Below are 56,366 nucleotides of genomic sequence, written 5' to 3' on the forward strand. Positions count from 1 at the left end.
AGAAGAAATTCAACGAACTCCTCCTCGCCGCGGCAGCCTAACCGTTGCAACGACCACTTGACTTTCCAGGCTCCATAACGACAAGTAGTCAGCAATCGATGGGGAGAGGGGAAGCTAGGAGGCGTAGCCCTGGGGGTTGTTCTTCTGCCAGCGCCAGTGGTCCTCGCACATCTGGTCCACGGTCTTGGTGGTGGACCAGCTCAGGTCTGCCAAAGCCGAGGTGGCATCGGCCCAGAAGGCTGGAAGGTCCCCCGCACGGCGGCCGGTGATCTCGTAGGGAATGGGCCGGCCCACTGCCTTTTCAAAGGAGCGCAGGACCTCCAGGACGGAGGAACCCTTGCCGGAGCCGAGGTTCCAGCGGAAGACGCCGGTCCGGTCCGCGATGTGGTTCAGCGCGGCCACGTGGCCTTCGGCAAGGTCCACCACGTGGATGTAGTCGCGCAGGCAGGTGCCGTCCGGGGTGTCGTAGTCGCCGCCGAAGACCATGAGCTTCTCGCGCCGGCCCACGGCCACCTGGGCAATGAACGGGACAAGGTTGTTGGGAATGCCCTGCGGGTCTTCGCCGATGCGTCCTGACGGGTGGGCGCCAACCGGGTTGAAGTAGCGCAGCAGTGCTATGTGCCAGCGGGAGTCCGCGGCACCGAGGTCGGAAAGGATGTCCTCGATCTGCTCCTTGGTGCGCCCATACGGGTTGTTCGCACCGATCTCCATCTTTTCCGCATAGGGGATGGGGTTGTGTTCCCCGTAGACGGTGGCGGAGGAACTGAAGACGATGGACCGGACGTCGTGCCTGTCCATGACGCGGACCAGGTTCAGCGTGCCCACCAGGTTGTTGTAGTAGTACTTCAACGGTTCCTGCACCGACTCACCCACGGCTTTGAGGCCGGCGAAGTGGATGACGGCCTCGATGCCACGCCCGGCAAACACTTTTTCGACGGCGTCCTCGTCCACCAGGTCCACGTGGTGGAACTCTGCGGTTTTGCCGCTGAGTTCGGCCACACGCCGCAGCGACTCCTCGCTGGAGTTGATCAGGTTGTCGATGACGACCACGTCGTGGCCGGCTTCCTGCAGGGAAAGAACAGTGTGGGATCCGATGTACCCGGTGCCCCCTGTAACCAAGATTTTCATGCCTCAACGCTATCCCACGCGCAGCGTGGTCCGCCGCCATGTTCCGGATGCCGGGCGGACCGTGACAGGGCTGAGGAAGCACAAGTGTGCTAATAAGGATGGTGCCCAAAATTGTAGACGCCGATGCCCGGCGGCAGGATGTGGTCCAGGCGGTTCTCCGCATCATTGCCGTGGACGGGCTTGAGCGGGCGTCGCTGCGTGAAGTCGCGGACGAAGCCGGACTGGCGGTCGGTTCTGTCCGGCACTACTTCCAGGGCAGCGAAGAACTCCTGGAATTTACCTTCGGCACCGTGGTGGACCGCGTGGCCAGCCGGCTGCGTTCCTCCCTGCCCGCTGTGCTTGGTGCTGCTGCCGCCAGCACTGAACAGCGCGAAGCTGTCCTGGCCCTTTTGGGCGGCATGCTTCCGCTGGATGAGGAAACAGCGGTGGAGGTCTGTGCCTTGATGGCTTTCAGGAATGCTGCACGCATCAAGCCGTTCCTTGCCGCAGAGTCGGACCGGAGCCACCGGGAAGTTGCGGCCATCATGGGTGCCCTTGCCGCAACCCTGCTGCCGGAGGACGAACCGCAGGAGACCCTGGTGGTGGAAGCGGAACGGCTCCTGGCAACCCTGGATGGGCTCTGCATGCACGCCCTGCTCCAACCCGGCTGGATGACGGCGCAGATGTGCCGCGACGTGCTTGAACGGCACTTGGACGGTATCACCCGCTAAGCAGCCAAAATCCGCACTACCGCGGACTGGCAGCGGGAATAGACTGTAGCCGGGTACGCCGGGCCGGATCACGAAGCCCGGCACGGGTAGGTCGGGAAAGGACTTCGATGCAGCACGCAAGCGGTTCAGGGTGGCAGATCACCACCGACACGTCCGGGCCGATGATGATCGCTCTTTACGTCCGGGACGCAGCCGGCTTGAACGGCGTGGGGCGTCCCATGCTGTCCCATGCGTCACCCAAAGTCCGTTCGGCAGACCACACCCACCTGACTGCGGACGTTGGCGGACTGGGCGCGTTGAAGACGGAGTGGGAGGCCTGGTGGGACCAGTTGCTCAAAGCGCATCCCCACACGTCTCCGGAGCTCTCCCCGCCGGATTTTGAAGCGTTCGGCAACTCTCCGGCCCTGCAACGGGTCCTGCAGGCGCACTTCGGCTCCGCCCTCACCTGGGCCAGGGAACGCAGGAGTGAATATGCCGAACTCGAGGGACAGCGTGTGGCCAGCGGAACGGACCAGCTGGTGGGTGACATGGTGGACGACCGGCTCATGGAGGTGGGCAGGGACTCCCGGGACTTCAAACTGACGATCATCGAACTGCCGCTGGACGAGCAGCGGGCGTGGTACCTGGAGCCGGACAAGATCATCATGAGCCAGGAGCTGATGGGCCAGCCTGAGTTGTTCCGCAGCTACGTCCAGCCGGTACTCGAAATCCTGGTGTAGCTGCCCAAGGCAGGACGACGGCGGGACGTCAGGCGCCGCCGTCGCCCTGCCGTACGGTGATGCGCACCTGACCCCCGGCGGCCCCCGATGCCTGCCAGCCGTCCCCGCCGGGCCGGTCCCAGCTCCGGCCGGCCAACTCCACGTTTGTCACGGCGAGGTCCTTCGCGTTGGCCACCGCCCACTGGGCCACCGACCACGCCAATGCTCCGTCCGCGTTGACCACGATGGTGGCGCCCTCAACCTGGGCGTCCACGCCCCCGTAAGCCTGGTCCAGATCCGTCACCACCGTTGCCGGGGCCCCGCCCACGGTGGCGGACCGGAGCGTGCACTGGACGGCCGCCGGAGTCTGTCCGGTGAGCCCGGAAGCAAAGGCCCGGCCCATCTCCTCGTGCTGGGCGTATGCCTTGGGATAGGCGGACCGCTGCACCTGCTGGGCCGCGTCCGTGATGTCCAGGGTTTCGTATCCCGGGATCTTCACCAGCGCGTCATAGAAGGCGTTTGCGGCGTAGTAGGGGTCCATGATCTGGGCCTCGGATCCCCAGCCCTGGGACGGCCGCTGCTGGAAGAGCCCACGGGAGTCAGGGCCGGCCTGGTCGCCGTGGCCGATGTTGCGCAGTTTGGACTCCTGCATGGCCGTGGCCAGGGCAATGGTGGCAGCGCGCGGAGGCAGGCCCCGCCGGACGGCGGCCGCTGTGATCAGTGCTGCGTTGGCCGCCTGGTCCGGTGCCAGCTCCCCGGACCGGCCGCCGGCCGTGGCTGTGCAGCGTTCAGAAACCAAGGTTTCGGAACGCTGCACAAAGTACACCGCGGTGTAGATGCCGCCCACTGCCAGCGCGAGCGTGAGCAGGAGTACCGCCAGGCGGCGCAGGCCGCGTCTGCGCGCCACAGACAAACGTGCCACGGAAGGAGCTAGTTGGCGTGCAGGGCGTCGTTCAGTTCCACGGTCTGGCCCTTGCGGGGGAGGGCCTCCACCGCGCCCGTGGTGGAGTTGCGGCGGAACAGCAGGTTGGGCACGCCCGAGAGCTCAGCAGCCTTGACGATCCTGGTGGTGTCCTCGCCCACCTCATCCTTGGGGCCCGGAACCCGGACGCGCGTGCCGGCCGTGACGTAGAGGCCGGCCTCCACCACGGAATCATCACCGATGCTGATGCCGACGCCGGAGTTTGCCCCGAGCAGGACACGCTCGCCGATGGTGATCTTTTCCTTGCCGCCCCCTGACAGGGTGCCCATGATGGAGGCGCCACCACCGACGTCGCTGCCGTCCCCGGTCACGACGCCGGCGGAGATCCGGCCCTCCACCATGGAGGTGCCCAGGGTCCCGGCGTTGAAGTTCACGAAGCCCTCGTGCATGACGGTGGTGCCGGCGGCGAGGTGCGCGCCCAGGCGCACCCTGTCGGCGTCGGCAATCCGGACGCCGCTGGGCACCACGTAGTCCACCATGCGCGGGAACTTGTCGATCCCGTAGACGGTGACAGCGCCGCGGCGGCGCAGCTTGGCGCGCGTCAGCTCGAAGCCCTCCACGGCGGCCGGCCCGAAGTTGGTCCACACGACGTTGGGGAGCTTGCCGAAGATGCCGTCGAGGTTGATGGTGTTGGGCTGGACCAGGCGGTGCGAGAGAAGGTGCAGCCGCAGGTAGGCGTCCGCGGTGTCGGCGGGGGCTTCGTCGAGGTGGATCTGCACGAAGACCACCTTCTGCTCCGTGCCACGGTCCTGGTCTGCGCCGTTCTCAGCGATCGCGGTCAGGGCGTCATCGGCGTTTTCTACCGAGCGGAGGTCCTCGGCAGCGACGCCAAGGGCCGGTGCGGGGAACCAGACGTCCAGGACAGTTGCCTCACCGCCGGCGGTGGCGATGGTGGCCACGCCAAAGCCATAGGCGGAACGGTGGTCGGCGCTGGAAGTCAGGGTTTCGGGCACGGCGGAGGAAGCGGTCTCAGTCATGTGCCCAGTCTATCGAGGGCCGGGTGGGCGGTTCGAACTAGACTGGCTTCGTGACTGCTGAAACCGCCCCTGAATCTTCCTTGCCCACCCTTGACCTGCACCAGGACGTGGCGCTGCTGACAGCGGCACTCATGGACATCAACAGCGTGTCGGGCAATGAGAAGCAGCTCGCGGACGCCGTGGAAGCCGCTTTGCGCGGGATTCCCCAGCTGACCGTGGTCCGGGACGGGGACGCCATCGTTGCCCGCACGGAACTGGGCCGCAGCGAACGCGTCATCCTCGCCGGACACCTGGACACGGTCCCGCTGCCCTTGACGGAAGGTTCCAGGGGCACCGTCCCGTCCAGCTGGGACTCCGGCGTTCCTGGCGAAGGCATCCTATACGGCCGCGGAGCCACGGACATGAAGGGCGGCGTGGCGGTCCAACTGGCGCTGGCAGCAGGAATGTTCGACGACGGCGCCCAGCCCGGACGCGACGTCACCTTCGTGTTTTACGACCATGAGGAAGTGGAAGCGGTCAAGAGCGGACTGGGACGTTTGGTCCGCAACCACGGCCACCTCCTGCACGGAGACTTCGCCATCCTGCTGGAACCCACGGACGGCACGGTGGAAGGCGGCTGCAACGGAACCAGCCGGTTCGAGGCCAGCACTTCCGGTGAAGCCGCCCATTCCGCACGCGCCTGGATGGGCAGCAACGCCATCCACGCCGCGGCCCCCATCCTGGCGCGCCTGGCCGCCTACGAACCACGGACCATCAACGTTGACGGGCTGGACTACCGGGAGAGCCTCAATGCGGTGAAGATTAATGGCGGCACCGCGGGCAACGTGATTCCGGACCGCTGCGTGGTGGAGATCAACTACCGGTTCGCCCCGGACAAAACGCCGGACCAGGCCGAAGCCCATGTCCGGGAACTCCTGGCAGGCTTCGACGTCGTGCGCACCGATGCCGCCGCCGGCGCCCGCCCCGGCCTGCAGCACCCTGCTGCCGCCTCTTTCGTGGCCGCCGTGGGAGCCGAGCCCAAGCCCAAGTACGGCTGGACCGACGTCGCCCGTTTCAGTGAGCTGGGCATCCCGGCGGTGAACTTCGGGCCCGGTGATGCGCTGCTGGCACACAAGGACAACGAACACGTCCACGCCGATGCCATCCGTCAATGCCTCGCCGCGCTGCAAAGCTGGCTCGCCGGCTGAGCGTCTTACAACAAAAAGGTCCGGAACTTCCCGCGGGGAGTTCCGGACCTTTTCGTTGTGCAGCGTCGAACCTAGGGAGCAGCAGCTTCCAGGACGTCCGGTTCGGCCTTGGCCGTACCGCCGGCCGCCTTCTTGGAGCCGCGCCGCTCGATCCACACCGCAAGCCGTGACACCGAGATGTTGATGGCGATGTAGATGGCAGCAGCCACAAAGAAGATGGGGAACAGGTACTGGGTTCCCAGGAAGTCCGCCATGACCTGGACGGCGCGCAGCAGTTCGCCGTACGCCACGATGTAGCCCAGCGAGGTGTCCTTGAGCAGCACCACCATCTGGGCAACGAGCGAGGGCATCATGCGGCGGATGGCCTGCGGCAGCTCAATGAGCATGCGCGACTTGAAGCTGGTGAGGCCGATCGCCAGGCCGGCCTCACGCTGCCCCTTGGGGAGGGACTGGATGCCGGCCCGGATGATCTCGGCGAAGACCGCAGCGTTGTACAGCACCAGCCCGGCCACGACGGCGACGAACGCCGACGTGCCGAAGCCCAGGAGGATGAACAGCATCATCAGGACCACGGGCATGCCGCGAAGGAATTCCAGGACGACCCGCGTGGGTACCCGGATGGCTGCGGCGTCCGAAATGCGGAGGAGGCACAGCAGCAGGCCCAGCGGGAACGCGATGACAGCCGCAAGTGCCGCTGCCGACAGGGTGGACCCGAGGCCATTGCCCAGGAGGCGCCACACGTCTGCGCGGGTGAAGATCTGCCAGCGGCGTGCTTCGAAGATGCCCTGCTGGGCGAGGGTCATGACCACCCACGCCAGGAGTCCCAGAATCAGCACGCCGCCGATGATCGAGGCGATAAGGGAGACGCGGCGGGCTTTGGGGCCGGGGACGTCGTAGAGAACGGAACTCATCGGGCAATCGCCACCTTTCGTTCCACCGTGTTGGCGAGGATTCCCAGCGGAACGGTGAGGAGCAGATAGAAGAACGCCGTGCCCAGCAGGACCGTGATGACGGCGTCACCGTTGGCGTTGGCCAGCTGCCGGCCGTAGCCGAACAGTTCCAGGACGAAGAAGGCGCCGGCCACCGAGGAGTTCTTGACCAGGGCGATCAGGATATTGATCAGCGGCGGGATCACCGTCCGCAGCGCCTGGGGGAGGATGATGAGCGAGAGGACCTGGCCGAACTTCATGCCGATGCTTCGTGCTGCTTCGGCCTGGCCCACAGGCACGCTGTTGACACCGGAACGCACAGCTTCGGCGATGAACGCGGCGGTGTAGGTGCTGAGGGCGATGATGGCGGCGATCTCAAACTGCTCGAACTTGACTCCGATGCGGGGGAGTACCACCGCCGCGAAGAAGAACGCGATGGTCAGCGGCGTATTGCGGAGAACCTCCACGTAGACGGTGCTGAAACCGCGCAGTGCCGCGACGGGGGAGACGCGTGCCGCGGCAAGCAGTGTGCCAAGGATCAACGCGAAAATGCCGGAGACGACGGAGAGAAAAAGAGTGCGGAGAAAACCTTCCCAGTACAGGGGCAGGTTTTCAATGATGACGTCCATAAGATCCTTCGGCTGTAAGCGTGGACGGATTAAAGGCTGTGCCGCCGGGGCTGCTGAACAGCCCCGGCGGCGCGGCGGACGCTACTTAGTAACGGTTGATGGCCGGGAGGCTGGGGGCGGTCTTGATGACCGAACCTGCAGTGGCTTCCCAGGCCTTCTTGTAGGAGCCGTCCTTTTCGAAGGATTCGAGCTGGTCGTTGATCCAGTTGCGGAACTCGGTGTCGCCCTTCTTCAGGCCGATGCCGTAAGGCTCCTTGGTGAAGGTCTCGTCAGAGGCGAGCTTGAAAGCGTCCGGCTCCTTGTCAACGAAACCGGCGAGGATCACGTTGTCAGTGGTCACGGCTTCAACCTGCTTGTTGCGCAGGGGCTCAAGGCAGGCGGAGTACGTGGCGGCCGGGACCAGTTCGGCGCCGTACTTGTCCACGATGGTGGCGGCCGGGGTGGAGCCGGTGACGGAGCAGACCTTCTTGCCCTTGACGTCCTCGGGCTTCTTGATGGAGTCGTTGTCCTTGTTCACCATGAGGGCCTGGCCGGCTTCGTAGTACGGGCCGGCGAAGTCGACAACCTGCTTGCGCTTGTCGCTGATGGTGTACGTGGCGATGACCAGGTCAACCTTGCCCTGCTCGATGAAGGGCTCGCGGTTGGCGGATACGGTCTCGGACCATTCGATCTTGTCAGCGGGGATGCCCAGCTTGGCGGCGATCAGCTTGCCCATTTCAACGTCGAAACCTACGGGCTTGCCGTCCAGGCCCACCTGGCCGAACAGCGGCTGGTCGAACTTGGTGCCGATCTTGATGGAGCCGGCGGAGGACAGCTTGGCCATGGTGGTTCCGGCGGCGAACGACGGCTTCTCCACCGGGCTCGGGTTGCTGGAGCCGCCGGTGTCGCCGCCGCCGCAGGCGCTGAGCGACAGTGCGAGGGCGGCGGTAGCCGCCACGACGAAGGACTTTCGCCGGGACATAAATGCCTTCATGACATTCCTTTCATTGGTGGCCGCGGGTTCCGGCCTGGATGCGAACTGAAGTGTGGTTGTTCGGTAAGTCAGTGGGTGAGGAGCTTGGACAGGAAGTCCTTGGCCCGGTCACTCTTCGGGTTGGTGAAGAACTCCTCCGGGGTGGCGTCCTCCACAATTTGGCCATCCGCCATGAAGACCACGCGGTCCGCCGCCTTGCGGGCGAAGCCCATCTCGTGCGTGACCACGATCATGGTCATGCCTTCCTTGGCGAGCTGGACCATGACGTCCAGGACCTCGTTGATCATTTCGGGGTCCAGGGCGGAGGTGGGCTCATCGAACAGCATGACCTTCGGCTTCATCGCCAAGGCACGTGCAATCGCAACGCGCTGCTGCTGGCCGCCCGAGAGCTGGGCCGGCAGCTTGGGGGCCTGGTGGCCCACGCCCACCCGTTCCAGGAGCGCCATGGCGTCCTTTTCCGCCGCACCCTTGGAAACACCCTTGACCTTGATCGGTCCGAGGGTCACGTTTTCAAGGATGGTTTTGTGCGCGAACAGGTTGAACGACTGGAAGACCATTCCGACGTCGGCGCGGAGCTGTGCAAGCTCCTTGCCTTCCTCGGGCAGGACTTTCCCGTCGATGCTGATGGTTCCGCCCTCGATGGTTTCCAGGCGGTTGATGGCCCGGCAGAGGGTGGACTTACCGGAGCCCGAGGGCCCGATGACCACAACAACCTCGCCCTTGCGGACCTGCAGGTTGATGTCCTTCAAAACGTGCAGCTGGCCGTAATGCTTATTAACGGCGTTCAGGGAGACGAGAGCATCGCCGGGCACATGAGTAGTCATAGGAATGAATCTAGCGAACAACGGTGCGTTATGACGCCAATCACCCCAAGTTCATGCCGATCGTGATTCAAGAGATACCTGGAGTTGGAGGTTAGCCTAGGGGAATGAGCACCAATGCAGATCCGGCCAAGAATTCCCAGCCACGCCGTAAGGGGCCACTCGAGTTGCGCCGCAAGCAGGCGGCCGTGGACATGTCGGACCAGCACCTTCTTGATACCAAGGGCCCCGGCCAGTTCGTGCACACCGATCCCTGGCGGGTCCTGCGGATCCAGAGCGAATTCGTGGAAGGCTTCGGCGCCCTGGCGGATATTGGAAAAGCGGTCAGCGTCTTCGGTTCAGCCCGCACCAAGCCCGGAAGCCTGTACTACGAGATGGGCGTCGAGGTGGGGCGCAAGCTGGCCGAAGCCGGAGTCGCCGTGATCACCGGCGGCGGTCCGGGATCCATGGAAGCGGCCAACCGTGGCACGGTGGAAGGCAACGGGGTCTCGGTGGGCCTTGGCATCGAACTGCCGTTCGAGCAGGGCCTGAACCAGTGGGTGGACCTGGGTATCAACTTCCGCTACTTCTTCGCCCGCAAGACCATGTTCGTCAAATACGCCCAGGGTTTCATCGTGCTGCCCGGCGGCTTGGGCACCCTGGACGAGCTGTTCGAGGCCATGGTCCTGGTGCAGACCCGGAAGGTGACGTCGTTCCCCATCGTCCTCCTCGGCGTCGACTTCTGGGGGCCGATGATCGAGTGGATCCGGGGCACCCTGGTGGCCGAGGGCATGGTCTCCGAGAAGGACCTGGACCTCATCCAGCTGGTTGACGACCCCGCAGAAGCCGTGGACCGGGTCCTCCACGTTGCAGTGACCCCCTCGCTCAACGGGGAGCAGCGGCCGGAGTAGCCGTGGGCCGCTGTTGTGTCCACGCGTCTGGCACGATGGGTCCGTGAGTTTCTTTCTGGTTTTCCTCGCCGTCGTCCTGGTGGCCGCGGTTCTTTGGGCCGGCCTGGGCCGGCGCACCCGCAACCAGGGCCGGGCGGCGGTGATCCCTGGCCTGACGGACGGGTTCGAAGAACCGCCGGCCAACCTTCCGCCGGTGCTCCTTCCGGAGCGTGCCGTTCCGGAGGACATTACGCGGATCCGCTTTTCGCTGGGGCTGCGCGGCTACCGGATGGACCAGGTGGACCAGGTCCTTGACGAATTGCGGGACCAACTCGCCGCCCGGGACGCGGAACTGGCGGATCTGCGCGGGCGGCTGGCCGCCGGCGAACAGCAGCAGGGGAAGGCGTACGACGACGACGCCCCGGTCCCAGCGCCGCCCGCCGCCCTGGAAGGGCCTGGCAGCGGGGAGGCCGGAGACCTTGCCGTCCACGGTGACGCTGTCCCGGGGACGGGCGGCCTGTGAGCACGGTGGCCCGCCGCAGCCCGCTGGCCACTGCCGGCACCCTGGCGCGCCGGGCAGCGTCGGCCGTGCAGGGCTGGCCGTGGTGGCTCCAGGTCACCGCACTCTATGGCAGCTCCCGGCTTGTCACGGCCTGTATCTTCATGGCCGCCGCGCTCCACCAGGGGCCCAACCCCTGGTTCCCGCCAAAGCCGGACTACTGGAACTTCATCAATATCTGGGATGCCCGCTGGTACGGCCAGGTCATCGCCCACGGCTACCCCTCCGTGCTTCCCACGGATGCCGCCGGCAATGTCCAGGAAAATACCTGGGCTTTCTACCCGCTGTTCCCCGCGCTGGCCGGCGGCCTCAGCCGCCTCACCGGCCTTGCCCCGGCCGCCTCGCTCACCCTGATCGCCATGCTGGCAGGATGGGGTGCCGCACTGGCGGTGTATGCACTCTTCCGGCAGAAGGCTCCGCACGCAGCCGCCATGTGGGGTGTGGCGTTCTTCGCGGCGTTCCCCGTCTCCGCGGTGCTGCAGGTGCCCTACGCCGAGCCGCTGTCCCTCCTCCTGCTCGCCGGCGCGCTGCTCCTTGTCGTCCGGCGCCGGTACTTGCTGGCCGCCCCCGTGGTGGTCCTGCTGTGCTTTTCCCGGCCTGTCGGGGTTCCCTTCGCGGCCATGTTGGGCCTGCTGCTGATCGTCCACGCGGCCGCCTACATCCGCCGCGGACGGCAGGTCAGCGCACCCGGGGACGCCCACCAGGCCAAGGACCTGGCGGCGCTCACCGGGCTCACCGCCGTCGCGGGCGTCTCTGCCCTCGCCTGGCCTGCTGCTGCCTGGGTCGCAACGGGGGACCCGCAGGCGTACACCAAAACCGAAACTGTCTGGCGGGGCCACGACCTGGTGCCGTTCAAGCCGTGGTTCGATACCGGCGTCGACCTCTTCGGCCCCGTGCTGGGCGTCCTGGCGCCCCCTGTATTCGAGGTGCTCTTCGGCGCCCTGCTCTTCCTGCCTCCGGTGGTCCGGCTCGGAGCCGAACTGCGGCTCTGGTGCGCCTGCTACATGGTGTACCTGCTGGCGTTCCTCCACCCCCAGACCAGCACCTTCAGGATGCTGCTCCCACTGTTCCCGCTGGCTTTGGGCGCAGTATTCCTTTCCCGGTCCCGGGCCTACCGGGGAACGGTGGTGGCCATGTTCCTGCTGCTGCAGATCGTCTGGGTCGTGTGGCTGTGGGCCTGGGCGCAGCTGCCCAGCGGAGGCGATTATCCGCCCTAGGAAAAGAGGCTTTCGTGCAGGTCAGGCCGCAAATGACACGTTCAGGGAAATGTCCATCGATTAGCTACGTACGGGTAATTCCGGGATAATGATAGGTAAGCAAGGACAAAAGCATTCAGAAAACGTGCAGCATGGGCGGTGGTCCAACCACCCCGCCGCAGCGGCCTGATCGACATGCGGACACAGCCCGCCCGGGCTGATTAGTCCTGGGACAAAATGGAGGGGAATTCCTCATGGCGGCTATGAAACCACGCACCGGCGACGGCCCAATGGAAGTCACCAAGGAGGGCCGCAGCCTGATCATGCGGGTCCCGCTCGAAGGCGGCGGGCGCCTGGTGGTCGAATTGAACGCGGCCGAGGCAGCGAACCTCAAGGAATGCCTGGTGGGCGTTACCGAATAGTCGTGCCGGTCAGGGCGCGCGGCCCGCGGGCTGCGCGCCCTGACCTATAAACGGTGGCTATTTTTTGACGGCCACCAGCAGGCCATCACCGGTGGGGAGCATTGCCGACGCCAGCCTGTCGTCGTCACGGATTGCCTTGCCGACCTGGCGCAGCGTCACCGTGTTGGGCTCCCGGCCCGCAGGGTTGGCCACTTTGTCCTTGTCCAGGGCGTCATTAATGACCAGCAGGCCCGAGCGCTTCAGCAGCCGGATGGCTTGTTCCACATAACCGGGGAGTCCGGGCTTGTCCGCATCGATAAAGACGAGGTCATAGGCGCCGTCAGTGAGCCGCGGGAGGACATCGCCCGCGCGGCCGGAAATGGTGCGTGTCCGGTTGGCGGGGCTGCCCGCCTCGCCGAAGGCTTCGCGGGCAGCGCGCAGGTGCTCCACGTCCACGTCGATGGTGGTCAGCACAGCGTTGGGGCCGAGGCCGCGCAGCAGGCAAACCCCGGAGACGCCGGCGCCGGTGCCGATCTCCACTGCGGTCTGGGCTTTGGAAGCTGCCGCCAGCACCGTCAGGACGGCGCCCACGCCGGGACTGATGGCGCTGACGCCCAATTCAAAGGAACGTTCCCGGGCCCGCAGCATAACCTCATCCTCAGCGGGCAGATCTTCTGCATAGGACCAGCTGCTGGACTTGTCGGCGCTCATGGATAATCGCTTTCTGGGCATAAAGGGGGAATGTCTCTCCAAGCCTACTGTGTTTGGCCATCCCGGGCAGGAAAAAAGACGTTGCGCCGACGGCTGAAGTGACCTGCCAATCAGGAAATTCCCAGCCAAGTTTGAAATGATTGATATCCGCTCATCCAAAAGGTGACCGGCGCCGAATCAGAGATGTCAACAGTATCCGGGCGTTAGCATTCCACGAGGGGAGTGGACGATGTCATCTTCAGTTGTGGCACCTGTCCCTGCAGTAAACAATCCCGACGATGAGTGGGTCCGTCCCACCTGGGAAGAAGTGGTGACCAACCACTCCGCCAAGGTGTATCGGCTGGCCTACCGCCTCACCGGCAACAAGTTCGACGCCGAAGACCTCACCCAGGAGGTCTTTGTCCGCGTGTTCCGTTCGCTGGAGAACTTCAAGCCGGGCACCCTCGATGGCTGGCTGCACCGCATCACCACCAACCTGTTCCTGGACCAGGCCCGGCGGAAGACACGCATCCGGTTCGACGCCCTCGCGGAGGACGCAGAGTCCCGTCTGCCGGGCCGCGAGCCGGGTCCCGAACAGAGCTTCGAACTGAACAACCTGGACCTGGACGTCCAGGCCGCGCTGGAGGAACTGCCGCCGGACTTCCGGGCGGCCGTGGTCCTCTGCGACCTTGAAGGACTTTCCTACGATGAAGTCGCCGAGGCCCTGGGCGTAAAGCTGGGAACCGTCCGTTCGCGCATCCACCGTGGCCGGACCATGCTCCGCGAAAAGTTGGCCCACCGGGATCCGCGCCCGCAGCAGTCCCGCCGCAAACTGTCCATGCCGCGCATTGCCGGCATCCTCTGATCGGCATATGAGGACCCAGTTTCCTTTCGGCGGCAGGCATCAGCGCACCGGCAGCCACCTTGAGGCCTGCCAGGAGTGTGCTGCCGCCGTGCGGCGCGAACGGCAGTACCTTGAACGCCTCCGGGACGCCCCCATTCCACCCGCCAGCCAGGACCTGACGGCGAGGCTGCTGGAGCGCACCCATGAACTTGCAGCCCAACCCCCGGCATCGGCGCAGGCGAACCACGGCATCACGTCACGCGTGGCGGCCCGGGCGCTGGCGCTTACCGCCGGTGGAACCATGGCAGCGGCAGGAGTACTGGCAGTCGGGGCCTTCACAGCAGCAGGGGACCCCAGTAACGGCGAATCAGCGGGAATGGAAGCGGCCTTCTCGCACGTCTCGTCGCAGACCCCCGCTGACGGCCGGACCCTGAGCGCCGCTCAGCTGGCCACCCTGCGGTCCGAAGGCTGGGCCTGCCCGGAACTTCAAGACTTGGGATTCCACGTGGAAAGGGCCCGGGCGCTGGTGGTTGACGGAGAGCCTGCCGTGGAGCTGCGGCTTTCCGACGGCGTCCACCAGGCCATCGTCACGGAACAGCACCCCGTCGCGGAACACCACCCTGTCACGGACCAACCAGCCAACCGGGCTCCTGCGGTCCCGGGGACGGCAGCCGGCGGCAATCCCGCAGGCCAGGACGATGCGCAGGCACCGGGAGGCTCCATGTGGTCGGCAACCTACCGAGCCGCGGGCCTCACCATCACCTACCGCTCCGACCTGCCCGCCGGACAGGCCGACGACGCCATGCCCATCCTTAGGCGGCTTGCCGATTCCGCCGCTGAGGGGATCGCAGCCGCTGTTCCGGAGCGCCCGGACGCGCAGGCTGCCGAACCCCTGGATGCACGGCTGGAGCGTGGAATCACCAAGATCGCGGCCATGTTCACCCAATGACACGGACTGTTTACCCGCCCTCCGGGTGGGAATCGTCACTCTCAGCCCGGAGAGGGTAATCTTCCTAAAGTGTTTGGAATCAACGGCCCGGAGTTTATTCTTCTGCTGATCATTGGCGTCCTGGTGATCGGTCCCCAGCGGCTGCCGGAATATACCCAGAAGCTGGCGAACCTGGTCAAGGAAGTACGCCGGATGGCCAACGGTGCCCGTGAACAAATCAAGGAAGAAGTGGGCATCGACATCGACGATGTCGACTGGAAGAAGTACGATCCCCGCCAGTATGATCCCCGGCGGATCATCAAGGAAGCACTGCTCGACGACGACACCAAGCCCGTCAGCGCAGGCGCCCCCGCCGCCGTGGCGGCAGTTTCCGGAGCCGCTGCCGCAGCAGAGGCCGCACCCAAGCAGCCCGGCAGGATAATCCAGCGCCTTGCCCCCGGCGAGACCGCGCCGTTCGACACCGAGGCCACCTAGGGCCTTCCCGGTCAGCGGGGCTGCAGCCCCAGTTTCAGCCCGGCAAGGCCGCGGGGCTTCGCTGCAAGTTGCCCGGCGATGCCGGCGAGGGCTGCCGCCGACGCCGACCCGGGACTCCCGATGACGATCGGAACCCCTGAATCCCCGCCTTCGCGCAGCTGTATGTCCAGCGGAATCTGGCCCAGCAGGGGAACGTCTGCCCCCACGGTGCTGCTGAGGCGTTCCGTGAGCACCGTCCCGCCGCCGCTTCCGAACAGTTCCATCCGGCCGCCGTCGGGCATTTCAAGGTACGACATGTTCTCGATGACGCCGGCGATTTTTTGTCCCGTCTGGGTGGCGATGGCGCCGGCGCGTTCAGCGACGTCGGCTGCGGCGGCCTGGGGCGTGGTGACCACCAGGATTTCCGCTTTGGGAAGCAACTGGGCAACGGAGATGGCAATATCGCCGGTACCGGGCGGAAGGTCCAGGAACAGGGCATCCAGGTCACCGAAGTAAACATCCGTGAGGAATTGTTCCAGCGCCCGGTGCAGCATGGGGCCGCGCCAGGCCACCGGCTGGTTGCCCGTGACGAACATGCCAATGGAGATCACCTTGACCCCGTAGGCCACCGGCGGAAGGATCATGTCGTCCACTTGGGTGGGCTTTTGCGTGATGTCCATCAGGGCGGGAACGGAGAAGCCGTAGACGTCGGCGTCGACGATTCCCACGCGGAGGCCCTGGGCGGCCAGGGCAGTGGCCAGGTTGACCGTCACCGAGGACTTGCCTACCCCGCCCTTGCCGCTGGCCACCGCGTAAACCTTGGTCAGCGAGTCCGGTTCGTTGAACGGAATCCTGCGCTGGCCCCCCGGCCCGCGCAGCTTCTCCTTGAGGGCGTCACGCTGCGCCTGGTCCATGACCTTGAGCTCGACGTCGACGGCGGTGACGCCGGGTACCGCAGCAAGGGCCTTCTGTGCGTCGGCGGTGATGGTGTCCCGCAGCGGGCAGCCTGCGATGGTGAGCAGTACCGCCACGGTGACCTTGCCGTCGTCGGACACCTGGACGGAGTCCACCATGCCCAACTCCGTGATGGGGCGGCGCAACTCCGGGTCGATGACCGTGGCCAGGGCGTCGTTGACGGCCCGGACCACAGGTGACGGAACGCCGGCTGCGGAATTGGTGGGGGCACTCATGGAAGGGGTCTCGGCTTTCGTGCGGTAGCGGCGACGGGCCGTCAGGTGGAGGCCGGCCCGGTTGTCATTGTGCAGAGTGGCCCGGTTTGACCCGGGGGATCTGCTGTGTGCGAGGGTTGCGCTGCCGGTCCCGCTGTTCGCGCAGCTTGTCCTTGACCTTGTCCCGCGGCGTTTCGTGGGAGCCGGGCCCGGAGTCCTCGTGGGTGCGCAGTTCTTCCTGGGCCTCCAGGAGGTCCTCAAGGAGGGAGCGGAGCTCGGCCCGGACATAGTCACGGGTGGCCACCTCACGCAGCGCGATGCGCAGGGACGCCAGTTCCCTGGTCAGGTACTCGGTATCGGACAGGTTGCGCTCGGCCCGCTGCCGGTCCTGCTGCAGCGAAACGCGGTCGCGGTCATCCTGCCGGTTCTGGGCCAGCAGCAGCAGGGGTGCCGCGTAGGAGGCCTGCAGCGACAGCATCAGGGTCAGCAGCGTGAAGCCAAGGTCCCTCGAGTCGAACTGCCAGTCGACAGGCGCCCATGTGTTCCAGCCCAGCCAGAAGATGCAGAACACGGTCATGTAGACCAGGAACTGTGGCGTGCCCATGAACCGGGCGAAGCCTTCCGTGGCATGGCCGAAGGCGTCCGGGTCCGGGGAGAACTTGGGCAGGATCCGCTGGCGGGCGCTCAACGGTGTGTCGAGACTGCCCTTCGCGTCCGCATTGGCCAGGTTCCGCTGGTTGGGGTTTTTCGGAGCGCTGTTATCAGCCAATGCGGCCACCGAGCTTTCTTATCGGGGCTTCGCCATCGTGGGCGCGCCAGTCGTCCGGCAACAAGTGATCCAATACGTCATCAACAGTCACCGCCCCCACAAGCCGGCCGGCGTCATTGACCACGGGGAGGGAGTTGAGGTTGTAGGTGGCCAGTGTCCGTGCCACTTCGCTGATGTGGGCCTGGTCGGACAACGGCTCCAGGTTTTTGTCCACCAGGTTTCCCAGGGCCTCGAACGGCGGGAAACGCAGCAGCTGCTGGATGTGCACCACGCCCAGGAAGCGGCCCGTAGGCGTCTCCAGGGGTGGCCGGGCAATGAAGATCGACGACGCCAGGGCGGGGGAGAGCTCTTCGCGCCGGACGTGGGCCAGGGCTTCGGCCACGGTGGCCTCCGGGGGAAGGATGACGGGCACCGGGGTCATCAGGCCGCCGGCGGTGTCCTCGTCATACTCCAACAGACGGCGGACGTCCTCGGCGCCTTCGGGTTCCATGAGCTGGAGCAGTTCCTCCGCCTGGGCGGAGGGGAGCTCGCCAAGGAGGTCGGCGGCGTCGTCCGGGTCCATCTCCTCCAGGACGTCAGCGGCACGCTGGACGTCCAGGGCGGAAAGGATCTCCACCTGGTCATCCTCCGGCAGCTCCTGCAGGACGTCCGCCAGGCGTTCGTCCTGCAGTTCGCTGGCAACTTCGAAACGGCGTTTGTCGCTCATTTCCTGCAGCGCCTCGGCGAAGTCGGCGGGTTTGAGGTCCTCATGGTTTGCCACGAACTGGGTGGCGGCCTGCGGTTCGGTGCGCGGCCCCTGCTGGGCGTCCGCCCAGTCGATGATCAGCGTTTCGTTGCGGCGCAGGCGGCTCAACGGGGACAGGGAGTGCCCGCGCCGGACGAAGAGCTTGCTGACGAACCAGTCGCGGGACCGGTGCTGGTCTATGGCGATGTCCTCGATGGTGGCGTCGCCGCTGCCGTCCCGGAGGGTCACGCGGCGGTCGAACATCTCCGCCACCACCAGGGTCTCCGCCCCGCGCTGCTCAAACCGGCGCAGGTTCACCAGGCCGGTGCAGATGATCTGCGTCTGGTCGATCGAGGTGATACGGGTCATCGGCACGAAGACGCGCTTCTTGCCGGGAACCTCCACCACGATGCCCACCACGTGCGGGGCTCCCTGGGTTCCCCGGGACAGCACAACAACATCACGCAGCCGGCCCAGCCGGTCGCCCAGCGGGTCGAAGACGTCGAGGCCCAGGAGGCGTGCCACGAAGACGCGTGTAGGTGTTGTGCTCACCACTACAGGCTACCGAGTCTGCTCTCTTTTAGCTGAATTTACAGGCGGCACCCACCTTGATGGGCAAGAATGGGTTTATGTCGAACATTTTTGGTGCTCCCAAGGCCGGCGCTGCGAACGGACCGGACGATGCCCGGGCTGTTCCCACCGGCGACACCGTTGGCTCCTACAATTCCTACCTCGACGCCCAGAAGGCGGTCGACTACCTGGCGGACCAGCAATTCCCGGTCCAGATGGTGTCCATCGTGGGCAACGAACTCAAGATGGTGGAACGGGTCACGGGGCGCCTGAGCTACCCCCGGGTGGCGTTGTCCGGGGCGCTGAGCGGCATGTGGTTCGGCCTGTTCGTAGGTGTCATGCTCTCATTCTTCGCGCCCTCGCCAGGGTACTTCTCCATCATGACCTCGGTGCTCATGGGTGCGGCGTTCTTCATGCTCTTCGGCATCGTCACCTACGCCATGCAGCGGGGCAAGCGGGACTTCACCTCCACCAGCCAGGTAGTGGCCACGACCTACGACGTCATTGTGGCGCCGGAGGCTGCCCACGAGGCCCGGCGCCTGCTGCAGCAGCTGCCCATGACGCGTTCGGACGCGGCATCAGGCCATGGTCCGTACACCCAGCACGACTATCACAACCAGCCGTACCAGCAGCAGCCGGGGCAGCAGCAGGGGCAGGGCCCGGCCCGGCCCACCGGCTGGAATGACCCCTACGGGCAGCGGCCCACCGGACCGTCGGACCACCAGGGGCAGGCGCAGGAAGGCCAGGTCCACCAGGGCGACGGCAGCCACTACGACGGCGGCCCGCAGCAGGCCCCCCAGCAGCCGGCGCAGCCTGTCCGGTCCGTCCGTTATCCGGACCTGCCCGACGGCCGACCGCAGTACGGCGTCCGCGTGCCCCAGGGGCAGGCCGCGACTGCAGGTACGGAACAGAATGCAGAACACCGGACCAATGAAGGTCACCCGGCAGGCCATGGAACGGAACACCACGCTGCGGGCAACGCCCAGGACGCTACGGAGCACCCAACCGGCAGCCAGGACGGGGAGCACACGCGCGGCGACCACCGGCAGTAGCCGGGAGCAACGATAAGGAGCGGGGCCGCTGGAACATTTCCAGCGGTCCCGCTCTTTGTCTGTCAGCAGGTGCTATCAGGCTTCTTCAGTCCGGTAAATGCCGGCCATCCAGTCCTCCAGGTCCTCAGGGCTGCGCGGCAGGGCGGCGCTGAGGTTGACCGGGCCGTCGGCGGTCATGAGGATGTCGTCCTCGATCCGGACTCCGATCCCGCGATATTCCTCGGGGATGGCCAGGTCCTCCTCCTTGAAGTACAGGCCGGGCTCGATGGTGAACACCATGCCTTCGGTGAGGACGCCATCCAGGTACAGCTCACGCTTGGCCTGCGCACAGTCGTGCACATCCAGGCCCAGGTGGTGGCTGGTGCCGTGCGGCATCCAGCGGCGGTGCTGCTGGCCCTCGGGGCTGATGGCTTCTTCCACGCTGACGGGGAGGATCCCCCATTCGGAGAGGCGCTCGGCCAGGACCGTGGTGGCCGCGGTGTGGATATCGCGGAACTTGGTCCCGGGCTGTGCGGCCGCGAAGCCGGCGTCGGCAGCGTCGAGCACGGCCTGGTAAACCTTGCGCTGGATGTCGCTGAACGTGCCGCTGGCCGGCAGCGTCCGGGTGACGTCGGCCGTGTAGAGCGAGTCGGCCTCCACCCCGGCATCCAGGAGCAGGAGTTCGCCGGCGTGGACCCGGCCCGTATTGCGGGTCCAGTGCAGCACGGTGGCGTTATTGCCGGAGGCGGCGATGGTGTCATAGCCCAGCTCGTTGCCCGCCTCACGGGCGCGGGCGAAGAAGGCGCCCTCCACCACGCGTTCGCCGCGGGTGTGCGTGAGGGCGCGCGGCAGGGCCTTGACGACCTCTTCGAAGCCTTCCACCGTGGCGGCGACGGCGATCTTCATCTGCCCGATTTCCCACTCATCCTTGAGCAGGCGCAGTTCGGAGAGGGCCTCGCTGAGCTTCTCGTCCAGGGCATCGAGCACTTCAAGGTCCAGGTTCTCGGGATCCTTGGCCGTGTTGTAGCGGGCCGTGTCCACCAGCGCGTCGATGTTTTCGTCAACCTTGCGGACCAGGCGGATGGAAATACCGCCGATTTCCGGGGCGCCCACATCCTTGGTGATGGCCGTTTCCAGCTGGTCGATATGCGCGGTGGCCAGTCCCAACCGGGCTTCGAACTCTTCCCGGGTGGGGCGGGCTCCGATCCAGAACTCGCCGGAACGGGAGTCCGCGTAGAACTGTTCCGTGTCCCTGCCGGCCAGGGGCCGGAAGTACAGCGTGGCGCGGTGGTGCGCGCCGTCGTCGCCGGTGCCTTCATCCACGGGTTCCAGGATCAGGACTGCGTCCGGCTCGTGGTCCAGGCCAAGCCCGGTAAGGTGCGCGAAGCCCGAGTGCGGGCGGAAGCGGTAGTCGCAGTCGTTGGAACGGACTTTGAGCGGTCCCGCGGGGATGACCAGGCGTTCGCCCTTGAACTGGGCGGAGATGGCCTTGCGCCGGGTTGCGGCGAAACCGGCGACGTCATCGCGCTGGGGAAGTTCCTGGCTGGATGGCGCCCAATTGCTGGCCATGAACGCCTTGAAAGCGTTGGAACTGGGCCGCTGGGACCGGTTGTTGACGCGGTCCTCCAGCGGCTGGGAAGCAGAGTTTTGGGTGTTTTCGGCATCGTTCACGGCACCATCGTCTCACCAGCGCCCGTGCTAAGCGAACAGGCCTCCCCGGTCTCCGGTCCCGGTCCACTACGCTGGATAAGTGAGGATTGACCTGCATGCCCACTCCAACGTCTCCGACGGCACCGAGACCCCGGCCGATGTCATGGCGTCCGCTGCCCGTGCGGGACTGGACGTGGTGGCCCTGACCGACCATGACTCCACTGCAGGCTGGGCAGAGGCCTCCGCTGCAGCACATACGTACGGGGTTGCCCTGGTTCCGGGCATGGAAGTCTCCTGCCGGACGGAGGAGGGCATCAGCGTCCACCTCCTGAGCTACCTGCACGACCCCACCCACCCCGGGCTCCTTGAGGAAATAACCAAGGCCAAGGACTCACGCCTGACCCGCGCCGAGCGCATGGTCACGATCCTCGCCGAGGATTACCCGCTGACCTGGGACGACGTGATCCACCATGTGGCACCGGGTGCCACCCTTGGCCGGCCGCACATCGCCGATGCCCTGGTCGCCGCGGGTGTGGTGGAGGACCGCTCCGAGGCCTTCGCCTCCATCCTGACCTCCCGGTCCCGCTACTTCATACCGCATTACGCGCCGGACCCGGCCACCGCCGTCGAACTTGTCCGTGCCGCCGGCGGCGTGCCGGTCTTCGCCCATCCCGTGGCGTCCGCGCGGGGACGGATCGTGGGGGAGCGGACTTACCGGGAAATGATCGACGCCGGGCTGGCCGGCCTGGAGATCAACCACCGGGACAATCCGGAAGAGGGCCGGGAGTTCCTGCGCAGGCTTGCCGCCCGGCACGACCTGGTGATTACCGGCTCGTCCGATTACCACGGCACCGGCAAGCCCAACCTCCTCGGCGAAAATGTCACGTCCCCGGACATGCTGGCGCGGATCGAGGAACTGGGGACCGGAACCGCCGTCGTCCGCCCTTAAGAAGCGGGCAACCCGCTGGACGGGAACGAGCCCAGCACAGCGTGCGCTCCGAGCCGCTTGGCCATGATGTCGATGGCGGGCTGGTTCTGGTCCACGCACACGAATTTGCGGCCCAGCTTCGCGGCCACTGCGCCGAGGGTGCCGGAGCCTGCGAAGAAGTCAAGGCACCAGTCACCTGGCCGGGAGGAGGCAGCGACCACGCGGCGGACCAGGCCCTCCGGCTTCTGCGTGGGGTAGCCGGTCTTTTCCTTACCGGTGGGCGAGACGATGGTGTGCCACCAGACGTCGGTGGGCAGCTTTCCCAGTTCCCGCTTGGCAGGGGTCACCAGGCCCGGCGCCATGTACGGCTCGCGGTCCACCTCGGCACTGTCGAAGTGGTATTTCGAAGGGTTCTTGACGTACACCAGGATGTTGTCGTGCTTGGTGGGCCACCGGTTCTTCGCCCTGGCGCCGTAGTCATACGCCCAGATGATCTCGTTAAGGAAGCATTCCCTGCCGAAAATGGCGTCCAGCATCACCTTGGCGTAGTGCACCTCGCGGTAATCCAGGTGCAGGTACAGGGTGCCGTCGTCGGCAAGGAGGCGCCAGGCCTCCACGAGGCGGGGCTCCAGGAAGGACCAGTAGTCGCTGAACGCATCGTCGTAGCGGTGCAGGGCACCTTTGATGGTGTCGTAGGAACGGCCCTTGAAGCCCACCCGGTCTCCGCTGCCGCCGGCGTTGACCACCATTTTGGTTTCCCGGCGCTGCTGCGGCCGGCCCGTGTTGAAGGGCGGGTCCACATAAATCAGTGTGAAGGCGCCGTCCGGCAGCGTGGGGAGGTACACGGCGTTGTCCGCGTGCACCACCAGGCTGCTGCCGTCCGGCGCCCAAACAGTGTCAGTCATCAGGGCAGTTAGGCCTCGGAGGTGCCGGGCTGGCTGGCATTGTCCGCGCCGGCCACGACCTCGCCGTTGCGGCGGCGGGTGCGGGTGCGGGTCCGGCGGGCGCGGTTGGGCTTTTCGCCGTCGGTTGCGGGCGCGGCGGCTTCAGCGGCAGGTGCGGCCTCGGTGGTTGAGGTGCGACGGCGGCGCTCGCCCTGGCGGCCCGCGGAGTCACTGCTGCGGCCGCCTTCGCGGCTGCCGCCCTTGCCGGCGTCGGAAGATCCGCGGCCCCGACCGTCCCGGTCGCGTGAGCGGCCTGCGTCGCGGCCGCCGCGGCTGTTCTTCTTGCCGGTCTCGCCGAGGTCCTCGAGGACTTCGGCGTCGACGCCTGCAAGGGTCCGCTTGTCGCGGGGCAGGCGGCCCTTGGTGCCTTCGGGGATATCAAGGTCCGTGTAGAGGTGCGGCGAGGACGAGTAGGTTTCCACCGGCTCCGGGACGCTCAGGCCCAGGGCCTTATTGATCAGCGCCCAGCGCGGCATGTCGTCCCAGTCCACGAACGTGACGGCGGTGCCCTTGTTGCCGGCGCGGCCGGTGCGGCCCACGCGGTGCAGGTAGATCTTTTCGTCTTCCACGCACTGGTAGTTGATCACGTGGGTCACGTCGTCGACGTCGATGCCGCGGGCAGCGACATCTGTGGCCACCAGGACGTCAACCTTGTTGTTGCGGAACGCCCGCAGCGCCTGTTCGCGGGCGCCCTGGCCCAGGTCGCCGTGGATGGCGGCGGCGGCGAATCCGCGGTCCACCAGTTCCTCGGCCACTTTGGCGGCGGTGCGCTTGGTCTTGGTGAAGATGATGGTCCGGCCACGTCCGCGGGCCTGGAGGATGCGGGCCACCACTTCGGTCTTGTCCATGCTGTGCGCACGGTAGATCAGCTGGCGGATGTCGCGCTTGGTCAGGCCCTCGTCATCCGGATCAGCTGCCCGGATGTGGGTGGGCTGGGTCATGTAGCGGCGCGCCATGGCGATGACCGGGCCAGGCATGGTCGCCGAGAACAGGAGCGTCTGGCGGACGGCAGGGGTTCCGGCGATGAGGGTCTCAACGTCCGGGAGGAAGCCGAGGTCCAGCATTTCGTCGGCCTCATCCAGCACCACGATCTTGACGTTCTTCAGGCTGAGGTGCTTCTGCTTGTACAGGTCGATCAGGCGGCCGGGGGTTCCCACCACTACCTCGACGCCCTGCTTCAAGGCTTCCACCTGGGGCTCGTAGGCGCGGCCGCCGTAGATGGTGGTGATCCTGGCGTTGCGCTTGCGCGCTGCCGTCTGGAGGTCGCTGGCAACCTGGACGGCGAGTTCACGGGTGGGCACAATGACCAGGGCCTGCGGGGCGCCGGGAACGGCCAGCCTGTCGTAGCCGGGGTCATCCTGGCCCACGACGCGCTGCAGGGCTGGAATGCCGAAGCCCAGGGTCTTGCCGGTGCCGGTCTTGGCCTGGCCAATGATGTCGTGTCCGCCCAGTGCGACCGGCAGGGTCATCGCCTGGATGGGGAACGGGTGGGTGATCCCGGCGTCGGCCAGGGATTCGACGATGTCTGCGCGGACGTTGTAGTCCGCGAAGGACTTCTCCGCGATCTCGTGCGGTGTCTCATCCGAAATGATGGTTTCTTCCGGCTCGATGGTTTCCGTGCCGGACTCATCGCTCAGGAGCTGGTGGGTATGCAATTCACTCACAGGGGAGTTTCCTTATTCATTTGGGCATTGGCGCTGCCTGCTCAACGGGCCGGCCAAGGCTGGCCGCTCCGGAGCACGCTCAGGCGCGCAAGCGATTCCAGTGGAAGCCGATCGCGGGCTATCTAATGCTGGCACTGGTGACCAACTGGTAAATCTCAAGATCGCGTAGGGGCGGGCTTGTTGGTTTCAAATCAAGGAAATCAACGACCGGGCATCCAGTTCTACGCCTCCAGTCTAGCTGCACGGGCGCGGAAACCCGGATTCGGCCCGCATGCGGCACTGGCCGGACCCCTAGGAAATGAGTTCGAAGTGGATCTGCCGGGTGGTGATGTCCGATGAAACCAGCCGGACCCGGACCTTGGTGCCGGACTCCAGCTCGCCCGCGCAGCGGGCCGTTACCGCCGGTTCGGCAATCTGGATGATCCCCGAACTTCCGTTCCCGTTGCCGGTCTTGCCGTTCCCGTTGCCGGTCTTGCCGTTCCCGTTCTGCGGCTTCGACCCGGAAATCACGATGGCCTCGAACTCCTGCCCGATGTGGTTCAGCAGCAGCGCCGCTTCCACCGTGTCCAGGGCCAGCCGTTCCATCCGGGCCGCGAGCTGGTCCGACCCGGCCATGATGCCGGGCAGCAGGGGGAGGGCATCCCGCGCCCAGCCGGGGACATCGCCGCCGTTGCTGAGGGCCTCGCAGATGACCAGGACGAAGCGGTCCACCAGGCGGCGCAGCGGCGCCGTGGTGTGGGCGTAGGCCGCGCCGATGGCCGACTGGATGCCGTCCTCGGGCACCGTGCCGTCAAAAGCAGTGTAGGAGGCCCCGCGGAACAGCATGCCGGCCGAGTGCATGATGGCGAGTTGGCGCGGGTCAGTGGGATCAAGGGACCGAAGGTATTCGCCGTAGCTGACTTCGCCGTCCCACGGCCTGCCCAGCACCTCGGTCTGCAGCCGGAAATGCTTCAGCGACCGTTCGTCCGGTGCCGGCATGGTGCGCAGGATGCCCACCTTGCCCGCCAGCATGAGCTGGGCGGCGGCCATCCCGGTCATCAGGGAGATCTGCGCATTCCAGTCCTCCACGGGCAGCTGCGGGACCGCGTCGATGCGGTAACCGCCGTCGGGCAGCTGGACGATCTCCTGCTCCGGCATGTTCAGGCTGGCCCCCTGGCGTGCCCGTTCCAGCGCTACCCGCTTCAGTCCCACCTCGCGGAGCAGCCGCAGCACGGGGGAGGCTGTCCCGGCATCCAGATCGGCCTGCGCGCCCTTGTAGCTGAGCTTGTCACGGCTGATGACCCGCGCCCTCCGGACGCCCACGGTGAGCACTGACGCGTCGCCGTCGAGCGTGAAGTGCCAGACGAAAGCTGGACACTCCTGGCCGGGCAGCAGGCTTCCTGCTCCTTCGCTGATCACTTCCGGGTGCAGCGGGATCCGGCCGTCCGGGGCGTAGAACGTTTGGCCGCGGCGCCGGGTTTCGGCGTCCAGCGGGCCGCCGGGGGCAACAAAGGCCGGGACGTCGGCGATGGCGTACATGACCTTGTAGCCGTTACCGTCCGCTTCGATGAAGACTGCCTGGTCCAGGTCCGTGGAGGACGCGGGGTCGATGGTGACGAAGTCGACGGCGGTGAGGTCGTAGGAGGGCAGTTTCAACGCGGCGACGGCTGCCCGGGCGTCCGCCACCGCGTCGGCAGGGTACGGCCCCGGCAGCTCAAGTTCCGTCCGCAGCAGTCCCAACGCCTCTTCCAGGGCGTTTTTGTGGTCATGAACGCTGGGGGTCAACCGATGATGTGACACAAAAATCAGCGTAGCCCCAAGTCCCGGAATTACGCAGGCTCAGGCGCGGGCGCCGTCCAGCGCGTCGAGAAGCGACGCTGCCGCAGCGGCGGGGTCGGGCGCCTCCGTGATGGCGCGGACCACCACGATCCTGGCCGCACCGGCCTCCACCACCTCGCGGACGTTTCCGTGGTCGATGCCGCCAATGGCAAACCATGGCACGGGATCCCCGGCCTGCCGGGAGGCTTCCGCGGCGTACTTCACCAGTCCGGTGCCGACGGCGGCCCTGCCGGGTTTGGTGGGAGTTGCCCAGACCGGGCCCACGCAGAAGTAGTCCAGACCGGCCGGACCGGCGGTTGCCGTAAGGGCCGCGTCGATTTGGGCAGTGGTGTGGCTGGAGAGCCCGATGGCGGCGTTCCCGTTGACCAGCGTCCGCGCCGCCGGCAGCGGAAGGTCCTTCTGCCCGACGTGGAACACCGGCGCCCCGGACAGCACGGCGATGTCCGCACGGTCATTGACCGCCCACAGCCGGCCATGGCGGACTGCTGTTTCCTTCACCACGGCCAGGAGGTCCAGTTCTTCGGCGGCCTCGATGGTCTTGTCCCTCAGCTGGATGATGTCCACGCCGCCGGCGAAGGCGGCGTCCACGAACTCCGCGAAATCGCCGCGCCCACGCCGTGCATCCGTGCACAGGTACAGGCGGGCTGCCTTGAGGGCGTCGTTGTGGCCGGCGTTGGCAACGTCGGCATGGACAGCCGTGGTGCCGGGAGCGGAGGAGCCTGCGGGGAAGGATGAGGCGGACACATTCATGCGTGCAAGCCTAGTTCCTCTAAACTGGGCAGGTACTGCGGGAGCCCGCGGCAGCTGTCACAAAGCGCCGGGCTGAGAGGGCGTCAGAGCCGACCGCTTGACCTGATCCGGTTAATGCCGGCGTAGGGAAGGAACCATATGCGCACCCCCGTTGACCACCGCGCCCGGCTGTCCGCTGCACCACGTTCCACGGTCCGGGCCGACGTCGCCGTCATTGGCGGGGGAGTGGTGGGCCACGGCATAGCCTACGAGGTGCAGCGGTCCGGACGTTCCGTGGCCCTGATCGATGACGCTCCCGGGAAGGGTGCCAGCTGGGCCGCCGCCGGCATGCTGGCCCCGGTCAGCGAACTGCACTACCAGGAGGAGGACCTCCTGGAGCTGATGCTTGAGGCGTCATCCCGCTGGCCCGGGTTCGCGGCCGGGATCACCGGCGCAACGGAAGCTGATTGCGGATACCTGACGACGCCGACCCTTGCCGTGGGTGCCGACGCGGCGGACCGCCGCGCGCTGATGGACCTCCGCGCAGTGCAGCAGGCCAACGGGCTGGGCGTGGAACCGCTGACCGTGCGGGAGGCCCGCAGGCGCGAGCCGCTCCTCAGCCCGGCCATCGCCTGTGCCCTGGATACTCCCGCGGACCACCAGGTGGATCCGCGCCGGCTGGTCGCTGCCCTGGGGCTGGCCCTCGCAGGGGCGGCGCTTGGGTCCCCGGATCTGGCGGTGGAAGGGGCCCGGGACGGGTACGCCGTGCCGGACCGTGCCTCAGGGCTGCTGTGGGAGGACGGGAAGGTTGCCGGTGCAAGGCTCGGCGGCGGCGGCAGCGTCCTGGCAACGGAAACCATCGTGGCCAACGGGCTGCAGGCAGGCAACCTTTCCGGCCTGCCTGACGGCCTTGAGCTTCCCCTGCGGCCCGTGCACGGGGACATCCTCCGCCTTGCCGTTCCACAGCACCTTCAACCCCTGGTGACGTCCACCGTGCGCGGGCTGGTGCACGGTGTCCCCGTTTATATCGTCCCCCGGCAGGACGGGACCGTGGTGATCGGAGCCACGCAGCGCGAAGACGCCCTTTCCGATGCCGTCAGCGCCGGGGGCGTCTACCAATTACTGCGGGACGCCCAGGCCCTGGTGCCCGCCGTCGCCGAACTGGAACTGCTCGAGTGCACCGCCCGGGCCCGGCCCGGAACACCCGACAACGCCCCGCTGCTGGGCCGGGTGCCGGCGGCTCCCGGGTCCGCAGGCGCGGAAGCCGGGAACGTGCCGGGCCTCATCATCGCCACCGGCTTCTTCCGGCACGGTGTCCTGCTTACTCCCGCCGCAGCCGCCATCTGTACGGAACTGCTGGACGGAAAATCCGATTCCCGGTGGGCACCCTTCAGCCCGGAACGGTTTTCCCGTCCCGCCACAGCCGCCACCACCCATCCCACCAAGGAGACAGTGTGAACATCACCCTGAACGGAAACACCCACACGGTGGCCGACGGCGCCTCCATCACCACGCTCGTCAGCCAGGTCACGGGACGCCCGCTGGCACCCAACGGCCAGGCGACGGACGGCGGGAAACTGGGCGTCGCCGTCGCACATAACGCCCAGGTGGTGCCGCGCAGCCAATGGTTCGCCACGGCGCTCGCCGAAGGCGATGACATCGAACTCGTCACCGCAGTACAGGGAGGCTGACATGACCGAAACCAGCACCATCAACCCCGCAGGAAATGCCGGCAGCGACGCCTTGGTGATCGACGGCGTCGCCCTCGGATCCCGGCTCATCATGGGAACGGGCGGGGCGCCAAGCCTGGACGGCCTGGGCGCAGCGCTCCTGGCGTCCGGCACCGCCCTGACCACGGTGGCCATGCGCCGGTACTCCACCGCGGAGACCGGATCCCTGTTTCAGCTGCTGGTGGACCACGGTATCCGCGTGCTGCCCAACACTGCCGGCTGCTTCACGGCCAGGGACGCCGTCCTCACGGCGGAACTGGCGCGGGAGGCCCTGGAAACCGATTGGGTGAAGCTGGAAGTCATCGCCGACGAGCAGACGCTCCTCCCGGACGCCGTGGAACTGGTGGAGGCCACGGAGCAGTTGGTGAACCGCGGATTCAAGGTGTTCGCCTACACGAACGACGATCCCGTCCTTGCGTTGCGGCTGGAGAACCTCGGCGCTGCCGCCGTCATGCCGCTGGGCGCCCCGATCGGCACCGGACTGGGAATCCTGAACCCGCACAATATCGAACTCATCGTTTCCCGGGCCTCGGTGCCGGTGGTCCTGGATGCGGGCATCGGCACGGCATCGGACGCCGCGCTGGCCATGGAGCTGGGCTGCGACGCCGTGCTGCTCGCCACGGCAGTGACACGCGCCCAGAACCCGGCGCTCATGGGTGAGGCGTTTAAACATGCGGTGATCGCCGGCCGGATGGCCAGGGCTGCGGGCCGCATCCCGCGCCGCGAGCACGCGCTGGCCTCCTCGGCGATGGAGGGCCGGGCGGAGTTCCTCTGACCTGGGGCGATACAAGTGTGGCCACCACCCCAACGGGTGGTGGCCACACCTGCATATCCAGCCGGGAGCGTCCCGGTCAGCGCCGCAGGATGGCGGTCAGCCGCTCCGTGTCGCGGCGCGCCCGGGTACGGCCCAGATAGACGACGGCGGCAACAGCCGCGGCGACGCCCAGGACCATCGGCAGGACCCACGGAAGCCAGGTGGTTCCCGGCAGGTAACCGAAGCCCGCGGTCATCAGGATGATCCACGCCAGCGCTGCCACGCTCACCGCAACGCCGGCAGGCAGGGCCGCCCCATACTTGGCGTGCCGTTTGTCATTGGCCCAGACAACGAAGCCGGCGGCAACGGTAACCAGGACCACGATGGTCAGCGAAAGCATGGGACTCCTCGAAAAACAGCGGCTGCCCCGGGACGGGCAGGCAGTGGAACGCGACGGGACCTGGGACGGCCTAGAACTGGCCGAAACCTACGCGCCGGACCTCTTCGGCACCAATTTCCACGTAAGCCAGTGCATTGCCGGGAACAATGATCAGGCGTCCTTTGTCATCCTTGAGGCGCAGTTCGCTGCCGTCATTAATGGCCTGGCCAACAACCTTGGCTACCGTCTCCGCGTCCTGGGTTGATTCGAGCACGATTTCGCGGCCAACGTTCTGCACGCCGATCTTAATTTCCAAGGGGGCCTCCCAGCCTGTGAAAGTACTCGTGTTTCTCTACGAGGTGTTGTCTTATTTGTAGTCTAGGACTCTTTGGGGAAGCGAGAGATTCCGCGCCAAGCTAAACGGTAGATGAGGTCGCTGGCAACATTCAGGTCCAGGTTGCCGTCCGTTTCCAGCCAGTACCGGGCGCTGACCTGCGCCATTCCGGCCAGGCCCCGGCCCAGCAGTTCCGCTTCGAGGTGGGGAAGCTTGGTGTCCTCCGCAATGACCCGGGCAATGGCGTCAGCGAACGTCCGGTTGAAGGTTTCCAGCCGCGAGCTGACATCGGGATCGTTGATGAGGTCCGACTCGAACACCAGGCGGTGCGCCTGGTCGTCGTTGGCGATGAAGTGGAAGTAGGCGCGCATGACGGCCTGGACGCGTTCATCGTTGTCCGTGGTGGAGTTCAGGGCACCCAGCATCAATTCGGTCAGCGAGGCCAGGTGGCTCTCCAGCAGGGCGAGGTACAGGTCGCGCTTGGAGGGGAAATGCTGGTACAGCACCGGCTTGCTCACATGCGCGGTTTCCGCGATCTCATCCATCGCCGCGCCGTGATAGCCGTTGGCCACGAAAACCTCCTGGGCCGCGGCGAGGAGTTGGGCCCGGCGCTCATCCCGTGGCATCCGGGCGGACCGCTGGCCTGCGGGGCGGGAGGGAGCGTGCGGTTCGGCGGCGGTCGGGCGGTCCGCCCGTGCTTCAGGGACCACAGTTGTCCTTCTTTCCGTTGCAGTTACCCTTCACTTTACTGCGGGGTAATATGACCCGGCGGTATCCCGGGGCATACATTGAAGTATGGCTTCGTCTTTCACCGCAAATGTTGCTGCCACGTCCCTGGATCCGCTGGTTGAACCGGCCCCCGGCCTTACCTCCGCCGAGGTTGAGCGGTACTCCCGGCACCTGATCATTCCTGAGATCGGGGCACTGGGCCAGCGGCGGCTTAAGAACGCCAAGGTGCTGGTCATCGGCGCCGGCGGACTGGGTGCCCCCGCGCTGCTCTACCTTGCCGCGGCTGGTGTGGGAATGATCGGAATCGTCGACGACGACGTGGTGGACCTGAGCAACCTGCAGCGCCAGGTGATCCACGGCGTGGGTGATGTGGGCCGTCCCAAGACCGAATCGGCCCGCGATGCCATTGCCGAACTGAATCCGCTGGTGGACGTCCGGCTGCACAACGTGCGCCTGGACTCATCCAACGCCCTGGAACTGTTCAGCGGGTACGACCTTATCCTGGACGGTGCGGACAACTTCGCCACCCGGTACCTGGTCAATGATGCCGCCGCCATCCTGGGCAAGCCGTACGTGTGGGGTTCAATCTTCCGGTTCGACGGCCAGGTCAGCGTGTTCTGGGAGAAACACGGACCCAGCTACCGCGACCTGTATCCCGAGGCCCCGCCTGCCGGTTCCGTTCCCTCCTGCGGCGAGGGAGGGGTCTTCGGCATGCTCTGCGCTGCCGTGGGATCACTCATGGTGACCGAAGCGGTGAAGCTGATCACCGGCGTCGGACGTTCCCTGCTGGGCCGCGTAGCCCTGTTTGACGCGCTGGGCGGCAGTTGGCGCGAAATCAGGGTCTCCAAGGACCCGGCCGCGGCACCCATCACGGAACTGACGGACTATGAGGCCTTCTGCGGGATTGCCCCGGCCACCCCGTCGGACACCGAACACACGGTCACGGCCACCCAGCTGGCCACCATGCTGGCCTCGCGCAAAGCCGGGCTCAAGGACTTCGAACTGGTGGATGTCCGGGAATCGGGGGAGTACGACATTGTGCGGATCGACGGCGCCACATTGATCCCGCAAGGGCGCATCCTCGCCGGCGAGGCCTGGGACGAACTTCCGCAGGACCGGGACATCGTGTTCCACTGCAAAGCGGGCACACGGTCGGCCAGCGTCCTGGCCGCCGCCCGGCAGGCCGGCTACCAGCGCGTCAGCCATCTCGACGGCGGCATCCTGGCCTGGGTGCGCGACGTGGAACCCGAAAAACCCGTCTACTGACCGCTTGCACTATCAGATATGGCTCCCAAACCGTTGGTTTAGGAGCCATATCTGATAGCGCGAGCGAGTTTTGGGTCAGGCGGTTTCGCGGCCCTTATGGTCCACCGGGCACTCGGCAGCCGGTGCAGTGGCGGCGGGTTGTTCGACGGTAATGCCGTACAGGGCCTCCAGCGCTGCGACGTAGTCGTCCTGCTGGCCGTTTGCGGCGAGTTCGCGGGCACGGACCGTGGGGACGTGCAGCAGCTGCTTCACCATGCGGCGGAGGGCGAACTCCACTTCCTCGGCCGCAGCGGTGCAGCCGTGGCGGGCACGGACCTTTTCCATCTCCGCGTCCAGCACGCTCATGGTGTGGCGCCGCAGCGCCACAATGGCGGAATCCACGGAGCGGGCTTCACGCTCCTGCTCGAAAGCCTTGGCGGCACCCCTGACGATGCCACTGGCCTGGGCCAGCGATTCAGCCTGCTCCTGCGGTGCTGCGAGGCGCACCGATTCGAGGGTCAGCAGTTCCACGCCGTCAAGCTCGCCGACAGCGGGATCGAAATCATGGGTCAGTGCCAGGTCGATGGCGATCAGTGGCTGGGGTGAGTCCGCACGGACCTGGGCCAGTTCGTCAGCTTCCACCCGGGTGTCCGAGCCGCTGCAGCCGATCATGACGTCGGCGGCCGCCACCGCGGGACGCAGCGAGTCAGCGTCCACGGCCACGCCGCCGCGCGAGGCCACGAACCCTTCGGCCCGGCCGGACGATGAATAGACGGAGATGTCGGTGCAGCCGCGTTCACGCAGCAGCGCCATGGTGGCGCCGGCGTACGCGCCCGTGCCGAACAGCACCACCTTCTTGGCTGACCAATCAGGGTTTTCGGAAAGATCGGTGGCCAAATCCAGGGCCACCGAAACGATGGACAGGCCCCGGGAGCCGAGGGCGGTCTGTGCGCCGACGTCCTTGGCGGTTTTCGAGGCTGCCTGGAACAGCCGGACCAGCCCGGCGCTGGCAGTGCCGTCATGCTGCGCGGTGATGAGGGCGCGGCGCACCTGTCCGGCGATCTCGCGCTCACCAACGACGGCGGAGTCGAGTCCGGCGCTGACGGCAAACAGGTGCTGGGTCACTTCGGGGCCGGTGCGGGTATTAAAGGAGCGGGATACGAGGGGTTCAGCCAGGCCGCTTGCTTCGCTGATCCGCGAGACGAGGGCCGCCCGGGCCGCTTCGACATCGTCCGGATGGGACGCCTCGCCATAGATCTCATAGCGGTTGCACGTGGCGAGGACCACGGCGCCGGCGACGGCGGGAGATTCGGTGAGCGCGGACGCGGCAATCCCGGAGGAACCGTTGCTCAACTGAGCAACGGTTTCAAGATCGATGTCGGCGTGTGTAGCCACCAATGAGAAAAGAACCACAGCAGACCAATCATAGCTTTTTCGTTGCCTGGTAGAACAACTATGGCAAAGGATAGTCGCCACACCTGGGCGTGATCCGCGCCACCCGGGGGATTGCTGCCGCGATCCATGGGCCGCCGGCGACAGGTTGTCGTTATCTTTTGCAGCTCTTTTTGGGCACAATCAAAAGCATGACTCCTAGCCCCGCCGTCTCCGCTGCCGGCATCCTCGCCGCAGACCATCCACTGATGGACGGCCGCACAGCAGACTCCCCGCTGATCACGGCCTACCGCGGCGGCAAGCCGTCCCGCCGCCCCGTCTGGTTCATGCGGCAGGCCGGCCGGTCGCTGCCCGAATACCTCAATGTGCGCGAAGGCATCGCCATGCTGGACTCCTGCCTCCGCCCCGAACTGGCGGCTGAGATCACCCTGCAGCCCGTCCGCCGCCATGACGTGGACGCCGGCATCTTCTTCTCCGACATCGTCATCCCGTTGAAGCTCGCCGGAGTTGGCGTCGACATCGTTCCCGGAGTGGGGCCGGTCCTTGACAAGCCCGTCCGCACCGCCGCAGATGTCGCCGCCCTGCCGCGGCTCACCTGGGAGGCCCTGGAGCCCATCCGCGAAGCAGTCCGCCTCACGGTGGCGGAACTGGGCAAGACACCCCTCATCGGTTTTGCCGGCGCCCCGTTCACGCTGGCCGCCTACATGGTGGAGGGAAAGCCGTCCCGCGACCACCTGGGCCCGCGGACCATGATGCACGCTGACCCCGAGACCTGGAATGCTTTGGCCAACTGGGCAGCAGATGCCTCCGGCATGTTCCTCCAGGCCCAGCTGGAGGCGGGCGCATCCGCCGCACAGCTCTTTGACTCTTGGGCGGGCTCGCTGGGCCTGGCCGATTACACCAAGTACGTTGCCCCGGCGTCGGCCCGTGCCCTGGACCACGTCCGGCACCTGGGCGCCCCGCTCATCCACTTCGGCACGGGAACATCTGAACTCCTGGTCGCCATGCGCGATGTGGGTGTGGACGTGGTGGGCGTTGACTACCGGCTGCCGCTCGACGAGGCGAACCGGCGGCTGGGCGGAACCGTGCCGCTGCAGGGCAACATCGATCCGGCGCTGCTGTCAGCACCCTGGGACATCCTGGAGGCGCACGTCCGCGAAGTCAGCGCTGCCGGAGCCGGCGCCCCGGGCCACGTCCTGAACCTCGGACACGGCGTACCGCCGGAAACGGACCCCACTGTCCTCACCCGGGTGGTGGAGCTCATCCACTCCATCTCTCCGGAATAACCCGTGGGCAGCTCCCCGGCACTGCCCGGCAAGGCGCTCGTGGTGGGCGGCGGAATTTCCGGGCTCGTCTCGGCCCGGGAACTCGCGGCGGCCGGCTACGACGTGACCGTCCTGGAAGCAGGGGCGGCGTGGGGCGGCTGCGTAGGCAGCCACACGGTGGCCGGACTCACCCTGGACAGCGGCGCGGAATCCTTCGCCACCAGGTCCGACGCCGTCGCCCGGCTCTGCACCGAGCTGGGGCTTGGCGGCAAGATCGTTCCCCCGCGCCCCGGTGGTGCCTGGGTGCAGCTTCCGGACGGGCCACGCGAGCTGCCGAGGACCGGCGTCCTGGGCATCCCCGCCAACCCCTGGGACCCCGAGGTGCGCCGCACTCTGGGCATACTGGGCTCGCTGCGCGCGTCGCTGGACCGGCTGCTCCCCGCCTCCATCGGCGGCGGCTCCGGCGTCAGCAGCGTCGCTGCCCTGGTCCGTGCCCGCATGGGGTCGCGGGTACTGGAACGGCTCGTCTCACCCGTGGTGGGCGGCGTCCACTCCGCTGATCCCGGCCTGCTCGACGTCGACATGGTAGCCCCCGGCCTTCGTGCCGGCCTGCGCGAGCACGGGTCGCTCGCTGCCGCGGTTTCGGCGCAGAGGCGCGGCAGCGGTGCAGCCGCCGGCCAGCCAACTGCCGGCCAGCCGGAGCCGCCGAACAAGCCGGCGAAGGCCGGATCCGCCGTTGCCGGCCTCGAAGGCGGCATGCACACCCTGGTTGGCGCCCTGGTGGCGGATCTCCAGCGCCGGGGGGTGGCCCTTCTCCTGGACACTGCTGCCACGTCGGTGTCCCGCACCCCCGAAGGCTGGCGCGTCGACACTGCCGGCAGGGTCTTCCATGCCGCGCTTCTGGTCGTAGCCGTGGAGGGTCCGGCCGCCGTCGAACTGCTGGAAACTGCGGTGCCTGCCATCGCGGGAAAGAAACCCGGATCCGGTCCCGACGTCAAGCTGGTCACCCTGGTGCTGGACAAGCCGGACCTGGACAGCCGGCCCCGGGGAACGGGAGTCCTGGTGGCCCCCCAAACAGCCGGCATCCAGGCAAAGGCCTTAACGCATGCCACCGGCAAATGGGACTGGCTGGCCGTCGCAGCCGGCCCGGGCCGCCATGTGGTGCGCCTTTCCTACGGCCGGGTGGACGGCGCCTCGGCACAACCTACCGGCCCGCAAACCGATGATGAGCTGTTTGCGGCATCCTTGGACGACGCCTCCGTACTTTTGGGCGTCCGGATCACGGCGGCGGACGTCCTTGGCTGGGACGTGGTGCGGTGGCGCGGGGCCCTGCCATTCGCCGCCGTTGGGCACCGCGCCCGGGCAGCCGGAATCCGGCAGGCCTGCAGTGCGGCGGGTGGCCTGGCCGTGGTTGGCGGATGGGTCGCCGGGAACGGGCTGGCCGCTGTGGTGGCCGACACACGTGGGCACATCGGACAACTGGCTGCCGCCTGAGCATCCCTGCTGGTCAGCGGAGTAAAACTGGCTGCAGGCGCCCCTGGAACGCCCGCCACGGGGGCTTTTCCGGTTTTCAATCGGCCCGACGTTCTGGTTAGTGTCGATGACTATGGTTCAACTCAGGTCCGAGAATTCAGTGTCCCGGACCGGTATCCATGGGGGAGTCCGGCGCGGTACCGCAGCAGCGGCCGTCGGAGCGGTACTGGTCCTTTCCACCGGCGTCCAGGCGTCCCTGGCAGACGACGCGGTTCCCCCTCCGCAGTATTCGTCCACGCAGGACGCGGCCCGGCGTGGAGGACAGGGCACCGGCGCACCGACCGCCCCGGCGCAGCACACGCCCTCATCGCTTCTTCCATTGCCTTCCCTGATCCCCACCATCTCCGCTTCACTGTCCGCGGGCACGGCGTCCACCCCGTCGAGTGCTCCCACAGCCTCCGGAACTCCCTTTGCGCCCCGCCAGCGGACCACGCCTCCCGACGCGCCGTCCGGCTCCGCGCACGCTGACGCTCCGGCGACTCCTGCGGCGTCTCCCGCGCCGTCCGGCCCCGGTGCAGGTCCAACGCCATCCGCAGGTCCCACCACCGGGACTGCCGCGGTGCCCGGCAGCCCGTCGCCCGCTCAGGCAGTTCTTCCGCCGGCCGGTGGAATGCCATCCGTACCGGCGCCGGGCGGGTCTGTTCCGGCACCTGGAGCCCAGCAGGCTGTGCCGGGATCCGGCGGCGCGCCGGCAGGGGTCGCCCCGGCGCAGGACGCCGCCGTGTCCGGTGGCGTTACCGGTACTGATTCCACGCCGGCCCCCGTGCTGCCGACGTCGCTGTCCATCAATGCGCGCCAGTCCCAGCCCACCCGCGCCCCGCAAGCCGCGGGCGTCCCGGCAGGCCCGGGCCGGGCGGTTTCCTCCACCGAGCCACTCCCGGAGGTGCCCGATGCCATGGTGTGGCTGGGCGCAGGCCTCGTGGGCGTGGGGGCCGCAGCCGGACTGGTATTCCTGCGCCTGCGCCGTCCGTAGTGGAACCCTGGCGATGGGCTTGCGCACCGAAAAAGGTGACTTTCATCACTTCTACGAGTTGTAGAACTCTTCGGTTTCGTCTTGGGCGCGGGAAGGGGCAAACTTGTAACCATGAGCCACACTTCTGCCGAATCTGTCACTAAAACCGAAGAATCAGCCGAGCAGTTCTTTACCCTCTGGACGGTATTCAAGCGGTCGGGGTCAGTGGTCCGCAGCGCGGACGCCGCAGCCGACTTCGAAGCGCTGCTGGAGCGGCTCGCCGCTGCCGGCGTCACCCACCGCGGCAGCTACGACGTCTCGGCCATGCGCGCCGATGCCGACGTCATGGTGTGGCTCCACGGCTCCAAGCCGGAGGCGCTGCAGCAGGCCATCCGCGACATCCGCCGCAGCTCCCTTTTTGCCGGCACTGAGATTGTGTGGTCTGCCATGGGCGTCCACCGCGAGGCAGAGTTCGCCAAGAACCACACGCCCGCCTACTCCCGTGGCGTTGCTCCCGCGGAGTGGCTCTGCGTCTACCCCTTCGTCCGGTCCTACGAGTGGTACATCCTGCCTGAGGAGGAACGCGGCGCCATGCTCCGCGAACACGGACTCCTGGGCCGTGAGTTCCCGCAGGTCATCTCCAACACCGTGTCCTCCTTCGCGCTGGGTGACTGGGAGTGGATCCTCGGGCTGGAGGCCCCCGAACTCGTTGACTTGGTGGACCTGATGCGACACCTGCGGAACACGGAGGCACGCAACCACGTCCGGGAGGAAGTCCCCTTCTACACCGGCCGCCGCATTTCCGCCGACGAAGTTGCCGAGGTGCTGGCATGAGCCCCGAACAGCAGGCCGCCGCCGTCAACCCGGTCACCGAAGCGGGGCGCATGGCTCCGAAGAATTACGACGCCGTCCTGCTCGCCTCCTTCGGCGGGCCGGAAGGCCAGGACGACGTCATTCCCTTCCTCCGCAACGTCACCCGTGGCCGCGGCATCCCCGATGAGCGCCTCGAGGAAGTTTCCCACCACTACCGCGCCAACGGCGGCATCAGCCCCATCAACCAGCAGAACCGCGAGCTGAAGGCTGCGCTGGAAGCCGAGCTGGCGGCCCGCGGCATCGAACTGCCCGTGCTGTGGGGCAACCGAAACTGGGCGCCGTACATCCCGGAAACCCTGCAGGAAGCCTACGACGCCGGGCACCGCCGGGTGCTGATGCTCACCACGAGTGCCTACTCCTGCTACTCCAGCTGCCGCCAGTACCGCGAGGACATCGGTATGGCTCTGACCGAGACCGGCCTGGACGGCAAACTCGAAGTGGATAAGGTCCGCCAGTACTTCGACCACCCCGGTTTCGTGCTGCCCTTCGTGGAAGGCACCGCAGCCGGCCTGGCGGAGGTCCGTACCCAGCTTGCCGAAGCCGGCACCCCGGAAGCCCCCGTCCACGTCCTGTTCGCCACGCACTCCATCCCCACCCGGGACGCCGAGGCCGCGGGCCGGTCAGCGGGCGAGCCGCGGGAATTCGAGGAAGGGTCCGCGTACGTGGCCCAGCACCTCGCCAACGCCGCCGCCGTCATGGACAGGGTGGAGCAGGAATCCGGCCAGACCGCACCGTGGTCCCTGGTGTACCAGTCCCGTTCCGGCGCTCCCCATGTGCCGTGGCTGGAACCGGACATCAACGACGCCATCGAGGAACTCGCAGGCCAGGGCGTCAAGGGCATCGTTATCGTTCCCCTCGGTTTCGTCAGCGACCACATGGAAGTTGTCTGGGACCTGGACACCGAAGCCATGGAAACCTGCGCCAACCTGGGCCTGGCTGCCACCCGCGTTCCCACGCCGGGTACGCACCGCAAATTCGTCAACGGACTCGTGGACCTGATCTGCGAACGGACGGAAGCCAACAACATCAGCGACCGCCCGGCACTGACGGGTCTTGGTCCCTGGTACGACGTCTGCCGTCCGGGATGCTGCGCCAACTTCCGCGGCGAAAAGCCCACCATTGCAGCCGCCGATACCACCGTGGGCACCGGACACGACCCCTACCCGGCCGGCGGTGCCCGCGAAACGGTCCAGCCGTGACAGTCCGCATCGGAACGCGTGCCAGCAAGCTGGCGCTGACCCAGACCCAGCAGACTGCGGACCAGCTGGCGGCCGTGGGCGGGTTCCCGGTGGAACTGGTGCACGTCCGCACCGACGGCGACGTCCTGACGGGCTCGTTGTCGCAGATGGGTGGCACCGGCGTCTTTGTCGCTGCCCTGCGCGACGCACTGTTGCGCGATGAGTGCGACGTTGCCGTGCACTCGCTCAAGGACCTGCCCACCGGGGCCGCGGTGGGGCTCAGCCTCGCCGCCACCCCCCGGCGCGTGGACGTCCGTGATGTCCTGTGCGCGCGCGATGGACTGAAACTGGCAGACCTGCCGGCCGGTGCCCGCATCGGCACCGGTTCGCCCCGGCGGGCAGCCCAGTTGCGTGCTGCCCGCGCCGACCTGGAGATTGTGGACATCCGCGGCAACGTGGACACCCGCTTGGGCCGCGTCCCGGGGCTTCCGGGAAATTCCACGGACCAGGTGGTGCCCGGAAAGTCCTGCGACCTCGACGCCGTGGTGCTTGCGGCCGCGGGGCTGGAGCGGATCGGCCGCCTGGACGCTGTCACCGAATATCTTGAAACCGACGTGATGCTGCCGGCAGCCGGACAGGGATCGCTGGCCATCGAGTGCCGGACAGCGGACGCTCCGGCGAGGCCCGGTTCGGCCGGCGGCTCCAAGGAAGTCCTGGCCCAGGCCCTGGCCGCGCTGGACGACCCGGACACACGCCTGGCCGTCACGGCCGAACGGGCCCTGCTTGCCCGGCTCGAAGCAGGCTGCGCGGCCCCGGTGGGAGCCTACGCCTTCCGGAAGGGCAGCCTGCTCCACCTTGAGGCGGTGGTGTGCGCCGTGGACGGCACCGCCACGGTGCGGGACAAGCGCGCCACGGACGGGCTCACCGAAGTCGGGGCAACCCTGCTGGGCATTGAACTGGCGGAAGTGCTCCTGGCCGCCGGAGCCGCGGACATCGCAGACCTGCAGGCTTCCTGACCTGGCAATGACGCAGCCTTCCAGCAGTTCCGGATCCGGCACGCCGCTCGGCGGGGTCCGCGTGCTGGTCACGCGCAGCCCGGAACGGTCCGGCGCCTTGTTGAAAGCCTTGAAAGCAGCCGGCGCGGAGCCTGTACTGCTGCCCCTCATCGACTTTGAACGTGCGCCTGACCAGCACGCGCTGGACGTCGCCTGCGACGCCCTCGCAGCAGGCGCCTTCGACTGGCTGGTGGTCAGCAGCGCCACCACTGTGCATGTCCTGATGGAAAAAGCGGCCGAGCGCGGACTGGGCCTGGCTGAACTCATTCCTTCGGGGACAGGGATTGCCGCCGTCGGTCCCGCCACGCGCAGGCTGCTGGAGGCTGCCGGGGTGCCCGTGGCACTGACCCCGCCCGGTGAGCAGTCGGCCGCCGGGCTGCTCGCCGTCTGGTCCGGGACAGGCCGGATCCTGCTGCCCCAGGCGGATATCGCGGCCCGCACGCTGGCGGCCGGGCTGGAGGCGGCCGGCCGCGACGTGACCGTGGTGACCGCCTACCGCACCGTCGACTACCCGGCGGCAGCAGAGCGCCGCCTCGCCGTCCAGGCGGAAGACGGCGACGGCGGGTCACGGCCGCCGTCGTACACCCTGCTGACCCCGGCCACGGCCGCGACGGACATCGCCGAAGGGCGCATTGGCGCCGTCATCGCCGCCTCCCCGAGTGCAGTGCGGCGGATCGCGGCGCTCGGCCCCCTGGCCGGCTGCCGCCTGGTGGCAATTGGCCGTTCGACGGCAGACCAGGCCACCGCCCTGGGCCTTGGGGTCGCGGCGGTGGCCGCAGAGCCCACCCCGGAAGGGCTGGTGGCCGCCGTCGCCAAAGCCCTCAACCCGCCCTGACCGGGGCGCCGCTTTCCCCTCCACCAAGCTTTCCGACAACGCGAAGGACAGGACCCATGACTTTCCCCACCCAACGCCCCCGCCGCCTGCGCACCACCCCCGCCATGCGCCGGATGACCGCCGAAACACGCCTCTCGCCGGCTGAACTCATCCTTCCGGCCTTTATCCGGGAGGGGCTTTCCGAGCCCAACCCCATCACGTCCATGCCGGGGGTGGTCCAGCACACCACTGACACCCTGAAGCGGGCCGCCGCCGAGGCCGTCGACCTTGGCTTGGGCGGAATCATGCTGTTCGGCATCCCGGAGACCCGCGACCCGGAAGGATCGGCGGGCCTGGATCCGGACGGCGTGCTGAACAAAGCCATCCGGGACGTCCGCGCGGAAGTGGGTGATGACCTGGTGATCATGAGCGATGTCTGCCTGGACGAATTCACCGACCATGGGCACTGCGGAGTGCTCGACGCCGACGGATACGTGGACAACGACCGTACCGTGGAGATCTACGCCAGGATGGCCGTGGCGCAGGCGGAGGCCGGCGCCCACATGCTGGGCCCCTCCGGCATGATGGACGGCCAGATTGCCGCCATCCGCGAAGCCCTGGACGAGGCCGGCCACGTCAACACCTCTGTCATCGCCTACGCCGCGAAATACGCCTCCGCGTTCTACGGCCCCTTCCGCGAAGCGGTGGACTCCCAGCTCAAGGGTGACCGGCGTACGTACCAAATGGATGCCGGAAACCGCACTGAAGCGCTGCGCGAGGTGGAACTGGACCTGGCCGAAGGCGCGGACATCATCATGGTCAAACCCGCCATGAGCTACCTGGACATCGTGGCCGACGTTGCCGCCATGAGCCCGGTCCCCGTGTCCGCCTACCAGATCTCCGGCGAGTACGCGATGATCGAGGCGGCCGCCGCCAACGGGTGGATCGACCGCCGTGCCGCCATCACCGAGTCCGTCCTGGGCATCCGGCGGGCCGGCGCCCACACGGTCCTGACCTACTGGGCGGCCGAACTGGCCAGCTGGCTGAAGGAAACCCGGTGACCGGTCCTTCCGCACCGCCCACCGCCCCCGTGGGGGAGGACCGCATCCTCCTTGGCCTGAACACCTTCGGCGACGTCGGCGTGGACCCGGACGGCAGCCCGCAACCCCATGCCCAGGTCCTGCGACAGCTGCTGGAGCAGGCGGAACTTGCGGACGCCGTCGGCCTCCATGCCTTCGGCGTAGGGGAGCACCACCGCAAGGACTACGCGGTCTCAGCCCCGGAAGTCTTCCTGGCTGCCGCTGCCGCGCGGACGTCCCGCATCCGCCTGGGTTCCGCCGTGACGGTCCTCAGCTCCGACGACCCCATCAGGGTGTTCCAGCGCTTCGCCACCGTGGACGCCATCTCCAACGGCCGTGCTGAAGTAATGTTGGGCCGAGGATCCTTCATCGAGTCCTTCCCGTTGTTCGGGCTGGACCTGGCGGACTACGAGGTCCTGTTTGAGGAGAAGCTGGAACTTTTCGACAAGGTGCGGGCGCAAAAGCCCGTGCACTGGGAGGGCCGCACCCGGCCTGCCCTGCACGGGCTGAGCGTCTACCCGTCCCTGGAGCACCATTTGCTGCCCACCTGGATCGGCGTGGGCGGCACCCCCGAATCAGTGCTGCGCTGCGCCCAGTACGGGTACCCGATCATCTTCGCGATCATTGGTGGCCAGCCACGGGGCTTCCGGCCCCTGGCCGACCTCTACCGCGAGGCCATGGGCAAATACGGACACCCCATGCAGCAGATGGCCACGCACTCACCCGGCCACATCGCAGAGACGGATGAGCAGGCCCGCGAAGAACTGTTCCCGCACTGGCTGCAGCTGCGGAACAAGCTCGGCGCAGAACGGGGATGGGGACCCGCCGGGAGGGGAGAGTTCGATGCGCTCTGTTCCACCGAAGGAGCCCTCTATGTTGGATCACCGGAAACGGTGGCCCAAAAAATCGTCCGGCTGAAGCGGAACCTGGGCATTGACCGCTTTGACCTGAAATACAGCAACGGCCCGCTGCCGCACGCTGCCATGATGCGTTCCATCGAGCTGATGGGCACGGCGGTAGCGCCCCGTGTGGCGGAGCTGCTTGCCGGCTGATCCGGCTGTGCGTCCCACCGAGCATTCCGGCTAACTGAGAGAATAGAAACCATGACTTCCAGCAATCCTCGCAACGAGGCACTCTTCGACCGCGCCCGCCAGCTGATGCCCGGCGGCGTGAATTCGCCCGTGCGGGCCTTCGGCTCGGTCGGCGGGACACCTCGCTTCATGGTTTCCGCCAAGGGACCGTACCTGACAGATGCCGACGGCAAGGAATACGTGGACCTGGTCTGCTCCTGGGGTCCGGCCCTCCTGGGCCATGCCCACCCGGCCGTGCTGGACGCGGTCCACTCGGCTGTTGACCGCGGCCTCTCCTTTGGCGCATCCACCCCGGACGAGGCAAACCTCGCGGAAATCGTGAAGGAGCGCGTCCCCGCCGTCGAACGCCTCCGGATGGTGTCCACCGGCACCGAAGCCACCATGACCGCCGTCCGGCTGGCCCGTGGGTTCACCGGCCGCAACCTCATCATCAAGTTCGCCGGCTGCTACCACGGCCACCTCGATGGCCTCCTGGCCGCCGCCGGTTCCGGGCTGGCAACCCTGGCCCTGCCCGGCTCCGCCGGCGTCACGGAAGCAACCGCCGCCGAGACCCTGGTGCTGCCCTACAACGACCTCACCGCAGTCAAGGAAGCCTTCGCTGTCCACGGCCAGAACATCGCCGCCGTGATCACCGAAGCCGCGCCGGCCAACATGGGCGTGGTCACTCCCGCCGAAGGATTTAACCTCGGGCTCTCGCAGATCACCCGCGAGCACGGCGCACTCCTCATCGTCGACGAAGTCCTGACCGGTTTCCGGACCGGCTACTCCGGCTACTGGGGCCTCACCGGCGGGGCGCCGGACGCCGAGGACCCGTGGACCCCTGACCTGATGACCTTTGGCAAGGTCATCGGCGGTGGAATGCCGACGGCGGCCCTGGGTGGCCGTGCCGACGTCATGGACTACCTGGCGCCCACCGGCCCGGTCTACCAGGCGGGCACTTTGTCAGGGAACCCGGTGGCCATGGCTGCCGGCGTAGCCACCCTGACCCACGCCACCCGTGACGTTTACTCCTTCATCGACGTCCGCTCCCTGGAACTCTCCTCTGCCGTTTCCAGCGCACTGGATGCGGCAGGGGTGGACCACTCGATCCAGTTCGCCGGGAACCTTTTCTCCGTGGCCTTCGGAACCTCGGCCAACGGGGTCCACAACTACGCCGACGCCCAGGCCCAGGAGGCGTTCCGCTACGCGCCGTTCTTCCACTCCATGCTGGAGTCAGGGGTCTACCTGCCGCCGTCGGTCTTCGAGGCATGGTTCCTCTCCGCTGCCCACGACGACGCGGCCATGAACCGGATCTACGACGCCCTGCCCGCCGCAGCGAAGGCTGCCGCAGCTGCCCGGGGCTAGCACCGGCACGGTCATTAACGAAGAAATCCCCGGCTGCAGGCTGCAGCCGGGGATTTCTTTGTTGTCCAGGCGTTAGAGGACGTCTGAGAGGAAGCCCTTGAGCCGGTCCGTCTTCGGCTCGGTGAAAAGCTGCTCAGGCGGCCCGGATTCCACCACAACGCCGGCGTCCATGAACGTCACGGCATCAGAGACGTTGCGGGAGAAGCCCATCTCATGCGTCACCACCACCATGGTCATGCCGCCCTTGGCGAGGTCCGCCATCAGTGCCAGGACACCCTTGACCAGTTCCGGGTCCAGGGCAGACGTGGCCTCGTCGAAGAACATCACCTCCGGCTTCATGGCCAGCGCGCGGGCGATGGCCACGCGCTGCTGCTGGCCACCGGAGAGATTGGCCGGACGGGAATCCGCCTTGTGCCGAAGGCCCACCAGGTCCAGCTGCTCCAGTGCTTCGCTGCGCGCTTCCTCCTTCGAAAGCTTGCGCAGTTTCCGCAGGGCCAGCGAGACGTTTTCCACCACGGTCTTGTGGGGGAACAGGTTGAACTGCTGGAACACCATGCCGATCCGGCGGCGGAGCTCATCCGGATTGTCCTTGAGGACTGAACGGCCGTCCAGCAGGATGTCACCCTGGTCGGGTTCGATCAGCCGGTTCATGACCCGCAGGAGGGTGGACTTGCCCGAACCCGACGGACCAATGACTGACGCCGTGGTGCCCTGGGGAACGTGCAGGTCAATGCCCCGCAGCACGTGGTTGCTGCCGAAGGAAAGGTGGATGTTCCTGGCGCTCAGTGATCCTGACGCGAACTCGCTCATGCCTGGGCTCCCTTTCCAACGACGGCTGCGGCGTCGTCCGGTTCTTTCTTTTCGGGCCGGCCGGTCCGAAGCCGTGCGTCGATCCAGTTCACGAAGTGGGTCAGCGGGATGGTCAGCGCCAGGTAGAAGATCGCAGCCGCCACGTACGGGGAAAGGTTCCCGCTGTTGGCTGCAAGGTCCTTGCCGATCTGGAAAATCTCACGCTCGCTTGCCAGCAGGCCCAGCATGAACACCAGGGACGATTCCTTGATCAGAGCGATGAACTGGTTCACCAATGCGGGGAGTACCCGCCGGATACCCTGCGGCACCACTACCAGGCGCATGGATGGGCCGTAGCCGAAACCCAGGGCGCGGGAAGCTTCGAGCTGTCCCTTGTCGACGCTTTGGATGCCGGACCGGAAGATCTCTCCGATGTAGGCGCCGGACATCAGGGACAACGCCGCGATGGCCATGGGGTACGGGCTTGTGGAACCAGTCAGTTCACGCACGATCGGCCCAAACCCAAAACCGATGACCAGGATGGTCAGGACCGGCGGCAGACCGCGCAGGATGTCGGTGTAAACCCGGGCCACCCACCGCGCGGCGGCATTCCGGGAGATCCCCATCAGGGCGAGCAGCATCCCAATTGCCGTTCCGATGATTCCGGAAACGACAGCCAGGATGATCGTGTTGGGCAGCCCAACGGCGAACATCTTGGGAATGACTTCGCCCATCAACTGCCAGTTGAAAAAGGTGTCAGCGAGTTGCTTGAGGATATCCATGGAACGCCCTGGCTACTTGGCAGCCGGGATCTGGACGGCCTTGCTGCCGGGCTTCCAGCCCTGGGGGGTCTGTTCGGCTGCGGTGGGGCGGTCTTCGTACCATTCAGATGTCAGCTTGGACCAGGTGCCATCAGCGATCACTGCGTCCAGGCCGGCGTTCAGGGCATCGATCAGGGGCTGGTTGTCCTTGTTCACTGCGTAGGCGGTGAAGTTCTGGGTGTTGACAACCTTCTCGGCGATCTTGGTGTTGTCGCCGTCCTTGACCTGGCCGGTTGCCTGCTGCGACGGGGCCACCCAGGCGTCGATCTGGCCGTTCTTCACGTTGCCGTACACCGTGTTGTAGTCCGGGAAACGGACCGGCTCGATCTTGAGGGTGTTGGTGACGTAGTCGTCCTGCACAGTGCCCTGGACCACGCCGATCCGCAGGCCTTCCTTGAGGTCGGCGAAGCCATTGACCTTGGAGCCGTTCTTGGTGACCACGGCCATGTAGCCGAAATCGTAACCGTTGGTGAAGCCAACGGTCTTCCGCCGGGCGTCGGTGGTGGAGATCGAGGAGGATCCGACGTCGAACTGTTTGTTGGCCACCTGGGAGAGCAGGGCGGAGAAGTCGGTGGAGGCGAATTCAACCTTGAGGCCCAGCTTGTCGCCAATGGCGCGCAGCAGTTCGTTGTCGTAGCCGGTGAACTTGCCTGACGGGTCGATGAAGATGTTGGGCGGGGCGTCCGAGAGGGTTCCAACACGCAGGGTGCCCTCGGTGATAAGGCCGAGCTTGGACTTATCGATCTTGTCCACCGGGGTGACGCTGGCGGTGGTGTACTTGTCCAGCGTCTGCTGGTCGCTGCCTGCCAGGGCATCGGTGGGGGTGCCGCTGGGCTGGGAAGACCCGCCACCGCAGGCAGCCAGGGAAACCGCGAGGGCCAGTGCAACGGGAGCGGTAGTGAGCCACTTCATCGCTTTGATTTTCATCAGGTTGTCACTTTCGTATGAGGCATAAGTCGACCGGGCCGCAAGGCAACGCAGTGGCGCCTGGCACCTGCCCGGCGCTGGTCCAGCTGTCCGGGGCAGGGGTGACCGCAAAACTTTATTGTCTCACTTGGGTGTTTAGCCGTGGTGGGGTGAATAAGGCGGGCGTGATATGGACGAACGCCGAATATCATTCCGAATGTTGTTGGACGGGACCCCGGTTGTGGGTCAGTGATGGGGCTGCGGCGAACAATGCAATTGCCGCGTGCAGGCATTTGTTAAGCGGCGTGACTGTGACATGCCTCGCATAAGCCGTGCCCGGCGGCGTCCTAGAAGCCGCCTGCCGTGGCATCCTGCGGCGGCAGTACGGGCCAGTCGCCCTCGATTACCGCTGCCGGCTTGGTTTTCCGAAGATAGTCCTGGAAGTCCGAGGCCTGGCTGACCGCCCAGTCCACCTGCAACTGGTGCAGTTGGCTGGCCGGCATCATCAGCTTGGGGAACTTGCCCGCCATGGCATCCAGGACCCGCAGGGTTGCCAGGGCGTCCGCCGCAGAGGTGTGCGCGTTGTCCAGGACCACGCCGTACTCCTCGCAGAGGGCGGTGAGGGTCCGCTTGCCCTTGCGGTAGCGGTCCACCTGCTTGTTCATGATGTAGGGATCCAGCACTGGGAACCGGCTCAGCTGCGGGATGCCGTACCGTGCCGATTCAGCAGCGAGGACGGTGAAATCGTAGCTCGCGTTGAAAGCGATGACCGGGGTGCCGGAATCGAACAGCTCCTGCAGGACGGCCGCGACCTCGCGCGTGACCTCATGGGCAGGACGGCCATCGCGCCGGGCCTGCTCGGTGGTGATGCCGTGGACGTCACTGGCCTCCACCGGAATCTCGACGCCCGGATCAGCGAGCCATTCGTGTTCCTTGATGACCTGCCCCTGGTTGTCCACCACAGTAATTGATGCGGTGACGATTCGCGCCGCCCGTGAGTTGCGGCCTGTGGTTTCCAGATCGAACGCTGCGCGGGGGAGGGTGTTCCAGGAGCTCATGCTTCAACGCTAAAGGGACCCACCGACAATTCCGTGGAACGCCCCACCGGCTAGATTTGATCAATGCGGAATGAGTACGTCCAGGCAGTGCTGGCCATCGTAAGGCTGGTGCCGCCGGGGACAGCCGTAGCGTACGGGGACGTCGCCGAGCTCCTGGGTGCCGGCGGCCCGCGCCAGGTCGGTTCCGTGATGAGCCATCATGGTGGCGGTGTCCCCTGGTGGCGCGTCCTGAAAGCCAGTGGCCATGCGCCTCCGGGGCACGAAGCCGAAGCCCTGATGCTCTACCTGGAGGAAGGCACACCGCTGGTTGGTGACCACAGCTCATACCTCCGCACGGGGGAGGGCCGGTGGCGGGTGGATCTGGGCCTCGCCCGCTGGGCGCCAACGGACAGCGACTTTGACCGTATCGACGCCGTTGCCGACGAACTGGAGCGTCGGCTCCACAGGTTGTCGGTGACTGATGATGAAATGAATCCGTGACCGTAACAATTCCTTTGACCGGACCCTGGGACCCGCACCGGCAGGAGCGGGGAGCCGGCCAGGTGCCGGAATCTCCCGTTCCCGGAAGCCCGGCCGCCGGCGCCGCCCTGCCTGGCACCGCCGGACTGCGGTTGCTGCCGCCGCGCCGGGTGCATGCCGGTTCACTGCGGCTCACAGCGGACCAGCAGGCGGCGGTTGACGTTGCCCAGGGCTCGGGCCCGGTCCTGGTTCCAGGTGCTCCGGGCACGGGCAAGACCACAGTCCTTGTCGAGGCTGCTGTCCAGCGGGTCCTTCGCGACGGCGTGGACCCGGAAAGGGTGCTGATCCTTGCCCCCACCCGGCTTGCCGCCGACTTCCTGCGGGACCGTTTCACGGCACGGCTGGACAGGAGCCTCAGTACCACTCCCGCCAGGACGTGGGCCTCGTACGCCTTCGACCTGATCCGCCGTGCAAAAGCCCAAGGCGTCATACCCCTGTCCCGGCCTCCGCGGCTGCTCTCAGGCCCCGAACAGGACCTCATCATCAAGGAACTCCTTGAGGGCCACCGGCTTCCGGGGCTGGAGCTGCCCTGGCCGTCCGATCTTGACGGCGCCCTGGAAACCAGGGGGTTCCGCCAGGAAGTCCGGCAACTCTTTGACCGCATCATCGAATCGGGCCGTACCGCGGATGACCTTGCGGAGTTGGCGGATTCCTGCGGCCGGCCGGACTGGAAGGCCGCAGCAGGCCTCTACGCCGAATACCGGGATGTCCTTGACCTGCGGATGCCCGAGGCCTTTGATCCCGCCGGAATCATCACAGCGGCCCGGCAGATCTTCCAGGACGCGCCGGAATTCCTGGCCGCCGAGCGTGCCCGGCTGGAGGTTGTCCTGGTGGACGATATCCAGGAAGCAAACCCGGCCGTCTTCGAACTGCTCGCGGATATCGCATCCGGCCAGGACTGCTACGTGACGTCGTCCCCGGACACGGTGGTCCAGGGGTTCCGCGGTGCCCGGCCGGACCTGGTTGCTGAGCTGCCCAGGTTGCTGTCAGCCAAGGACGGCGTCCTGGAGCGTCCACTGTGGCATTCCCACGGCCTGGCCCCTGCCGTGGCAGAGGCATGGCTGAACGTGGCCGGGCGGATTTCCCAGCGGGCGGGCGGCCAGCTGGCCCGGCGCCTCAGCCGGGCCGACCACGCGGGCGGACCAGGCAGCGTGGAAGCCCACGTGGTCCCCAGCCCGGTCCATGAGCTGCGGTACGTGACCCAGCGAATCCTGGACCAGCACATAAACCACAGCCGCGACCTTGCCGACATGGCAGTGATCGTCCGCAATGGTGGCCAGGTCAGCGAGCTGCAGCGGTATCTGTCCGGGCAGGGCATTCCGGTGCGGGTGCCTGTGGCTGAGTCCGCGGTGCGCGACGAGGTTGCCGTCCGTCCGCTCCTGGACGCATTCGCCATAGCGCTGGATCCCGGGCTCCTGACACCGGAAGCCGCGGTATCGCTCCTCACCTCCAGGATTGGAGGCGCAACGTCCATCGAACTGCGCAGGCTCCGTCAATCACTGCGGCGCGAGGAACTCCTTGGCGGCGGTGGCCGTGCCAGTGATGCGCTGCTGGTCCAGGCCCTGCTTGAGCCGGGTGCGCTGGGTTCGCTGGGGATTGAAGGACGCGCCGCGCGCCGCACCGCACGCATGATCCGGGCGGGGCGGGACGCTGCCGCCCTGCCAGGTGCCAACGCCGAGTCCGTGCTGTGGGCGCTGTGGGACGCTACGGGCCTGTCCTCCTCCTGGACGGCGGCAGCATTGTCCGGCGGACCCCACGGGGCGCGGGCCGACCGCGACCTTGACGCCATGATGGCGCTCTTCCACACCGCTGAGCGTTACGTGGACCAAATGCCCGGCGCCGGCCCGGAACAGTTCCTGGAGTATCTCCTGAACCAGGAGCTACCCATGGACACCCTCGCCGCCCGTGCCCAGCTCGACGACGCTGTTGAGCTGATGACCCCTGCCAGCGCAGCAGGCCGGGAGTGGCCCGTGGTGATCGTTGCGGGGCTGCAGGAGGGGGTGTGGCCCAACACCAGGCTTCGCGGTGAACTGCTGGGCAGTACGCTCTATGCCGATGCCGTGGAACATGGTCCGGAGTATGCCCTCCAGCGTGACCCCCTGAGCCGGCTGCGGGATATCCGGTATGACGAGCTCCGCAGCTTCTCCACGGCTGTGTCCAGGGCCCGCGAACTGCTGGTCTGCACGGCTGTCTCGTCCGAGGACGATCAGCCATCATCGTTCCTGGACTTCGTTGCGCCCCTGGGGCCGGAGGACGGAGGCAGGGCCTTTACGCAGGTGGAACGGCCAATGACCCTGCGCGCCCTGGTGGCAGAGCTTCGGCAGCATGCACAGCTCGACGCCGGGACGCCGCAGGGTGCCGAAGCCGCCAGGGTTTTGGCGCATCTTGCAGCGGCGGAACCGGCCGTGGCCGGAGCCCACCCCGGCAGTTGGTGGGGACTTGCCCCGCTGACCACGTCCGAGGCCGTGGTCCCGCCCGGCGGGACGGTCTCCGTTTCGCCGTCAAAAGTGGAAACCGTGAAGAAATCGCCGTTGGACTGGTTCGTCCAGGCAGCGGGAGGGGAGGCTGCCACCGATTTTGCCCGGAGCCTGGGCACCCTGGTGCACGCTATCGCCCAGGACATGCCTGACGCGTCCGGCTCCGAGTACGTCGCTGAACTGGTGCGGCGGTGGCCCGCGCTGGGAATGAAGGACAATTGGGAAGGCCGCCTCGACTTCCAGCGGGCCGAGGCCATGGTGCGGAAACTGGCACAGTACGTCCTGTCCATGCGGGACGGGGGCCGCAGCCTGCTGGGTGTGGAACAGGATTTCGAGGTCGCCCTCGGCGGGGTGTCGGTGGATGACGGTGCGCCGCGGGACGCGGTGCTCCGGGGCCAGGTGGACCGGCTGGAAATCGACGGGGAAGGGCGGCTGGTGGTGGTGGACCTGAAGACCGGAAAGAGGCAGCCGGGCAAAGACGAACTGTCCCGCCATCCACAGCTTGGCGCGTACCAGGCAGCCGTGCTTGCCGGTGGATTCGACGCCGGCTCCACCGCCGGACAGGGACTGTCCGGCGGTGCCGTACTGGCGCAGCTTGGGACAGGGACCAAGAGTCCGGCAATCCAACAGCAGGAACCGCTCGATCCACAGGAGAACTGGGCAATGGACATGGTGAAGGAGGCCGCCGCCGTCATGGGAGGAAGTGAATTCCTTGCCCGGCACGATCCCGCCAAGGGCAGCCATGGCGGGCACGGTTGCCGGCTCCCGGAGGTGTGCCCGCTGTGCGTGCGTGGACGGCAGGTGACCGAATGAGCGGGGCACTGCCCGTGCGTGAAGCCAGCCCGGCCGTCCGTTTCAGCCCCGAAGAACTGTCAGCGCTGCTCGGGGAGAAAAACACTCCCACGCCCGAACAATCCGCCATCATCGCCTCACCCCTGGCGCCCCGGCTGGTCATCGCCGGCGCCGGATCGGGAAAGACCGCCACCATGGCGGACCGGGTGGTCTGGCTGGTTGCCAACGGGTGGGTCACCCCGGAGGAAGTCCTTGGGGTGACCTTCACGCGCAAAGCTGCAGGTGAACTGGCCAGCAGGATCCGGTCCAAATTGCTGGCGTTGCAGCGTCTTGCGGCAACGGACGGCGGCCAGGAGCTTTTCCCGGCAGGACTGCCCGGCAGTGACGCCCTGGAACCGAAAGTGTCCACCTACCACTCGTTCGCCAGCGGCATTGTTTCCGACTACGGGCTGCGGCTCGGGGTGGAACGGGACGTGGTCCTGCTGGGCGGGGCGCAGGCCTGGCAGCTGGCCAGCGAGGTGGTGGAGGCCTACGACGGCGAATACCAGCACTTCCGCGCCGCCAAATCCACCTTGGTGAAGGCCGTGATCCAGCTGGCGGGGGAGTGTGCCGAACACCTCCAGGAGCCTGAGGACGTGGAAGCGTGGCTGATGGCCCGGCTCTCGGAGTTCGAATCCCTGCCCTACTTGGCCGACAAGAAGAAAAATACGCCGAAGGCGGCGTTGGATCTCGGCGGGATGCTGCGGACCAGGGCGAGCGTGGCCGATATGGTGGGCCGCTACGCCGCCGCGAAGCGGGCCCGGGGGGCGCTCGATTTCGGCGACCTTGTGGCCTTGGCCGCCAAGGTGGCGCAGGACGTCCCGCTGGCGGCCCAGATGGAGCGCCAGCGGTACAAGGTGGTCCTGCTCGACGAGTTCCAGGACACGTCATATGCCCAGCTGGTGCTCTTTTCCCGGCTCTTCGGGGGCGGCCACGCGGTGACGGCGGTCGGCGACCCCAACCAGTCGATCTATGGCTTCCGCGGCGCGTCGGCGGGGCAGTTGTTCCACTTCGTTCGCGAGTTTCCCATGCGGGTCCCGGCAGCAGGGGAAGAAACCGGCTGGGCGCCTGCCCCCACCTCCTACCTCACCACGGCGTGGCGGAACGGCCGGTCCATCCTCGCGGCTGCCAATGTCATGTCGCAGTCCCTGGGCCGCGCAGCAGCGCATCAGGGACCTGCGGGAAGCAGGCCGGCCGCCGCCGAAGTGCCGCCGCTGCAGCCGAGTCCCCACGCCGTGGACGGGACGGTGGTGCTGGGGCGTTTCGGCAGCGACGTGGAGGAAGCGGCTGCCCTGGCTGACGATGTCCTGAGATACCGGGTGACAGACTTCGAACTGAAGCCGGACGGGGCACCGGAGCCTCCGGCGCTCGCCGTCCTGTGCCGCCGGCGCGCGCAGATGGAACCCATCCGAAAGCAGTTTGAGGCCCGGGGTATTCCTTACGAGATCGTGGGCCTCGGCGGACTCCTGGACACCCCGGAGATCGTTGACCTGGTGGCCACCCTGCGCGTCCTTGCAGATCCCGGCCGCTCTGATGCCCTCATGCGCCTTATTGCAGGTGCCCGGTGGCGGATAGGGCCGGCCGACCTCATGGCATTGCGCGACTGGTCCAACCAGCTGGCCCGGAACCGCGGGAAGGGTGCGCAGGCGTCCGACGACGAGGACTCCCCGGACAACGACAGCGAGGAAGCAGGTGACCCCGTCCTTGAAGGCGACCTGACCGATGGGGCCAGCCTGGTGGAAGCCGTGGACTACCTGCCGCGGGAGGGTTGGACCTCCTCGAACGGCCGCACGCTCAGCACCGGGGCGCGCGTCAGGCTGGCCAGGCTCTCGGAAGAGCTGCGGCAACTGCGCGGCTATCTCGGCGACGACCTCACCACGCTCCTGGGAGAGGTCGAAAGGGCCATGCTGCTGGACATTGAAGTGGCCGCCCGGCCCGGCATCAGCATCCACCAGGCCCGCCGCAACCTCGACGCCTTCCAGGACGCGGCGGCAGGGTTCCTGCGCACCTCCCAACGGGTGGACATCCTCGCCTTCCTGTCCTGGCTGGAGGCGGCGTCGGCGGAAGAGAACGGGCTGGAAGCACCCGCCAGCGACGTCAACCGGGAAGCCGTGCAGCTCTTGACCGTCCATGCGTCCAAGGGCCTCGAATGGGACGTGGTTTTTGTTCCCGGCATGAATGCAGGCGCGTTCCCCAGCGACCGGGATTCCCGCTGGAGCAGCGGATCCGCGGCGCTGCCGTGGCCGCTTCGCGGCGACCGGGCAGACCTGCCGCAATGGGACCTCGACCAGCCTGACCAGAAAGGCTGGCTGGACGCAGAGAAAGACTTCAAGGCCGGAGTGCAGGCCCATGGCGAATCAGAAGAGCGGCGGTTGGCCTATGTGGCCTACACCAGGGCCAAACACGTCCTGTGGGTGTCCAGCGCCGCGTGGGTGGGGTCGCGTGCCGGGCTCGCGGAGATGTCCCCCTTCCTTGCCGAGCTGGAAGGATTGACGCGGCCGGCGGACGGCCGGATCCGCGCGAACGCGGTGGTCCATCCGTTATCGCTGGAGGAACCGGCGTTGCCCCAGCAAAGCCCGCTGACACTTGAAACGGAAGAAGCCGGCTGGCCCTACGACCCCCTGGAAGGACCCGTGGACCCACGGACGGGTGAACGCCTGCGCCTGGCGCATGGGCGCAGGGCCGCGATGGAAACAGCGGCGCAGCAGGTGCTTGGCCTGTTGGGCACCGTCACCGGGGGCACCGGCCTGCTTCCGGATGCCGGGGCCGGGCGGCCGGGAAGCGCCGGACCGCAGGGCGGCCAAAAGCCCGGCCTAACGGGGACAGCGGCGGGCTGGGCGCGCGAGGCTGCGCTGCTGCTGGAGCGCCGGGCAAGAAGGTCAGGTGGCCAGGACGTCCATCTTCCCTCGCATATCTCGGCCTCCACTCTTGTTGACCTGGGGGACGACCCCCAGGCCGTGGTGGGCCGGCTGCGCCGCCCTGTGCCGCGGGAACCCGGCATGTCCGCGCGGAAGGGCACCGCTTTCCACGCCTGGGTCGAGGAGTATTTCGGCAAGGCCGGCATGCTGGACCTTGGTGAAGCCCCGGGTTCGGACGACCACATCGACGCCGCCTATGACCTCGATGAGATGGTGGCCACCTTCAAGGCCTCCCCGTGGGCTGAAAGGTCACCGGCCTTTGTGGAGGTTCCAGTGGAAACCAGGGTTGGAGAGGTGGTGGTGCGTGGTCGGGTGGACGCTGTGTTCCAGGATGCCGACGGCCGCTGGGACCTGGTGGACTGGAAGACCGGCCGCCGGCCGTCTGCAGGGCAGTTGAAGACCCGCTCGATCCAGCTGGCGGTTTACCGCCTGGCCTGGGCACGGCTCAAGGACGTTCCCTTGCAGGATGTACGGGCCGCATTCTTCTATGTTGCCGATAACGCCGTCGTCCGGCCGCACGACCTTGGGACGGCTGCCGAGCTGGAAGGAATCGTTGCCGCTGCGCTGACCCGGAGCTGAGGCCGGCCTACTGCCGGGCCGCTTCCGGTACCGCCGCCGCGGCCACAACCGGAGCCGGCCACAACCGGAGCTGGTCAGCGCCGGTTGACGTTGATGACCGAGATGGCAGCAGTGGATGTGTCCTCTGCCGCCTTGGCTTCACCGGCCTGCGCCTCTTGCGCCTTGCTGCCTGCTGCGTCCGGCTCCACCGGGATCGGGGCGACATGGACGGCAGGCTGTGGCTGGACTGCCGGGGGCGCCTGAACGCCAGGGGTGGCGTCGGCTGCCGGTGCGGCGGCTGCCTCCTTGGCCGGGAGCGGTTCAACGCTGATGGGCTGGCCGCCGAATTCGGCAATATCGCTGGCAACGCTCTGCAGCATGTCCTCTGCCTCGCCAACCATGGCCTGGTCGCCGGCCGCCAAGCCCTTGACCAGGTACTGCGCCAGGGCAAACTCGGCTGACAGGGCGGCGCGGCGCAGCAAGTGCTGGTCGGGTGCGTCGCGGCGGCTGGACGTATACGACGTCAGGACGGCGTCGATGAAGTCCTGCTCATTGGAGGCCACCAGCCAGGCAAAATCGTCTGCAGGGTCACCGATGCGCAGGTCCGTCCACCCGGTGACTGCTGTCACCCGGCCCGACTCAACCAGCAGGTTGTCTTCGTGCAGGTCGCCGTGGACCACGCAAGGGTTGAAACGCCACAGGGACACATCCTCCATGGCGTGCTCCCAGCGGCGCAGCAGGGCCGCCGGGA

Annotated in this window: 54 protein-coding genes and 1 riboswitch (1 of these 55 running past the window's edge); of the genes, 29 read left to right on the plus strand and 25 right to left on the minus strand. The window is 67.0% G+C overall.

What is annotated here, in order from left to right; translation table 11 throughout:
* Positions 1 to 114: 114 nt before the first annotated feature.
* On the minus strand, positions 115 to 1,128 hold the full coding sequence (gene galE, locus HNO81_RS01875) for a UDP-glucose 4-epimerase GalE (protein ID WP_175316454.1): 1,014 nt from the start codon (positions 1,126 to 1,128) through the stop codon (positions 115 to 117).
* A 101-nt stretch (positions 1,129 to 1,229) separates the two neighbouring features.
* Between galE and HNO81_RS01880 the strand changes: the two genes are divergently transcribed.
* Entirely contained in the window at positions 1,230 to 1,838 is a 609-nt protein-coding gene (locus HNO81_RS01880) for a TetR/AcrR family transcriptional regulator (RefSeq protein ID WP_175316455.1), read from the plus strand.
* A gap of 107 nt (positions 1,839 to 1,945) precedes the next feature.
* The gene (locus tag HNO81_RS01885) at positions 1,946 to 2,557 is read left to right on the plus strand and encodes a hypothetical protein (protein ID WP_175316456.1); all 612 of its coding nucleotides are present in this window, start codon (positions 1,946 to 1,948) and stop codon (positions 2,555 to 2,557) included.
* Positions 2,558 to 2,585: 28 nt separating this feature from the next.
* Here the strand turns inward: HNO81_RS01885 and HNO81_RS01890 are convergent, their stop codons facing one another.
* Both HNO81_RS01890 and dapD read right to left on the minus strand, forming a co-directional pair.
* Entirely contained in the window at positions 2,586 to 3,443 is an 858-nt protein-coding gene (locus tag HNO81_RS01890) for a hypothetical protein (RefSeq protein WP_175316736.1), read from the minus strand.
* A 23-nt stretch (positions 3,444 to 3,466) separates the two neighbouring features.
* The gene (dapD, locus tag HNO81_RS01895) at positions 3,467 to 4,495 is read right to left on the minus strand and encodes a 2,3,4,5-tetrahydropyridine-2,6-dicarboxylate N-succinyltransferase (protein WP_175316457.1); all 1,029 of its coding nucleotides are present in this window, start codon (positions 4,493 to 4,495) and stop codon (positions 3,467 to 3,469) included.
* 50 nt (positions 4,496 to 4,545) lie between these two features.
* Here dapD and dapE point away from each other — a divergent pair, with 50 nt between their 5' ends.
* Entirely contained in the window at positions 4,546 to 5,682 is a 1,137-nt protein-coding gene (dapE, locus tag HNO81_RS01900) for a succinyl-diaminopimelate desuccinylase (protein WP_175316458.1), read from the plus strand.
* Positions 5,683 to 5,753: 71 nt separating this feature from the next.
* Here the strand turns inward: dapE and HNO81_RS01905 are convergent, their stop codons facing one another.
* The 4 genes from HNO81_RS01905 to HNO81_RS01920 all read right to left on the minus strand — a co-directional run bounded on the left by HNO81_RS01905 (position 5,754) and on the right by HNO81_RS01920 (position 9,037).
* Positions 5,754 to 6,593, minus strand: a complete 840-nt coding sequence (locus HNO81_RS01905) for an amino acid ABC transporter permease (RefSeq protein ID WP_175316459.1) — start codon at positions 6,591 to 6,593, stop codon at positions 5,754 to 5,756.
* On the minus strand, positions 6,590 to 7,240 hold the full coding sequence (locus HNO81_RS01910; RefSeq protein WP_175316460.1) for an amino acid ABC transporter permease: 651 nt from the start codon (positions 7,238 to 7,240) through the stop codon (positions 6,590 to 6,592). Before HNO81_RS01910 ends, HNO81_RS01905 begins: the two co-directional genes overlap by 4 nt.
* A gap of 85 nt (positions 7,241 to 7,325) precedes the next feature.
* Entirely contained in the window at positions 7,326 to 8,213 is an 888-nt protein-coding gene (locus tag HNO81_RS01915) for a glutamate ABC transporter substrate-binding protein (protein ID WP_175316461.1), read from the minus strand.
* A 68-nt stretch (positions 8,214 to 8,281) separates the two neighbouring features.
* Positions 8,282 to 9,037 (minus strand): amino acid ABC transporter ATP-binding protein, encoded by a 756-nt coding sequence (locus HNO81_RS01920; protein WP_175316462.1) that lies wholly within the window; start codon positions 9,035 to 9,037, stop codon positions 8,282 to 8,284.
* A 104-nt stretch (positions 9,038 to 9,141) separates the two neighbouring features.
* Here HNO81_RS01920 and HNO81_RS01925 point away from each other — a divergent pair, with 104 nt between their 5' ends.
* From HNO81_RS01925 to HNO81_RS01940, 4 genes are all read left to right on the plus strand, one after another.
* Positions 9,142 to 9,924 carry a TIGR00730 family Rossman fold protein gene (locus tag HNO81_RS01925; protein WP_175316463.1) on the plus strand — a complete coding sequence of 261 codons (783 nt, stop codon included), beginning with the start codon at positions 9,142 to 9,144 and terminating at the stop codon, positions 9,922 to 9,924.
* A 43-nt stretch (positions 9,925 to 9,967) separates the two neighbouring features.
* Entirely contained in the window at positions 9,968 to 10,426 is a 459-nt protein-coding gene (locus tag HNO81_RS01930; RefSeq protein ID WP_175316464.1) for a DivIVA domain-containing protein, read from the plus strand.
* On the plus strand, positions 10,423 to 11,679 hold the full coding sequence (locus HNO81_RS01935) for a hypothetical protein (RefSeq protein ID WP_175316465.1): 1,257 nt from the start codon (positions 10,423 to 10,425) through the stop codon (positions 11,677 to 11,679). Before HNO81_RS01930 ends, HNO81_RS01935 begins: the two co-directional genes overlap by 4 nt.
* Before the next feature lie 233 nt (positions 11,680 to 11,912).
* A complete protein-coding gene (locus HNO81_RS01940) occupies positions 11,913 to 12,080 on the plus strand; it encodes a DUF3117 domain-containing protein (RefSeq protein ID WP_009357720.1) in 168 nt (55 codons plus the stop codon).
* A 57-nt stretch (positions 12,081 to 12,137) separates the two neighbouring features.
* Here the strand turns inward: HNO81_RS01940 and HNO81_RS01945 are convergent, their stop codons facing one another.
* Positions 12,138 to 12,770 (minus strand): O-methyltransferase, encoded by a 633-nt coding sequence (locus tag HNO81_RS01945; protein ID WP_175316466.1) that lies wholly within the window; start codon positions 12,768 to 12,770, stop codon positions 12,138 to 12,140.
* Positions 12,771 to 12,999: 229 nt separating this feature from the next.
* Between HNO81_RS01945 and sigE the strand changes: the two genes are divergently transcribed.
* The 3 genes from sigE (at position 13,000) to HNO81_RS01960 (ending at position 15,016) form a co-directional block, all read left to right on the plus strand.
* Positions 13,000 to 13,614 (plus strand): RNA polymerase sigma factor SigE, encoded by a 615-nt coding sequence (sigE, locus tag HNO81_RS01950; protein ID WP_159631489.1) that lies wholly within the window; start codon positions 13,000 to 13,002, stop codon positions 13,612 to 13,614.
* Positions 13,615 to 13,621: 7 nt separating this feature from the next.
* Entirely contained in the window at positions 13,622 to 14,542 is a 921-nt protein-coding gene (locus HNO81_RS01955; RefSeq protein ID WP_175316467.1) for an anti-sigma factor, read from the plus strand.
* Positions 14,543 to 14,611: 69 nt separating this feature from the next.
* Positions 14,612 to 15,016, plus strand: a complete 405-nt coding sequence (locus tag HNO81_RS01960) for a Sec-independent protein translocase TatB (RefSeq protein WP_175316468.1) — start codon at positions 14,612 to 14,614, stop codon at positions 15,014 to 15,016.
* Positions 15,017 to 15,027: 11 nt separating this feature from the next.
* Here HNO81_RS01960 and HNO81_RS01965 read toward each other — a convergent pair whose 3' ends face one another.
* The 3 genes from HNO81_RS01965 to HNO81_RS01975 all read right to left on the minus strand — a co-directional run bounded on the left by HNO81_RS01965 (position 15,028) and on the right by HNO81_RS01975 (position 18,209).
* The gene (locus HNO81_RS01965) at positions 15,028 to 16,185 is read right to left on the minus strand and encodes an Mrp/NBP35 family ATP-binding protein (RefSeq protein ID WP_175316469.1); all 1,158 of its coding nucleotides are present in this window, start codon (positions 16,183 to 16,185) and stop codon (positions 15,028 to 15,030) included.
* Between the two features lie 64 nt (positions 16,186 to 16,249).
* Positions 16,250 to 16,942 carry a DUF1003 domain-containing protein gene (locus HNO81_RS01970; protein WP_175316470.1) on the minus strand — a complete coding sequence of 231 codons (693 nt, stop codon included), beginning with the start codon at positions 16,940 to 16,942 and terminating at the stop codon, positions 16,250 to 16,252.
* Positions 16,926 to 18,209, minus strand: coding sequence for a magnesium transporter MgtE N-terminal domain-containing protein (locus HNO81_RS01975; protein ID WP_026265667.1), 1,284 nt, complete (start codon positions 18,207 to 18,209; stop codon positions 16,926 to 16,928). Before HNO81_RS01975 ends, HNO81_RS01970 begins: the two co-directional genes overlap by 17 nt.
* A gap of 77 nt (positions 18,210 to 18,286) precedes the next feature.
* Between HNO81_RS01975 and HNO81_RS01980 the strand changes: the two genes are divergently transcribed.
* On the plus strand, positions 18,287 to 19,279 hold the full coding sequence (locus tag HNO81_RS01980) for a general stress protein (RefSeq protein ID WP_254703264.1): 993 nt from the start codon (positions 18,287 to 18,289) through the stop codon (positions 19,277 to 19,279).
* A gap of 75 nt (positions 19,280 to 19,354) precedes the next feature.
* On the opposite strand, the gene HNO81_RS01985 is transcribed toward HNO81_RS01980, so the two are convergent.
* Positions 19,355 to 20,929, minus strand: coding sequence for an aminopeptidase P family protein (locus HNO81_RS01985; protein WP_175316471.1), 1,575 nt, complete (start codon positions 20,927 to 20,929; stop codon positions 19,355 to 19,357).
* A 79-nt stretch (positions 20,930 to 21,008) separates the two neighbouring features.
* Between HNO81_RS01985 and HNO81_RS01990 the strand changes: the two genes are divergently transcribed.
* Entirely contained in the window at positions 21,009 to 21,857 is an 849-nt protein-coding gene (locus HNO81_RS01990) for a PHP domain-containing protein (RefSeq protein ID WP_175316472.1), read from the plus strand.
* Here the strand turns inward: HNO81_RS01990 and HNO81_RS01995 are convergent.
* The 4 genes from HNO81_RS01995 to thiE all read right to left on the minus strand — a co-directional run bounded on the left by HNO81_RS01995 (position 21,854) and on the right by thiE (position 27,012).
* Positions 21,854 to 22,741 (minus strand): site-specific DNA-methyltransferase, encoded by an 888-nt coding sequence (locus HNO81_RS01995; protein ID WP_175316473.1) that lies wholly within the window; start codon positions 22,739 to 22,741, stop codon positions 21,854 to 21,856. The two genes, HNO81_RS01990 and HNO81_RS01995, sit on opposite strands and share 4 nt — an antisense overlap.
* 8 nt (positions 22,742 to 22,749) lie before the next feature.
* Positions 22,750 to 24,444 (minus strand): DEAD/DEAH box helicase, encoded by a 1,695-nt coding sequence (locus HNO81_RS02000; RefSeq protein ID WP_175316474.1) that lies wholly within the window; start codon positions 24,442 to 24,444, stop codon positions 22,750 to 22,752.
* Between the two features lie 291 nt (positions 24,445 to 24,735).
* Entirely contained in the window at positions 24,736 to 26,223 is a 1,488-nt protein-coding gene (locus HNO81_RS02005; protein ID WP_175316475.1) for an RNB domain-containing ribonuclease, read from the minus strand.
* Between the two features lie 39 nt (positions 26,224 to 26,262).
* Positions 26,263 to 27,012, minus strand: coding sequence for a thiamine phosphate synthase (gene thiE, locus HNO81_RS02010; RefSeq protein WP_175316476.1), 750 nt, complete (start codon positions 27,010 to 27,012; stop codon positions 26,263 to 26,265).
* Positions 27,013 to 27,039: 27 nt separating this feature from the next.
* A riboswitch (TPP riboswitch) is annotated at positions 27,040 to 27,158 on the plus strand.
* Between thiE and thiO the strand changes: the two genes are divergently transcribed.
* From thiO to HNO81_RS02025, 3 genes are all read left to right on the plus strand, one after another.
* Complete coding sequence (gene thiO, locus HNO81_RS02015; protein ID WP_175316477.1) at positions 27,151 to 28,449, plus strand: glycine oxidase ThiO; 1,299 nt, start codon at positions 27,151 to 27,153, stop codon at positions 28,447 to 28,449. It overlaps the preceding riboswitch by 8 nt.
* Positions 28,446 to 28,682 (plus strand): sulfur carrier protein ThiS, encoded by a 237-nt coding sequence (gene thiS / locus HNO81_RS02020; protein WP_175316478.1) that lies wholly within the window; start codon positions 28,446 to 28,448, stop codon positions 28,680 to 28,682. The genes thiO and thiS overlap by 4 nt, the downstream gene beginning before the upstream one ends.
* Before the next feature lies 1 nt (position 28,683).
* Entirely contained in the window at positions 28,684 to 29,496 is an 813-nt protein-coding gene (locus HNO81_RS02025) for a thiazole synthase (RefSeq protein WP_175316479.1), read from the plus strand.
* A 76-nt stretch (positions 29,497 to 29,572) separates the two neighbouring features.
* Here the strand turns inward: HNO81_RS02025 and HNO81_RS02030 are convergent, their stop codons facing one another.
* The 3 genes from HNO81_RS02030 to HNO81_RS02040 form a co-directional block, all read right to left on the minus strand.
* The gene (locus tag HNO81_RS02030; protein ID WP_175316480.1) at positions 29,573 to 29,875 is read right to left on the minus strand and encodes a hypothetical protein; all 303 of its coding nucleotides are present in this window, start codon (positions 29,873 to 29,875) and stop codon (positions 29,573 to 29,575) included.
* 70 nt (positions 29,876 to 29,945) lie between these two features.
* Entirely contained in the window at positions 29,946 to 30,170 is a 225-nt protein-coding gene (locus tag HNO81_RS02035) for a DUF3107 domain-containing protein (RefSeq protein ID WP_175316481.1), read from the minus strand.
* 62 nt (positions 30,171 to 30,232) lie between these two features.
* Positions 30,233 to 30,898, minus strand: a complete 666-nt coding sequence (locus tag HNO81_RS02040; protein ID WP_175316482.1) for a TetR/AcrR family transcriptional regulator — start codon at positions 30,896 to 30,898, stop codon at positions 30,233 to 30,235.
* Between the two features lie 85 nt (positions 30,899 to 30,983).
* Between HNO81_RS02040 and moeB the strand changes: the two genes are divergently transcribed.
* Positions 30,984 to 32,183 (plus strand): molybdopterin-synthase adenylyltransferase MoeB, encoded by a 1,200-nt coding sequence (gene moeB, locus HNO81_RS02045; protein WP_175316483.1) that lies wholly within the window; start codon positions 30,984 to 30,986, stop codon positions 32,181 to 32,183.
* Positions 32,184 to 32,258: 75 nt separating this feature from the next.
* On the opposite strand, the gene HNO81_RS02050 is transcribed toward moeB, so the two are convergent.
* Positions 32,259 to 33,575: a glutamyl-tRNA reductase gene (locus HNO81_RS02050; RefSeq protein WP_175316484.1), complete on the minus strand. Its 1,317-nt coding sequence runs from the start codon at positions 33,573 to 33,575 to the stop codon at positions 32,259 to 32,261.
* A gap of 170 nt (positions 33,576 to 33,745) precedes the next feature.
* Between HNO81_RS02050 and hemE the strand changes: the two genes are divergently transcribed.
* The 10 genes from hemE (at position 33,746) to hemL (ending at position 44,738) form a co-directional block, all read left to right on the plus strand.
* Positions 33,746 to 34,840: a uroporphyrinogen decarboxylase gene (hemE, locus tag HNO81_RS02055; RefSeq protein ID WP_175316485.1), complete on the plus strand. Its 1,095-nt coding sequence runs from the start codon at positions 33,746 to 33,748 to the stop codon at positions 34,838 to 34,840.
* 3 nt (positions 34,841 to 34,843) lie between these two features.
* Entirely contained in the window at positions 34,844 to 36,313 is a 1,470-nt protein-coding gene (hemG, locus tag HNO81_RS02060; RefSeq protein WP_175316486.1) for a protoporphyrinogen oxidase, read from the plus strand.
* Positions 36,314 to 36,425: 112 nt separating this feature from the next.
* Positions 36,426 to 37,325, plus strand: coding sequence for a hypothetical protein (locus tag HNO81_RS02065; RefSeq protein ID WP_175316487.1), 900 nt, complete (start codon positions 36,426 to 36,428; stop codon positions 37,323 to 37,325).
* 111 nt (positions 37,326 to 37,436) lie between these two features.
* The gene (gene hemQ, locus HNO81_RS02070; protein ID WP_175316488.1) at positions 37,437 to 38,138 is read left to right on the plus strand and encodes a hydrogen peroxide-dependent heme synthase; all 702 of its coding nucleotides are present in this window, start codon (positions 37,437 to 37,439) and stop codon (positions 38,136 to 38,138) included.
* Complete coding sequence (locus tag HNO81_RS02075) at positions 38,135 to 39,376, plus strand: ferrochelatase (protein WP_175316489.1); 1,242 nt, start codon at positions 38,135 to 38,137, stop codon at positions 39,374 to 39,376. The genes hemQ and HNO81_RS02075 overlap by 4 nt, the downstream gene beginning before the upstream one ends.
* Positions 39,373 to 40,371, plus strand: a complete 999-nt coding sequence (gene hemC, locus HNO81_RS02080) for a hydroxymethylbilane synthase (RefSeq protein WP_175316490.1) — start codon at positions 39,373 to 39,375, stop codon at positions 40,369 to 40,371. The genes HNO81_RS02075 and hemC overlap by 4 nt, the downstream gene beginning before the upstream one ends.
* A gap of 7 nt (positions 40,372 to 40,378) precedes the next feature.
* A complete protein-coding gene (locus tag HNO81_RS02085; RefSeq protein WP_175316491.1) occupies positions 40,379 to 41,245 on the plus strand; it encodes a uroporphyrinogen-III synthase in 867 nt (288 codons plus the stop codon).
* A 56-nt stretch (positions 41,246 to 41,301) separates the two neighbouring features.
* Complete coding sequence (gene hemB / locus HNO81_RS02090; protein ID WP_175316492.1) at positions 41,302 to 42,285, plus strand: porphobilinogen synthase; 984 nt, start codon at positions 41,302 to 41,304, stop codon at positions 42,283 to 42,285.
* Entirely contained in the window at positions 42,282 to 43,355 is a 1,074-nt protein-coding gene (locus HNO81_RS02095; RefSeq protein WP_175316493.1) for an LLM class flavin-dependent oxidoreductase, read from the plus strand. Before hemB ends, HNO81_RS02095 begins: the two co-directional genes overlap by 4 nt.
* A 51-nt stretch (positions 43,356 to 43,406) precedes the next feature.
* Positions 43,407 to 44,738 carry a glutamate-1-semialdehyde 2,1-aminomutase gene (gene hemL, locus HNO81_RS02100; protein ID WP_175316494.1) on the plus strand — a complete coding sequence of 444 codons (1,332 nt, stop codon included), beginning with the start codon at positions 43,407 to 43,409 and terminating at the stop codon, positions 44,736 to 44,738.
* 72 nt (positions 44,739 to 44,810) lie between these two features.
* On the opposite strand, the gene HNO81_RS02105 is transcribed toward hemL, so the two are convergent.
* From HNO81_RS02105 to HNO81_RS02120, 4 genes are all read right to left on the minus strand, one after another.
* Positions 44,811 to 45,548, minus strand: coding sequence for an amino acid ABC transporter ATP-binding protein (locus tag HNO81_RS02105; protein WP_175316495.1), 738 nt, complete (start codon positions 45,546 to 45,548; stop codon positions 44,811 to 44,813).
* Positions 45,545 to 46,309 carry an amino acid ABC transporter permease gene (locus tag HNO81_RS02110; RefSeq protein WP_175316496.1) on the minus strand — a complete coding sequence of 255 codons (765 nt, stop codon included), beginning with the start codon at positions 46,307 to 46,309 and terminating at the stop codon, positions 45,545 to 45,547. Before HNO81_RS02110 ends, HNO81_RS02105 begins: the two co-directional genes overlap by 4 nt.
* Before the next feature lie 12 nt (positions 46,310 to 46,321).
* On the minus strand, positions 46,322 to 47,275 hold the full coding sequence (locus HNO81_RS02115; protein ID WP_175316497.1) for an ABC transporter substrate-binding protein: 954 nt from the start codon (positions 47,273 to 47,275) through the stop codon (positions 46,322 to 46,324).
* Between the two features lie 326 nt (positions 47,276 to 47,601).
* A complete protein-coding gene (locus tag HNO81_RS02120) occupies positions 47,602 to 48,312 on the minus strand; it encodes a 3'-5' exonuclease (protein WP_175316498.1) in 711 nt (236 codons plus the stop codon).
* Positions 48,313 to 48,375: 63 nt separating this feature from the next.
* On the opposite strand from HNO81_RS02120, the gene HNO81_RS02125 reads away from it, so the two are divergent.
* The 3 genes from HNO81_RS02125 to HNO81_RS02135 all read left to right on the plus strand — a co-directional run bounded on the left by HNO81_RS02125 (position 48,376) and on the right by HNO81_RS02135 (position 55,636).
* Positions 48,376 to 48,792 (plus strand): MGMT family protein, encoded by a 417-nt coding sequence (locus tag HNO81_RS02125; RefSeq protein WP_175316499.1) that lies wholly within the window; start codon positions 48,376 to 48,378, stop codon positions 48,790 to 48,792.
* A gap of 62 nt (positions 48,793 to 48,854) precedes the next feature.
* The gene (locus tag HNO81_RS02130) at positions 48,855 to 52,121 is read left to right on the plus strand and encodes an ATP-dependent helicase (protein WP_371818150.1); all 3,267 of its coding nucleotides are present in this window, start codon (positions 48,855 to 48,857) and stop codon (positions 52,119 to 52,121) included.
* Complete coding sequence (locus tag HNO81_RS02135; RefSeq protein ID WP_175316501.1) at positions 52,118 to 55,636, plus strand: UvrD-helicase domain-containing protein; 3,519 nt, start codon at positions 52,118 to 52,120, stop codon at positions 55,634 to 55,636. Before HNO81_RS02130 ends, HNO81_RS02135 begins: the two co-directional genes overlap by 4 nt.
* 74 nt (positions 55,637 to 55,710) lie before the next feature.
* On the opposite strand, the gene HNO81_RS02140 is transcribed toward HNO81_RS02135, so the two are convergent.
* Positions 55,711 to 56,366 carry the 3' portion of a macrolide 2'-phosphotransferase gene (locus HNO81_RS02140; RefSeq protein WP_175316502.1) on the minus strand. The gene runs 505 nt beyond the window's last position, so 656 of the gene's 1,161 nt are visible here — the last part of the coding sequence; its start codon lies off the right edge, out of view; the stop codon is at positions 55,711 to 55,713.

This window comes from Pseudarthrobacter sp. C4D7 (genome assembly GCF_013359725.1).
Taxonomy (GTDB): domain Bacteria; phylum Actinomycetota; class Actinomycetes; order Actinomycetales; family Micrococcaceae; genus Arthrobacter.

What these genes read in the sequence shown, in the direction of transcription:
- HNO81_RS02065 (WP_175316487.1), top strand. Translation starts at nt 36,426, where the DNA reads ATGGTTCAACTCAGGTCCGAGAATTCAGTGTCCCGGACCGGTATCCAT.
- moeB (WP_175316483.1), top strand. Translation starts at nt 30,984, where the DNA reads ATGGCTTCGTCTTTCACCGCAAATGTTGCTGCCACGTCCCTGGATCCG.
- HNO81_RS01965 (WP_175316469.1), bottom strand. Translation starts at nt 16,185, where the DNA reads ATGAGTGCCCCCACCAATTCCGCAGCCGGCGTTCCGTCACCTGTGGTC.
- HNO81_RS01995 (WP_175316473.1), bottom strand. Translation starts at nt 22,741, where the DNA reads ATGACTGACACTGTTTGGGCGCCGGACGGCAGCAGCCTGGTGGTGCAC.
- HNO81_RS01945 (WP_175316466.1), bottom strand. Translation starts at nt 12,770, where the DNA reads ATGAGCGCCGACAAGTCCAGCAGCTGGTCCTATGCAGAAGATCTGCCC.
- dapD (WP_175316457.1), bottom strand. Translation starts at nt 4,495, where the DNA reads ATGACTGAGACCGCTTCCTCCGCCGTGCCCGAAACCCTGACTTCCAGC.
- HNO81_RS01925 (WP_175316463.1), top strand. Translation starts at nt 9,142, where the DNA reads ATGAGCACCAATGCAGATCCGGCCAAGAATTCCCAGCCACGCCGTAAG.
- HNO81_RS01905 (WP_175316459.1), bottom strand. Translation starts at nt 6,593, where the DNA reads ATGAGTTCCGTTCTCTACGACGTCCCCGGCCCCAAAGCCCGCCGCGTC.
- HNO81_RS02030 (WP_175316480.1), bottom strand. Translation starts at nt 29,875, where the DNA reads ATGCTTTCGCTGACCATCGTGGTCCTGGTTACCGTTGCCGCCGGCTTC.
- sigE (WP_159631489.1), top strand. Translation starts at nt 13,000, where the DNA reads ATGTCATCTTCAGTTGTGGCACCTGTCCCTGCAGTAAACAATCCCGAC.
- HNO81_RS02135 (WP_175316501.1), top strand. Translation starts at nt 52,118, where the DNA reads ATGAGCGGGGCACTGCCCGTGCGTGAAGCCAGCCCGGCCGTCCGTTTC.
- HNO81_RS01955 (WP_175316467.1), top strand. Translation starts at nt 13,622, where the DNA reads ATGAGGACCCAGTTTCCTTTCGGCGGCAGGCATCAGCGCACCGGCAGC.
- galE (WP_175316454.1), bottom strand. Translation starts at nt 1,128, where the DNA reads ATGAAAATCTTGGTTACAGGGGGCACCGGGTACATCGGATCCCACACT.
- HNO81_RS01915 (WP_175316461.1), bottom strand. Translation starts at nt 8,213, where the DNA reads ATGAAGGCATTTATGTCCCGGCGAAAGTCCTTCGTCGTGGCGGCTACC.
- thiO (WP_175316477.1), top strand. Translation starts at nt 27,151, where the DNA reads ATGCGCACCCCCGTTGACCACCGCGCCCGGCTGTCCGCTGCACCACGT.
- hemB (WP_175316492.1), top strand. Translation starts at nt 41,302, where the DNA reads ATGACTTTCCCCACCCAACGCCCCCGCCGCCTGCGCACCACCCCCGCC.
- HNO81_RS02085 (WP_175316491.1), top strand. Translation starts at nt 40,379, where the DNA reads ATGACGCAGCCTTCCAGCAGTTCCGGATCCGGCACGCCGCTCGGCGGG.
- HNO81_RS01910 (WP_175316460.1), bottom strand. Translation starts at nt 7,240, where the DNA reads ATGGACGTCATCATTGAAAACCTGCCCCTGTACTGGGAAGGTTTTCTC.
- hemQ (WP_175316488.1), top strand. Translation starts at nt 37,437, where the DNA reads ATGAGCCACACTTCTGCCGAATCTGTCACTAAAACCGAAGAATCAGCC.
- HNO81_RS01980 (WP_254703264.1), top strand. Translation starts at nt 18,287, where the DNA reads ATGTCGAACATTTTTGGTGCTCCCAAGGCCGGCGCTGCGAACGGACCG.
- thiE (WP_175316476.1), bottom strand. Translation starts at nt 27,012, where the DNA reads ATGAATGTGTCCGCCTCATCCTTCCCCGCAGGCTCCTCCGCTCCCGGC.
- HNO81_RS02125 (WP_175316499.1), top strand. Translation starts at nt 48,376, where the DNA reads ATGCGGAATGAGTACGTCCAGGCAGTGCTGGCCATCGTAAGGCTGGTG.
- HNO81_RS02110 (WP_175316496.1), bottom strand. Translation starts at nt 46,309, where the DNA reads ATGGATATCCTCAAGCAACTCGCTGACACCTTTTTCAACTGGCAGTTG.
- HNO81_RS02120 (WP_175316498.1), bottom strand. Translation starts at nt 48,312, where the DNA reads ATGAGCTCCTGGAACACCCTCCCCCGCGCAGCGTTCGATCTGGAAACC.
- HNO81_RS01940 (WP_009357720.1), top strand. Translation starts at nt 11,913, where the DNA reads ATGGCGGCTATGAAACCACGCACCGGCGACGGCCCAATGGAAGTCACC.
- HNO81_RS01920 (WP_175316462.1), bottom strand. Translation starts at nt 9,037, where the DNA reads ATGACTACTCATGTGCCCGGCGATGCTCTCGTCTCCCTGAACGCCGTT.
- HNO81_RS01885 (WP_175316456.1), top strand. Translation starts at nt 1,946, where the DNA reads ATGCAGCACGCAAGCGGTTCAGGGTGGCAGATCACCACCGACACGTCC.
- HNO81_RS02025 (WP_175316479.1), top strand. Translation starts at nt 28,684, where the DNA reads ATGACCGAAACCAGCACCATCAACCCCGCAGGAAATGCCGGCAGCGAC.
- hemE (WP_175316485.1), top strand. Translation starts at nt 33,746, where the DNA reads ATGACTCCTAGCCCCGCCGTCTCCGCTGCCGGCATCCTCGCCGCAGAC.
- HNO81_RS02115 (WP_175316497.1), bottom strand. Translation starts at nt 47,275, where the DNA reads ATGAAAATCAAAGCGATGAAGTGGCTCACTACCGCTCCCGTTGCACTG.
- HNO81_RS02105 (WP_175316495.1), bottom strand. Translation starts at nt 45,548, where the DNA reads ATGAGCGAGTTCGCGTCAGGATCACTGAGCGCCAGGAACATCCACCTT.
- HNO81_RS02075 (WP_175316489.1), top strand. Translation starts at nt 38,135, where the DNA reads ATGAGCCCCGAACAGCAGGCCGCCGCCGTCAACCCGGTCACCGAAGCG.
- hemL (WP_175316494.1), top strand. Translation starts at nt 43,407, where the DNA reads ATGACTTCCAGCAATCCTCGCAACGAGGCACTCTTCGACCGCGCCCGC.